At 51.1% G+C, this 49236-nt stretch carries 41 protein-coding genes; 14 read left to right on the top strand and 27 right to left on the bottom strand.

The window, feature by feature from the left end; translation table 11 throughout:
* Positions 1 to 160: 160 nt before the first annotated feature.
* From ACKWCC_RS16315 to ACKWCC_RS16340, 6 genes are all read right to left on the bottom strand, one after another.
* On the bottom strand, positions 161 to 1777 hold the full coding sequence (locus ACKWCC_RS16315) for a beta-N-acetylhexosaminidase (protein WP_413997033.1): 1617 nt from the start codon (positions 1775 to 1777) through the stop codon (positions 161 to 163).
* An 8-nt stretch (positions 1778 to 1785) separates the two neighbouring features.
* Positions 1786 to 2472, bottom strand: coding sequence for a GDSL-type esterase/lipase family protein (locus ACKWCC_RS16320; protein WP_413997034.1), 687 nt, complete (start codon positions 2470 to 2472; stop codon positions 1786 to 1788).
* Between the two features lie 101 nt (positions 2473 to 2573).
* A complete protein-coding gene (locus ACKWCC_RS16325; RefSeq protein WP_413997035.1) occupies positions 2574 to 2990 on the bottom strand; it encodes a hypothetical protein in 417 nt (138 codons plus the stop codon).
* A 186-nt stretch (positions 2991 to 3176) separates the two neighbouring features.
* A complete protein-coding gene (locus ACKWCC_RS16330) occupies positions 3177 to 3905 on the bottom strand; it encodes an MIP/aquaporin family protein (protein ID WP_413997036.1) in 729 nt (242 codons plus the stop codon).
* Positions 3906 to 3993: 88 nt separating this feature from the next.
* The gene (locus ACKWCC_RS16335; RefSeq protein ID WP_413997037.1) at positions 3994 to 4452 is read right to left on the bottom strand and encodes a DUF1569 domain-containing protein; all 459 of its coding nucleotides are present in this window, start codon (positions 4450 to 4452) and stop codon (positions 3994 to 3996) included.
* A 44-nt stretch (positions 4453 to 4496) separates the two neighbouring features.
* On the bottom strand, positions 4497 to 5387 hold the full coding sequence (locus ACKWCC_RS16340) for an SMP-30/gluconolactonase/LRE family protein (protein WP_413997038.1): 891 nt from the start codon (positions 5385 to 5387) through the stop codon (positions 4497 to 4499).
* A 307-nt stretch (positions 5388 to 5694) separates the two neighbouring features.
* Between ACKWCC_RS16340 and mazG the strand changes: the two genes are divergently transcribed.
* The 5 genes from mazG to ACKWCC_RS16365 are packed head-to-tail and all read left to right on the top strand — an operon-like array spanning position 5695 to position 10368.
* On the top strand, positions 5695 to 6477 hold the full coding sequence (gene mazG, locus ACKWCC_RS16345; RefSeq protein WP_413997039.1) for a nucleoside triphosphate pyrophosphohydrolase: 783 nt from the start codon (positions 5695 to 5697) through the stop codon (positions 6475 to 6477).
* A gap of 21 nt (positions 6478 to 6498) precedes the next feature.
* A complete protein-coding gene (locus ACKWCC_RS16350) occupies positions 6499 to 7890 on the top strand; it encodes an MATE family efflux transporter (RefSeq protein ID WP_413997040.1) in 1392 nt (463 codons plus the stop codon).
* 22 nt (positions 7891 to 7912) lie between these two features.
* Positions 7913 to 8140, top strand: a complete 228-nt coding sequence (locus ACKWCC_RS16355) for a hypothetical protein (protein WP_413997041.1) — start codon at positions 7913 to 7915, stop codon at positions 8138 to 8140.
* Between the two features lie 6 nt (positions 8141 to 8146).
* Positions 8147 to 8713: a phosphatase PAP2 family protein gene (locus ACKWCC_RS16360; protein WP_413997042.1), complete on the top strand. Its 567-nt coding sequence runs from the start codon at positions 8147 to 8149 to the stop codon at positions 8711 to 8713.
* On the top strand, positions 8710 to 10368 hold the full coding sequence (locus ACKWCC_RS16365; RefSeq protein ID WP_413997043.1) for an ArnT family glycosyltransferase: 1659 nt from the start codon (positions 8710 to 8712) through the stop codon (positions 10366 to 10368). Before ACKWCC_RS16360 ends, ACKWCC_RS16365 begins: the two co-directional genes overlap by 4 nt.
* A gap of 11 nt (positions 10369 to 10379) precedes the next feature.
* On the opposite strand, the gene ACKWCC_RS16370 is transcribed toward ACKWCC_RS16365, so the two are convergent.
* The 5 genes from ACKWCC_RS16370 to ACKWCC_RS16390 all read right to left on the bottom strand — a co-directional run bounded on the left by ACKWCC_RS16370 (position 10380) and on the right by ACKWCC_RS16390 (position 14888).
* On the bottom strand, positions 10380 to 11246 hold the full coding sequence (locus tag ACKWCC_RS16370) for a lysylphosphatidylglycerol synthase transmembrane domain-containing protein (RefSeq protein ID WP_413997044.1): 867 nt from the start codon (positions 11244 to 11246) through the stop codon (positions 10380 to 10382).
* Positions 11236 to 12189: a glycosyltransferase family 2 protein gene (locus tag ACKWCC_RS16375; RefSeq protein WP_413997045.1), complete on the bottom strand. Its 954-nt coding sequence runs from the start codon at positions 12187 to 12189 to the stop codon at positions 11236 to 11238. The genes ACKWCC_RS16370 and ACKWCC_RS16375 overlap by 11 nt, the downstream gene beginning before the upstream one ends.
* A 73-nt stretch (positions 12190 to 12262) precedes the next feature.
* Positions 12263 to 13285: a methylmalonyl Co-A mutase-associated GTPase MeaB gene (gene meaB, locus ACKWCC_RS16380; protein WP_413997046.1), complete on the bottom strand. Its 1023-nt coding sequence runs from the start codon at positions 13283 to 13285 to the stop codon at positions 12263 to 12265.
* Positions 13286 to 13303: 18 nt separating this feature from the next.
* A complete protein-coding gene (locus ACKWCC_RS16385; protein ID WP_413997047.1) occupies positions 13304 to 13876 on the bottom strand; it encodes a DUF2911 domain-containing protein in 573 nt (190 codons plus the stop codon).
* Positions 13877 to 13979: 103 nt separating this feature from the next.
* Complete coding sequence (locus ACKWCC_RS16390) at positions 13980 to 14888, bottom strand: aldose epimerase family protein (protein WP_413997048.1); 909 nt, start codon at positions 14886 to 14888, stop codon at positions 13980 to 13982.
* Positions 14889 to 15742: 854 nt separating this feature from the next.
* On the opposite strand from ACKWCC_RS16390, the gene ACKWCC_RS16395 reads away from it, so the two are divergent.
* Positions 15743 to 16039 (top strand): hypothetical protein, encoded by a 297-nt coding sequence (locus tag ACKWCC_RS16395; RefSeq protein ID WP_413997049.1) that lies wholly within the window; start codon positions 15743 to 15745, stop codon positions 16037 to 16039.
* 136 nt (positions 16040 to 16175) lie between these two features.
* Here the strand turns inward: ACKWCC_RS16395 and ACKWCC_RS16400 are convergent, their stop codons facing one another.
* From ACKWCC_RS16400 to msrA, 4 genes are all read right to left on the bottom strand, one after another.
* On the bottom strand, positions 16176 to 16982 hold the full coding sequence (locus tag ACKWCC_RS16400; protein ID WP_413997050.1) for a hypothetical protein: 807 nt from the start codon (positions 16980 to 16982) through the stop codon (positions 16176 to 16178).
* Positions 16983 to 17199: 217 nt separating this feature from the next.
* Positions 17200 to 18384: a Gfo/Idh/MocA family protein gene (locus tag ACKWCC_RS16405; RefSeq protein ID WP_413997051.1), complete on the bottom strand. Its 1185-nt coding sequence runs from the start codon at positions 18382 to 18384 to the stop codon at positions 17200 to 17202.
* A gap of 316 nt (positions 18385 to 18700) precedes the next feature.
* Positions 18701 to 20026: a 3-keto-disaccharide hydrolase gene (locus tag ACKWCC_RS16410; RefSeq protein ID WP_413997072.1), complete on the bottom strand. Its 1326-nt coding sequence runs from the start codon at positions 20024 to 20026 to the stop codon at positions 18701 to 18703.
* Between the two features lie 119 nt (positions 20027 to 20145).
* Positions 20146 to 20817 carry a peptide-methionine (S)-S-oxide reductase MsrA gene (gene msrA / locus ACKWCC_RS16415; protein ID WP_413997052.1) on the bottom strand — a complete coding sequence of 224 codons (672 nt, stop codon included), beginning with the start codon at positions 20815 to 20817 and terminating at the stop codon, positions 20146 to 20148.
* A gap of 187 nt (positions 20818 to 21004) precedes the next feature.
* Between msrA and ACKWCC_RS16420 the strand changes: the two genes are divergently transcribed.
* Entirely contained in the window at positions 21005 to 21682 is a 678-nt protein-coding gene (locus ACKWCC_RS16420; protein WP_413997053.1) for a peptidoglycan DD-metalloendopeptidase family protein, read from the top strand.
* A 184-nt stretch (positions 21683 to 21866) separates the two neighbouring features.
* A complete protein-coding gene (locus ACKWCC_RS16425; RefSeq protein WP_413997054.1) occupies positions 21867 to 22100 on the top strand; it encodes a hypothetical protein in 234 nt (77 codons plus the stop codon).
* Positions 22101 to 22603: 503 nt separating this feature from the next.
* On the opposite strand, the gene ACKWCC_RS16430 is transcribed toward ACKWCC_RS16425, so the two are convergent.
* On the bottom strand, positions 22604 to 23308 hold the full coding sequence (locus ACKWCC_RS16430; RefSeq protein ID WP_413997055.1) for an arylesterase: 705 nt from the start codon (positions 23306 to 23308) through the stop codon (positions 22604 to 22606).
* Between the two features lie 61 nt (positions 23309 to 23369).
* Between ACKWCC_RS16430 and ACKWCC_RS16435 the strand changes: the two genes are divergently transcribed.
* Both ACKWCC_RS16435 and ACKWCC_RS16440 read left to right on the top strand, forming a co-directional pair.
* Positions 23370 to 24059 carry an ABC transporter ATP-binding protein gene (locus ACKWCC_RS16435; RefSeq protein WP_413997056.1) on the top strand — a complete coding sequence of 230 codons (690 nt, stop codon included), beginning with the start codon at positions 23370 to 23372 and terminating at the stop codon, positions 24057 to 24059.
* A gap of 47 nt (positions 24060 to 24106) precedes the next feature.
* The gene (locus tag ACKWCC_RS16440) at positions 24107 to 26605 is read left to right on the top strand and encodes an ABC transporter permease (RefSeq protein ID WP_413997073.1); all 2499 of its coding nucleotides are present in this window, start codon (positions 24107 to 24109) and stop codon (positions 26603 to 26605) included.
* A gap of 1109 nt (positions 26606 to 27714) precedes the next feature.
* Here the strand turns inward: ACKWCC_RS16440 and tnpA are convergent.
* From tnpA to ACKWCC_RS16490, 10 genes are all read right to left on the bottom strand, one after another.
* On the bottom strand, positions 27715 to 28167 hold the full coding sequence (tnpA, locus tag ACKWCC_RS16445) for an IS200/IS605 family transposase (protein ID WP_413997057.1): 453 nt from the start codon (positions 28165 to 28167) through the stop codon (positions 27715 to 27717).
* 581 nt (positions 28168 to 28748) lie between these two features.
* On the bottom strand, positions 28749 to 30335 hold the full coding sequence (locus ACKWCC_RS16450) for an amidohydrolase family protein (protein ID WP_413997058.1): 1587 nt from the start codon (positions 30333 to 30335) through the stop codon (positions 28749 to 28751).
* A 325-nt stretch (positions 30336 to 30660) separates the two neighbouring features.
* The gene (locus ACKWCC_RS16455; RefSeq protein ID WP_413997059.1) at positions 30661 to 33174 is read right to left on the bottom strand and encodes a M14 family zinc carboxypeptidase; all 2514 of its coding nucleotides are present in this window, start codon (positions 33172 to 33174) and stop codon (positions 30661 to 30663) included.
* Positions 33175 to 33257: 83 nt separating this feature from the next.
* Positions 33258 to 34472, bottom strand: coding sequence for a sensor histidine kinase (locus tag ACKWCC_RS16460; RefSeq protein WP_413997060.1), 1215 nt, complete (start codon positions 34470 to 34472; stop codon positions 33258 to 33260).
* A 115-nt stretch (positions 34473 to 34587) separates the two neighbouring features.
* Complete coding sequence (locus tag ACKWCC_RS16465; RefSeq protein ID WP_413997061.1) at positions 34588 to 35982, bottom strand: Gfo/Idh/MocA family oxidoreductase; 1395 nt, start codon at positions 35980 to 35982, stop codon at positions 34588 to 34590.
* Between the two features lie 439 nt (positions 35983 to 36421).
* The gene (gene secA / locus ACKWCC_RS16470; protein ID WP_413997062.1) at positions 36422 to 39784 is read right to left on the bottom strand and encodes a preprotein translocase subunit SecA; all 3363 of its coding nucleotides are present in this window, start codon (positions 39782 to 39784) and stop codon (positions 36422 to 36424) included.
* A gap of 213 nt (positions 39785 to 39997) precedes the next feature.
* Positions 39998 to 40222, bottom strand: coding sequence for a DUF2795 domain-containing protein (locus ACKWCC_RS16475; RefSeq protein ID WP_413997063.1), 225 nt, complete (start codon positions 40220 to 40222; stop codon positions 39998 to 40000).
* Between the two features lie 132 nt (positions 40223 to 40354).
* Complete coding sequence (locus tag ACKWCC_RS16480) at positions 40355 to 40930, bottom strand: cob(I)yrinic acid a,c-diamide adenosyltransferase (protein WP_413997064.1); 576 nt, start codon at positions 40928 to 40930, stop codon at positions 40355 to 40357.
* Between the two features lie 542 nt (positions 40931 to 41472).
* The gene (locus ACKWCC_RS16485) at positions 41473 to 41619 is read right to left on the bottom strand and encodes a hypothetical protein (protein WP_413997065.1); all 147 of its coding nucleotides are present in this window, start codon (positions 41617 to 41619) and stop codon (positions 41473 to 41475) included.
* A 115-nt stretch (positions 41620 to 41734) separates the two neighbouring features.
* Positions 41735 to 42229, bottom strand: coding sequence for a hypothetical protein (locus ACKWCC_RS16490; RefSeq protein WP_413997066.1), 495 nt, complete (start codon positions 42227 to 42229; stop codon positions 41735 to 41737).
* A gap of 411 nt (positions 42230 to 42640) precedes the next feature.
* On the opposite strand from ACKWCC_RS16490, the gene ACKWCC_RS16495 reads away from it, so the two are divergent.
* Positions 42641 to 43105, top strand: coding sequence for a Fur family transcriptional regulator (locus ACKWCC_RS16495; RefSeq protein ID WP_413997067.1), 465 nt, complete (start codon positions 42641 to 42643; stop codon positions 43103 to 43105).
* A 328-nt stretch (positions 43106 to 43433) separates the two neighbouring features.
* On the opposite strand, the gene ACKWCC_RS16500 is transcribed toward ACKWCC_RS16495, so the two are convergent.
* The gene (locus ACKWCC_RS16500; RefSeq protein WP_413997068.1) at positions 43434 to 44654 is read right to left on the bottom strand and encodes a bifunctional alpha/beta hydrolase/OsmC family protein; all 1221 of its coding nucleotides are present in this window, start codon (positions 44652 to 44654) and stop codon (positions 43434 to 43436) included.
* Between the two features lie 910 nt (positions 44655 to 45564).
* Between ACKWCC_RS16500 and ACKWCC_RS16505 the strand changes: the two genes are divergently transcribed.
* From ACKWCC_RS16505 to ACKWCC_RS16515, 3 genes are all read left to right on the top strand, one after another.
* A complete protein-coding gene (locus tag ACKWCC_RS16505; RefSeq protein ID WP_413997069.1) occupies positions 45565 to 46473 on the top strand; it encodes a DUF5677 domain-containing protein in 909 nt (302 codons plus the stop codon).
* A 208-nt stretch (positions 46474 to 46681) separates the two neighbouring features.
* Positions 46682 to 47617 carry a hypothetical protein gene (locus ACKWCC_RS16510; protein WP_413997070.1) on the top strand — a complete coding sequence of 312 codons (936 nt, stop codon included), beginning with the start codon at positions 46682 to 46684 and terminating at the stop codon, positions 47615 to 47617.
* Positions 47618 to 47775: 158 nt separating this feature from the next.
* The gene (locus ACKWCC_RS16515; RefSeq protein WP_413997071.1) at positions 47776 to 48978 is read left to right on the top strand and encodes a hypothetical protein; all 1203 of its coding nucleotides are present in this window, start codon (positions 47776 to 47778) and stop codon (positions 48976 to 48978) included.
* The last annotated feature ends 258 nt before the right edge of the window (positions 48979 to 49236 follow it).

Raw genomic sequence — 49236 nt, forward strand, 5'->3', positions numbered from 1 at the left:
GGGTATGTTACCCTAAGTTACGGAAACCCGTGCACTTGTACAACGGAATTCGTCGATTGTTCAAAAATAAAATGCTGATTGTTAATATCTTACCTTCCCGTTGATAGAAAATCAGCAAGCCCTATTTATGGCGTCCTCACCGGACCCGGGCCAATGGGGTTCAATCCTTGGGCATGGCCTTTTCCTTTTCTGTGGTGTCTGGCCAGTCGATCAAGGGAGAGGGATAGTAGTTTACCCCCATCTGATCCAGATAGGGCACTTGCCCCACCAACCTTGATTTGTAATCTTCCCAGTTCCTTTGGGCCGGGGCAGACCAGCTCAGCTCGGCATATCCGATCATTCTTGGAAAGGCCAGATACTCCAGTTCTTCCATAGTGCTTATGGTCTCTGACCACAGCGGGGCCTCCACCCCTAAGATCTGGTCCATGGGAAAACCACCGATTTCCTCCGGGCTCCAAATGTAGGCGGTATCCACGGGAATAAGCCCGGCCCAGTGCAGGCCAAACTTGGAAAGACTGTCATACTTCATGTCCAGATACGCTTTTTTGGCCGGTGAAACAATGACCTGCATTCCTTTTTCCACTGCTTTTTTGGCATTTTCCTCGCTGCTCCACCACTGGGAGATGGAGGTGGAGTCCACATCGGCAACGGCCACTTCGTCCCAGCCGATCATGCGCTTGCCGTGCTTCTGCACTATTTTTTCCACCTTGTTCACAAAATGGATGTAATCGTCCTTTTCGGTGACATGGCTTTCGTCCCCGCCCATATGGAAATAGGGACCGGGGGTCATTTCCGAGATTTCCCGCACCACATCGTCCACAAAGGCATAGACGGTGTCCTTGCGGGTATCAAAAGTGCTAAAGCCCACTTCAATGCCCTCATACAGTTCCGGGGTTTTTCCATTGCCGTTCAGGAAAGGGTAGGCCACCGATGCCGCATTGGTGTGCCCCGGCATATCCACCTCCGGAATAATGGTGATGTAGCGTTCCGCAGCGTAGTGCACGAGTTCCTTGTAGTCTTCCTGGGTGTAAAAGCCGCCGGCCTCCCCGCCCACTTCGGTGCTGCCCCCGATTTCCGTGAGCAAGGGCCATGACTTGATCTCTATGCGCCACCCTTGATCGTCCGTAAGGTGCAGGTGCAGCACGTTGATCTTGTAATAGGCCAGTAGGTCCATGTATTTCTTTACGTCTTCCAGGCTAAAGAAATGTCTGGCCACATCCAGCATGGAGCCCCGGTACCCAAATTGTGGGGCGTCGTTTATTTTTCCCGTGGGCACGGGCCAAATGGGTTGTGCGGCCAGGGTATCGTTGGCGCTTGGCGGCACCAACTGCCGCAAGGTCTGTATGCCCCTGAAAGCCCCTTCGGAAGTATTGGCATTGAGGATAATGGAGTCTTGGTTAATGTACAGCTGGTAGCCCTCCGGTGCATTGTCTTCCAGGTTTTTGGCCTGGTTAATGTAGATCACCCGCTGCACCCCGTCTTCATTTGCCCCGTTCACGGCCAGGTCCAAGTTGGTTTTTTCTTTCAGGGCCCGGGCCAAGAACCGGCCCACATCCTCAAAACCGGCGGCTTCCTTGGCCGTGTATATGGCGGTAAACCTGTCCAACGCAAAAGCATTGTGCGTTGGGGTGATCTTCAGGGGTTTGGGGATCAACGCCTCTTTGGAAAGGTCTGTTCTGGGCATGTCCAAGCGGGGCTTGGTCTGGTCTTTGCACCCCATAAGGGCCAAGAGCGTTCCGGCAAGAAAGAGAAATCGGGTGAGAAGGATGTTGCGCATGATGGGTATTATTTAGCGTTTACATGTTCCTTGATGGCATCATACCAAAGGGCGTATCCCTTGGGGTTCATATGAAGGCCATCGGACACAAAAATATCTTTTTTTAACCGCCTACCGTGCAACATGGGCGTCCAAATGTCCACAAAGGTCACAAAAGGGTCCTTTTGCCCCCATCTTTTTAAGCTGCGGTTAAAGCGCTTGTATTTGCAGCGCCACTTCCAGCGGCTTATGCTGGGCTTGGCGGCAATGAGGTACACCTGTACGGTGGTTCCCGCTGCCGCTATGCGCTTTACGATGCCCCGGGTGGTGCCCAGCACCTCCCGGGGCCTTTTTTTGGCGGCGAGGTCATTGTCCCCTTCATAAATGAACACCTTTTTGGGCCGGTGCGCCAATACAAGGGGCTCCAGATAATGATCCAGGTCGGTGGCCTGTGAGCCGCCAAAACCGGTATTGATGATGTGTTTGTCCGGAAAAGCGGCCTCCAGATCGGGCCACAGCCGTATGCTGGAGCTGCCCGTGAACACATAGGTATCCCGGTCAGTTGGTTGGGCCTTGCCATATTTTTTCACCAAAAGGGCCACCTCTTGGGCAAAAGGGCGTTCTTGACCCCAAATGGGCTCAGTTCCGTAAAGGAGCAGCCACAGCCCAAGAAGGGCATAGGGTAGGGGAATGGGTCTTTTTGTGCTCATGATCATTGGCCGTGGGTAACGGGTTTATGTACGCTAATTTTTGCTTGGGTATGAAATGAAATGATTTGGACCGGACTGGGATACATTAACATCCCGGGTAACTGGCATTAAGGGTTGTTTAAATTGGTGTTTTCAGCAATTATTTCATGAAGTCTCTTTGCCTCAGATTCCCTTATCCCATCTAAGTTGAAGGTTATTTTTTTCCCGTTGGATTTGATTATGGTCAATATCTGATGGTTCAGTTCGGTTTTTTTTATTTGGATGAAGGGCAACGACTTGGCATAGAGAGAATTCATCTTAATTACAATGCCTACCTTGTTCCATTGAACATAGTTTTTGTACCAAAACATCTTACTGAAGTAGATCACTTGAAGAAAGAACCCTACGGCACTTATTCTTTTGTTCAGCTTTGGATTTTCAAATTCAAAAAGTTCAAAAGTTCCGACCAAGATCAAGATCAGGGAGAGGATGATAACTGCAATCCATGTCCAATGTCTCATATTGTCAAAGTGTACGGTCTTCATTTGCTCCCTATTGTGTTATCTTTTTTGGGGTTATGGGGATCATGCTAATGAACTATATCTCAAGGCCCTTTTCATTGGGGTGCTCCCCATACATCCGCTCCCTATGGGGACAACGTCCGTTGGCGGAGCCCGGCATCGCTATGGTTTGCCAGCGACCTGCATGCGGGGCGCTTTTTTCCGTATGGGCTATCCCGGACCAATGGCCAAAAAGGCCAAGCCCGCCAATACCCCGCCAATAACGGGGCCAACAATGGGCACCCAGGCATAGTCCCAGTTGCTCTTGCCCTTGTTTTTTATGGGCAGCAGGGCGTGCATGCACCGCGGTCCCAAATCGCGCGCGGGGTTAATGGCGTAGCCCGTGGGTCCGCCCAGGCCAAAACCAATGCCCATCACCAAGAGGGCCACCGGAAGGGCATCCAAGGCACCCAGGGATATGGTTTCCTCGCCCATGGCGCCGCCCGCAATGTAAAAAACCCCAAAAACCAGGGCAAAGGTGCCAATGATCTCCGTGATGGTGTTCCAAAACGGACTCCGTATGGCCGGGGAGGTGGAAAAAGTATGGAAGATGGCGTTGGCATCTTCGGTGGCCGCGTACTGTTTGTAATAGGTGAGCCAGACCAATAAGTTTCCCGTCATGGCCCCCAGCATTTGGGCCAGGATGTATCCGGGCACCATGGCCCAACTGAATTTGGAGGCGGTGGCCAGGCCCAAGGTCACGGCGGGGTTCAGGTGGGCGCCACTGCTTCCGGCGGCCACAAAGACCCCGATGAAAACAGCGATGCCCCAGGCCAGGGAAATGCCCACCCAGCCAGAATCGGCACCCTTGGTTCCCTTTAACAGAATGTTGGCCACAACGCCGTTACCGATCAATAATAAAAGGGCGGTGCCCAAAAACTCAAAAATATAGGGTGTCATAATCTTCCTGTTTGTTGTTTTTTAAAATCTAAATGGCGGGTCTAATGTTTCCCGCACCCCAAGGCAAAGGGCGATGCGAAAAGTCAGCTCAAACCCCAAATTGTTTTAGATGATGGTCCAGGTGCTTGCTGAACAGGGTGTTCCACTCCCCAGCGGTGAGGTGGCCAAAGGCGTGCGACTCCCTGCCGTGGAAATGATCTGCGCCCAGGACATGGGTCTTGTCCAAGAAAGACAACAGCCTTTCCTTTTCTGCTTCAAAATTGCGCTGATCCGCAATGATGAACACGGGTGCCGTGCGGCCGTTCTTTTTGTAGGGCTTTGGACCCGTTACCGCTTTTTTGGCAAAAAGTTTGATCATGAATTTTTCAAAGGCCTTTGGCCGTGGATGTTTGTCGGTATAGACCATTTCATAGGCCACGTTGCAATGGGCCAGCATTTGGGCCACGTTCATTTTACCCCATTGGGGTGCCTGTTCTGGCTTTAGTTTTAAGATGCGCTCTTTCGTTTCGGCAAGTCCGGAAGCGTCAAAGAGGTTGGGAAAAGGCATTTTGGTTTGGTTTTTATGGGTTGGCGTATCTGTTTTGGGTGGGTTCAATGGGCTCCGGCCACGGCCATTTCCAGGGTGTAAACGGAATCCATTGCCGTAATGAACAAGGTCTTTCGGTCCGGGCCGCCAAAGGTAACGTTGGCCGTCCATTTTTCCGGTACGGCAATATGGTGCAGCTTTTCTCCTTGGGGGCTAAACACGGTTACCCCATCTCCGGTGAGGTACACGTTGCCCTCGGTGTCCAGGGTCATCCCGTCTGACCCCATGTTGCAAAACAAGCTTCGGTCCGTGAGCTGCCCATCTTTTTCCACTTTAAAGACGTAGGTCTTTTTATCGCCAATGTCCGCTATGTACAGGGTTTTCCCGTCGGCCGTTCCAATGATGCCATTGGGGTTCACAAAGTCCTTGGCCACCACGATCGGTGTCTTGCCCTTGGCCGGGAGGTAATAGACCCTTCTTTCCTTGATTTCCGGGGTGCTGTGCCCCCACCATGACCTTTTGTAAAAGGGGTCGGTGAAATAAATGCCCCCTTGGCCGTTGATCCAGAGGTCATTGGGGCCGCCCAGTTTTTTGCCTTCAAATTGAGACACCAAAACGGTGACCTTTTTGTTGGCATCTATCTGCCAAAGTTCATTTTTCTCATCGGCACAGGCATAAAGGGCACCGTCCGGCCCAAAATAAAGTCCGTTGGACCGGCCGCTGGGCTGCATCCAATCGGTCACCGAATTGTCCGCAGCGTTCCATTTCACAATGCGGTCATTGGGCTGGTCGGTAAAGTAAACGTCGCCATTTTGGGCCACGGCCGGGCCTTCGGTAAATTCAAAGCCATCTGCCAAAAGGGTCAGTTCTGCGCCCTTGGCCACCAGCGCGGCCTCTTGGGCACGGGTCAAGTGGCAAGCCAGCAGCACTAGGGTTAAAAAGGGTGTCCATTTCATCGGGTCAACTTTAAGGCGTTTTTGAGCCTGTTGTGGGGCCATGCCATCGGCCCCTGAACAAGGCCGGCGCGCCCGCCTTTATCACGGGCACGGATGTGCCACGGCATTCTTTTGCTTTGTTGGGCACAAGGGGCCCATCCATCATCCCCAAAAAAAAGTTCCAGGGAATACCGCTCCATAGGGCTTGCCAGAATTGGGGGGTTCCGTTTGGGCTACCGGGGCGGCTCCTACAAATCCGTTGCCTAAAATAGTAAATTATACGGCACCACAGCGAATTGAGATTTGTACTTTTGCCAAAATTCTTTCCATGAACCCAAGAGAAGAACAATTAAGGGCCTTTGACCGTCTGCTCACCATTATGGACGAGCTGCGCGCCCAGTGCCCGTGGGACCGGAAACAGACCATGCAGAGCTTACGGCACCTTACCATTGAGGAAACCTATGAACTTGGAGACGCCATTCTGGACAATGACCTGGAAGAGGTGAAGAAGGAACTGGGCGATGTGCTGCTGCACATTGTCTTTTATGCCAAGATCGGGTCCGAGACCCAGGATTTTGACATTGCCGATGTCTGCAACGCCATTTCCGAGAAGCTCATTGACCGGCACCCCCATATCTACGGAGATGTGCAGGTGGCCAATGAGGAGGAGGTAAAGCGCAACTGGGAGAATTTAAAGCTGAAGGAAGGGAAGAAAAGCGTACTGGAGGGCGTTCCCAAGGGGCTGCCCGCCCTGGTCAAGGCCAACAGGATCCAAGACAAGGTGGCCGGTGTGGGCTTTGATTGGGAGCGGCCCGAACAGGTTTTTGCCAAGGTGCAGGAAGAACTGCGGGAGTTTTCCAATGAGGTACGATCGGGAGATCGGGAAAAGATGGAGGCCGAGTTCGGGGACGTGCTTTTTTCCATGGTGAACTACGCCCGATTCCTGGACATTGACCCGGAGAACGCCCTGGAGCGCACCAACAAAAAGTTCATGGGCCGTTTCCAGTACCTCGAGGCCAAGGCCAAGGAAATGGGGAAGGAGCTCAAGGACATGACCCTGGCCGAAATGGACGTCTTTTGGGAAGAGGCCAAGGACGCCCAAAGCGCATGATCACCATAATAGCAAAGAGAATTGTTACAGCAGTACACCAAGGAATTTAGGTACAATATAAAACTGTCGGTGCCCGTGATCACGGGGCTCTTGGGCCATACTCTGGTGCAATTGGCAGACAACATCATGGTGGGGCAGTTGGGCACGGCAGAACTGGCGGCCGTTTCCTTGGGCAACAGTTTTGTCTTTATTGCCATGTCCATTGGCATTGGGTTCTCCACCGCCATTACCCCATTGGTGGCAGAGGCCGATGGCGCAGGGGACGGCGCGGCCGGAAAGAGTGCCCTAAAGCACGGGTTGCTGCTCTGTACCCTTTTGGCCGTGGGGCTCTTTGGCATGATCCTCCTGGCAAAGCCCCTGATGTATCTTATGGAACAGCCCCAGGAAGTGGTGGAGCTGGCCTTGCCCTACCTGGACCTGGTGGCACTTTCCCTGGTTCCCTTGGTCATGTTCCAGGCCTTTAAGCAATTTTCCGAAGGGCTCTCCCAGACCAAATACCCCATGTACGCCACCATCATTGCCAATGTGGTGAACATTGGCCTGAACTACCTTCTCATTTTTGGCGCGTTCGGGTTTCCCAAATTGGGCATTGTGGGTGCGGCCATAGGGACCCTGGTGGCGCGTTTTGTCATGGTGGGCTATCTCTACTTTCTGTTGCGTCGCAAAAAGAAGACGCGCAGCTATGTCTCCACGTTCAACTTTAAGAAATTGGAGCGCAAGGTGCTGTCCAAAATTGTGAACCTGGGCTTTCCATCCGCCATGCAGATGCTTTTTGAGGTGGCCATTTTCACCGCTGCCATTTGGCTCAGCGGCGTTCTTGGAAAAAATGCCCAAGCGGCCAACCAAATTGCCCTGAACCTGAGCAGCATGACCTTCATGTTCGGGATGGGACTGGGGGTGGCCGCGATGATCCGGGTGGGCAACCAGAAAGGCCTGCGCAATTTCCAGGACCTTAGGCGCATTGCGCAGAGCATCTTTTTCCTCACCCTGTTGTTGGAAATTGTCTTTGCCGCCCTGTTCCTGGTGGGTCGGGAGTGGTTTCCCAGTTTGTATCTGGATGTGGATGATGTGGGCAACATGGCAGACAACACGGAGGTGATCCTGCTGGCCGGCCAGCTGATGCTGGTGGCGGCCTTCTTTCAGATCTCGGACGGATTGCAGGTGGTGGTGCTCGGTGCGCTCCGGGGGCTGCAGGATGTAAAGATACCCACCCTGATCACCTTTGTGGCCTATTGGCTCATTGGTTTTCCCATAAGTTATTACCTGGGCCTGCACACGCCCATGGAGAGCACCGGTATTTGGGTGGGGCTCTTGGCCGGGCTCACGGCATCGGCGATTATGTTGTATATTCGATTTAATTATCTCACCAAAAAACTGATTTACCAAAACGTGCGGGCCCGGGCAAGCACCTGATCACTAAAGATTGAGCAACACTATGGAATTACCTAAGTTTTTGTTGGGGGACAATACCGATCACCCCTCCGCCATTTTTGTGGTGCATACCGAGTATCCCCGTTTTATCATCAACCTGGAAAATGACGAGGTGGAATGGTTGGAGGAATTTGGCCGGGAGGATGAGAAAGAGCTGGAGGTGGAGACGGAGAACCTGATCCGGGCGGCCACGGAATTTTACGATCGCGAAGTGCAACGGTACGAAGCATAAGGGGCCTTGGAAGAACTGCTACATCTGGATAGGGAGCTGTTTCTTTATTTGAACGGCCTTGGGACCCCGGCCTGGGACAATCTTTGGCAGTTTGTCTCCCATAAGCTGAGTTCCGTGCCCCTCTACGTCTTTTTACTGGTGATCGCCCATTGGAAACTGGGCCTCAAGAACACCCTTTGGGCCGTGGTGGCCGTGGCGCTGCTCATTACGGTCTCGGACCAATTGAGCAATTTCTTTAAACTGGGCGTTGCGCGGCCCAGGCCCTGCCATGATGGATCCCTTATGGAGGTGATGCGCTTGGTAAAAAGCCGCTGCGGCGGTAAATACGGATACTTTTCTGCCCACGCCAGCAATTCCTTTGCCCTGGCCGTTTTCTTTGGCAGTTTGCTTAAGCCCCATTTTAAGGGGCTCTTACCGGCCTTGTTGGTGTGGGCGGCGTTTGTGGCCTACAGCCGCATCTATTTGGGCGTGCACTTTCCGTTGGACATTGTCACCGGGGCATTGGTGGGGGCCTTTTTTGGTGCCCTGTTTGCCAGGTTGTTTAATTTTGCACGTCTTAGGTTCTTGTCATGATATCCGATCGCAGGTACTGGTTTTTTATGCTGATGGCCTTCTTGGTCTATCTGGCCGGGATTACCGTGACCCTCTTTGAAAACGACTCGGCCCAGTTTGCTGTGATGGCCATGCGAATGGTACAGGAGGGCGATTTTCTAAACCTGTTCAAGGGCCCGGAGGAGTATTTGGACAAACCCCACATGCACTACTGGCTCGCCGCAATTTCCTTCAAGATCTTTGGCCTGCATGATTGGGCCTATCGCATTCCAGGCATTCTGGCCACCCTTTTTGCCGCCTACAGCTGCCATGGCCTGGGCAGCCTTTTGTACGGCAGAACAACGGGCAAGTTGGCCGCCCTGATCTTTATGACGGCACAGACCATTGTCTTGGGCGCCATTGATGTGCGCACGGACGCCGTGCTCACCGGTTTTGCCATTTTTTCCCTTTGGCAACTTACCGCCTACGTCCAGACGGGCGCCGTCAAGGCCATTGTGCTCGGCGCCCTGGGGGCCGGCCTGGCCTTTTCCACCAAGGGGCAGATTGCCCTAGTGGTCATTGGGCTGCCGCTGTTGTGCCATATGGCCTATGCCAACATGTGGAGACGTTTCCTGAGCTGGAAAGTGCTCTTGGCCCTGGCGGTGTTTTTGTTGGCCACGGCCCCCATGCTCTACGCCTATTACCACCAGTTTGATCTGCACCCGGAAAAAGTGATCCGGGGCAGGAGCGACAGGAGCGGCATCTTTTTCATTTTTTGGGAGCAGAGCTTTGAACGTCTCAGCGGGGAGGGCATGGGCACCAACAGTGGCGACTACCTGTTCTTCTTCCATACCTTTTTGTGGGTCTTTCTGCCCTGGACCCTTGTGGGCATAGCCGCCTATGCCTCCCGCGTAAAAGAATTGGTGAAGTCACGGATGGCCCGCAGGCCCAAGACCGAATTCCTAACCGTGGGCGGGATAACCCTGATCTTTTTCCTCATCAGCTTTGCGCAGTTTAAACTGCCCCACTACCTCAATATCACCATGCCCCTTTTTGCCGTGCTCACGGCCGCTTTTCTTACGGAAATGCAGGAAGGCCAACACCTTGACCGACAACGGGTGTTGCTCTGGCTGCAGGGCGCGCTGTTGGGCATTGTGGTGCTGGCCGGCGGCTTTCTTTGCTTTTATGTTTTCCAGATACAGGGCTGGGGCTTGGGCGCGTTGCTGGTTATGGGGCTTATGGGCACGGGATACCTGCTGTTAAAAAAAGAGCACCCACTGAAGAGGCTGCTGAGCATGGCCGTTTGTGCCTCGTTCCTGCTCAACCTGGTGCTCAACCTCCATTTCTACCCTAAATTGCTACAATACCAAGGGGGTAGCGAGATGGCCAAAGTGGTGCGGGACCGGGATATCCCCACCGATCGCATCTACAAGATCTCCGGCTACCATACCTGGGCCCTGGATTTTTACAACAAGATGCCGGTAAAGAGAATTGATCTCCAGACCGCCGGCCAAATGAGCGGAATTTGGCTCTATGTGAACGATGATGAACTGGCCGCCCTTGAAAAGGCCGGTTTGCAATGGGATGCCCAGCACACGGTGAACCAGTTTCGCATCACCCGGCTGCAGGCCAAGTTTCTGAACCCAGCGACCCGTAGGGACGTGGTGCGCAAGATGCACTTGGTGCAGCTGCCGTGACCTTTGTGGGGTCAGGAAGCCTCCAGATCTATTTTTTTAAAGTGATGGTACACCCCGGTAAGGGAGACCAGGGCGGTGATGAGAAAAAACCCGATGCTAATGGCAATGGAAAGGGTTTCGTCCAGTCCCAACAGGGACGCCCCATAGAAAAAGGTGAGTTCGCGGCTGCCGATGCCTCCCAGGGTAAGTGGAACCACCGAAACAATGGAAGACACCAAGAACACCAACAGATAGGCAAGCCACTGTCCCGTGATGCCCAGGGCCAGCATCAAGGCCATGACACAAAAGAGCTGGGCCAGTTGCACCGCCGCCGAATAGGCAAGGGAGGTCCAGAACACGGGCTGGGCGTAGCCAAAGAATTTTCGGTGCATGAGCCCGTAGGTGCCCACGGCCAAGGGGATGGCCGCCAAGGGTGCCCATTCCCATACCCCAAGGGCCGCGGGCCGGAGCACGCTTAAAAGGGCGCAGGCGTACAGGAAGAGCAGCAAAAGACCACTGAGCCGATCCAGCACCAAGACCCCGAACACTTTTTTAACCGGCGTACCGTAGGCCTTTTTAATGCGATAGCCCTTGTAGGCGTCGCCCCCGATGCCCCCGGGAAGGAAAAGGTTGTAGAACATGCCCTGCAGATAGAGCTTTAGGTTGTTCTTGTGGCTCATGGGTATCTGAAGCACCCGCAGGTAGCGGTGAAGCCTGAACGCGGCAATGATCTTGCTCAGAACAAAGAGCAGAAGGGCCAGGATGAGGTAGGGCGGGTCGCTTTTTTCCAAGGCCTGCCGTATCTCCGAAAGTTCAATTTTTGTGAAGACAAAGTAGATGAGCACCGCACTGAGCAGCAGTTTTAAAAAGGCGGTGGCCGTTTTGCGCTTACTGGCCACCGATGCTCACTTTTTTAATTCTGTAAGGCCGCTTTTTCTGTGATTCGTAGTAGGTGCGGATCAGCAGTTCCATCACAATGCCAATGGTAAAGAGTTGTATGCCCGCCAAAATGAACATCAGGCCAAAGATGAGCAGGGGCCTGTTGCCTATGTCCTCCCCAAAGCCCAGTTTTACAATGAGCAGGTACACATTGATCAGCACCCCCAACAGGATCAACAGGAAACCAAAGATTCCGAAAAGGTGAATGGGGCGTTGAAAATACTTTCTAATGAAGAGCAGCAACATCATATCGGCCACGACCTTGAACACCCTTTCCAAGCCATATTTGGAGACCCCGGCGTGCCGCGCGTGGTGCTTTACGGGCACTTGTTTGATCTGTGCACCCTCCAAATGGGCCAAAAGGGTAATGAAGCGGTGCATCTCGCCATAGAGGTTCAGGTCCTTGGCAATGTCCTTGGTAAACACCTTTAGGGCGCAACCGTTGTCCTTGATATCCAGTTTTGTGACCCTTCGTACCAGGAAATTGGCAATTTTGGAGGGTATTTTTTTTACCAGGGAGTCCTTTCTTTTCTGGCGTATTCCGGTAATGAGGTCAAACTCGCCGTTCACGGCATAGGACAGCATTTGGGGAATGTCACTGGGATCGTTCTGCAGATCGCCGTCCATGGTAATGATATAGTCGCCCTGGGCGTAATCAATTCCCGCGGCCAGGGCCAAGCTCTGACCGTAATTTTTTTTGAGTTCAACAAGGTGCACGCGCCCATCTTTCATCTCCCGCACCACGTTCTTGGTATTGTCCTTGGAGAAGTCGTCTATATAGATGATCTGGTAGGCATAGCCGGCCAAGCTTTCGTGGATTTTTTGGGTAAGTGGCACAACATTGTCCTCCTCGTTGTACAAGGGGACCACCACGGAGAGTAGGGCAGGGGTCAAAGGTGCCATGAACGCTGTTTTGGGTTTCGGGGCAAAGTTATGTTTTTTATCCCTAAGAAAGGGTGGTGCCCCACCACCCCTCTCATTCTTCCCGGTACCGTTGCAAAAGCGCTTCCGCAGCGGCAAAGGGCGATGTTTTTCCTTCCGTGACCTCCCTCAGATATTGGGGGAGTACGGTTTTTATGCTTTTGTGGCCATAGAAATCGGACACCAACCGGTGTTCCAGGTGCTGGTGCAGCCAGTGGGCGTTCTGTTGGCTGCGGTTGTCCGTGAAATAGCCGCTGGCCTTGCTGTCTTTCACATAGGCGAGCATCATTTCCCAAAGGGCATCCAGTCCGGTGTTCTCCAGGGCGCTGCAGCACACTACCTTGGGCACCCAGCCGTTTTCCTTGGGCGGGAAGAGGTGCAGGGCCCGGGCAAATTCCGTTTGGGCCCGGGCGGCCTCTTTTTTATTGGGGCCATCTGCCTTGTTTATGGCTATGGCATGGGCCATTTCCACAATACCGCGTTTAATGCCCTGGAGCTCATCGCCGGCTCCGGCCAATTTCAACAGTAAAAAGAAATCTACCATATCGTGTACGGCGGTTTCGCTCTGGCCCACCCCCACGGTCTCCACAATGATCACGTCGTAGCCGGCGGCCTCCAACAGGGTAATGCTCTCCCGGGTCTTGCGGGTGACCCCACCAAGGGAAGTGCCCGATGCCGAGGGCCTAATGTAGGCATTGGGATCTTGCACCAGGGCCTGCATCCTGGTCTTGTCGCCCAAAATACTGCCCTTGCTTTTGCTGCTGCTGGGGTCCACGGTTAGCACGGCCACTTTTTTGCCCCGTTGGGTGATCATCTTCCCAAACTGCTCAATAAAGGTGCTCTTGCCCACGCCGGGCACCCCGGTGATGCCAATGCGCAGGGTATCGGTTTTTTGTTGCAAGGCGTGTTCCACAAGTTTGTGGGCCACGGCCTGGTGTTCGGGGCGGGTGCTTTCCACCAAGGTAATGGCGCGGCTCAGCAGGGCCAGGTTGTTCTTTAGGATGCCGTTTTGGAGCTCCGCCAGGGAGGGAAGGGGCTTTTTGGTTCTTTGGGGCGCTTTGCTTTTCATTTGTTCCATCTGCCTTTTACGGGCCTTTCAATGCGGTTCTTCCACGTTAATGGGCACGTTCACCTTCACCAGGTCCCATTCCAGGGTGAGGTGGAACTGTCCGTTGTTTTCAAAGGCTATGGTGAACTCTTCCGTGGGCCAATCCAACCGTCTTGCGGGCACTTGAACACGGAGTACGTCATGCTTGGGATTGCGGGTGGTTTTCTTGCCCCCACTGAGGAAGGTAACGCCCCAATCCGGGATTTTTTTGTTGAAGATGACCTCCCAGTGATCTTGGTGCGGCACGGTCCAGAGCGAGTAGGTGCCCTTGGGCAGGATTTTATCAATGATGGCTATCTGCCGGTCCGTGCTAAAGGTGGTGGGCTCATTGGCCCCGGTGCGCCATACCTGGCCGTAGGGCAGCAAATCTCCAAAAATGGTCCTTCCTTTTTTGGAGGGGCTGCTGTAATGCACGGATAGCTCGGCCCCCTTAAAGGTATAGGATGTTACTTTTTCCGGACTGTTCTTTTTGGTCTGCTGTCTAAGGAGGGGAAGGGCCAAAGCGTAGAGCAGTCCCAGGACAATGGCCAATGCCAGCAGAATTTTGAGAACAACTTTCATTCAAGGACATTTTTTTATGGGCAGCCGTGGCCTTTTCCCTTGGTGTTTCAGGGCGTATGGCCCTGGGCCAACTTTACCTTCCCAGGGGTACATTGGTGGCCTTCTAAGATAAGGAATCGAACTTAAAGATGGTAATGTTGTTGTAGCTTTCCCCAGGCCTGAGCACCGGGCTGGGAAAATGGCGGTGGTTGGGGGCATCCGGATAATTTTGCGTTTCAAAGCAAATGGCCGGAAAATCGGGTGGGGTGTAAAGGACCACTGCGGGCTGGTTGGTATAGACCTTCATGGAAATGCCCGATTTTTTGGAACGTAACTCGGCCACTTTTTCGCTTCCCATGTCCTTGATGAAGACGGTGTTGAACTCTTGGCGTCCAATGGGCTTGGACAAGAGAAAGTCCAAAGGTTCCCCGCGCACGGGCAGGGTCTTTCCGGTGGGCAACAATTGCTCGTTGAGTTCCAAGAAGTGTGGGCAGTTGAGCTGCAGTTCGCAATCTTCCAGATAGGGGGCATCATCCAACTTAAAATAAGAATGGTTGGTTAGGTTCACCACGGTACTGCGATCGGTAGTGGCCTCGTGGATCACCTGTAGGGCATTTTCCACCAGCTTATAGGTCACTTGCACCTTGAGGTTGCCCGGGTAGCCCTCTTCCAGGTGGTGGCTCAGGTAGGAGAGGGTCACATAGGGGTGCTCCCCGGTGTCCACTTCCTCTATGCTCCAAAATTTTTGGTGAAATCCCTCTTTGCCCCCGTGCAGGTGCACCCCTTTTTCTTGGTAGAGCAAATATTTTTCCCGATCCAGTTCAAACCCGCCGTTGGAAATCCGTCCGGCATAGCGGCCCACGCAGGCGCCCACGCAGTTATCGTCCAGGCGGTAACGGCTGGGGTGGTTGTACCCCACCACCACATTGGTGTACTCCCCGTTGGCGCCCTTGAACAGGAGTTTCTGTATGGTGGCACCATAGTCCAGCACCACAAGGGTCATCACTTTGTTGGATAGGGTGATCTGTTTCACGTGTTCAGGACTTATCTCGGTACAAAAATATACTAAATTGTTACAACGGTATTATCAAACAGCCCTTAAAAAACGGGTTGTGGAATCAATGACCGGTTAAAGGCTGCTTCACCTGATGCACTGGGTTATAGGGTGATTCCCAGCGGGCCTCAAAACGTTGATATTGTGCCCGATGCCAAAAAAACAGAATCACCTCAGCACTCAAAGCGTTTGATGAATGCAAAATTGAAAGAAAGCAGTCAATTTTTGAGATTTTCTTAAATGTTCAAATTCCCAATAAGTAATGACCTAAAATTGCGACTTGCTTTTAGCTTACCGCGATGTGTGTTTTTTTAAACGACAGGAGCCCATTTGGTTTTTAAAATATCATCCATTACTATCATAGGCAGATCGGACAATCATTAACAAGAGACAGAACAAGAAAGAATAGGAGTAAAGTGTCAACTCAACGGTAAAAACCAAAAAGATAATGTAGCAAAATGTCTAAAAATGTAAGAAATGGACATAGCGGAAATTGATGGTGCGTTGAGCAAGTTTTTTGCCGAAACCCACCTGGTCGCAACCATAATCTTGATACGTAACATGGATTCAATTGAATAAAGTACCTTTATCATCCAGATACATTTTAAAATCATTTCCAATACTGCAACTTAAAAGTGTTCATCTCAAACCCAAAAAGAATGAAAACCTATTTCTTTATCCTTACGCTTGTTTGTATCAATTTATCTTGTGACAGGGATGCTCCGGAAGCATCTGATGAAGGGTTGGTGATTGGTGAATGGGTAGGCAGTTTAGAAATTTCGTTTTATGTTGATGGCACTCCCAAATCAAACCCTATTAGACCTTGCAAAGGATTGGAACGACTTATTTTCAGGGCAGACAACACCTTGAATTTCCAAGAATACGAGCCCTTTGGCGACAATGAGTGCCGTGTGGTGCCAGAATTTGCCAGAGAGGGCATTTGGGAAAGGCTAGGGAACGAAAAGTACAGGTTTGCCATGCTAAACGATGATGGTAGCGTGCAGCGCATCGTAGAACCGGAGGCGATCCGCTTTAGGGAGGATGGGGAAATCATGGCGGTGCAGTTCGATCCGGTCGTGGACAACGGCGTGGACTCTCCCTATTATTACGAGACCATCTTTTTCAGGTAATAGGGTGATGGATATCGATTGTCATTTAAGGAATCCCATTGGTTTTATATGAAACAGCATGCCCGTTCCAACAAATTTCCAAGCTGGAACGGGCTATTTATTGGCACTGCCAATAGGTTCAATATTTAGGTTGCTTTTATTTTCCTAGTGTTTCGTCCTCGAAGGTAAGGCTGATCACTTGATTGGTACGCCGTATTTCCACCGGAAATCCGTCCAGGTTATAGGTATAGGCGGTGGTGCAGGGATTGCAGGCCCAATAGATGTTGTACGAACGGTCTTCAATGCGGCTTTTCACCACGTTGTTCCGGTTCAGGGCTAAGGCTTCACTTAAAAAGAGGGGCAAATTTTTTTGGTAGTTTCGGCGCGTGTCATATTCCAGGTCAAAGGCCAGCTTTAGCACTCCGTCTTCATTGTACTGTTCCATTCTCCTTATGTTGCCGTCTTGCCAGGTATAGGTCTCGTGGTACTTGGCGGCAGTGGTGTCCGTTGTTTGAAAAGTGCTTTTCCGTTGCAGTTGGCCGTTGGCGTCATAGTCGTGTTGCTGCCATGATCCAAGTGTAAACCCACCCAACGGATCAGGGTGCAAATTATATATGCGCTCCACTGCTCCCGTGGCCGTGTAGGTAATGGAGTCCTTGTGGGCCAGGGATCCGGTAAAACCATTGTAATGTTGCAGCACCACGGGCTTGCCGTCCGTATAGGAGACAAGGGTTTTTGTGCCATTGGGAAATTGTTGGTCCCGTACTTCAACCAAGAGGCCATTGCCGTCATAAACGAGTTCTTCGGTCCGTTGCGCGTTGCCTTCGGCATAGGTGAGCATCACCAGTTTTGTGCCCCTGACATCCAGCACATCGTCTTCGGCACATGCCGCAACGAGCACAAAGGCCAGGGCACAGGCCAAGGGGCGGGCAAGGAATCTGCAACAGCGGGTTGTTTCTGGCATTGGCAAAAGGTTATGGCATGCTTTTTATGGTAAGATGTCTTCCGCACCAAAGGGTTGCGCCCCCCTGGCGAACTGCAGCTTAAAAAAAGGGACGGCCCTGGCGTGGTCTTGTGGTAGGTTTTTCCGCTTCTGCCGTGCTATTGGTCCGGATAGGAAAGAAGCAAGCCCGGACCTTGGCCGTAGCCTTGGTTCGCGGCCGCGATTGCCCTAGGGTACCTTATACCGCCAATTCTTGGTTCCATGACACCACCTTTTCGCCGTGCATGGCATCCAGGCCCATTTGTACGCACATGGCCGTCCGGGCGCCCGTGGTGCAATTTGAGATGGGCTCGGTGTTGTTTACAATGCTCGTTTGGAAGTCCACCAAGGCCTGTTTGCTGGGATCCATATGGGAGACATTGATGGGCATTCCCTTGCCCTGTTCCCAATTGGTGGTGGCACCGGCCACCCCATCTGCCTGGCCCATTTCCTTTTTGTAGGAACCCTCTGGGTGGAACCATGCGTTCGTAGGGCCTATGATGATGGTTCCTTTGTCCCCTATGCATTTTATTTTGTAGCCCTCCATGGCGTTGGTGGTTAGGCTGGTGAACTTTGCCCTTACTCCCTTGGGGTAACTGTAGGTAAGGTGCACGTTGTCATAGGTTTCCCTACCGTCTTTCCAATAATCCACCCCACCAAAACCAACCACTTTTTCGGGAACGGAGCCCAAGGCCCAGTTCACAAAATCGAGTTGGTGGGAGCACAGTTCGGCCACCAAGCCCCCGGAGAATTCCCGGTACATGCGCCAGTTGATGGCGCGCTCCATGGCCGGGTCCGGAACGGGCTTGCGCCAGTTGCCATTTCGGTTCCAATAACACTCAAAGGCCGTTGGCGTTCCTATTTTGCCATCGTTTATGAGTTCAATGATGTGGGCATACAGCCGGGAGCTGTGGTATTGGTGTCCCGTTTGAAAAACCTGGTTGCTGGCCTGGGTCTTTTTAACCAGGTTTTCTATGCCAAAATAGCCTTTGGCCAAGGTTTTTTCGCAATACACGTGTTTGCCGGCATCCAAGGCATCCATGGCGATTCGGGAATGGGTATTGAAAGGGGTGGCGATCAAAACGGCGTCCACGTCTTTGTTGTCCAATAGTTTGCGGTAATCCCGGTACCCTTTTGCCGTGCCGTTTACCGCTTTGAGGCCCTCTTCCAACCTAAAGGGCAAACTGTCGCAGCAGCCAACCACCTGCATGTGGTCTATTTCATTTATCAGGTAGGTCATTCCCGCCCCCCTGGCCCCGGTGCCTATGATGCCCATGTTCAGGGTTTCCAAGGGTTTTTTGGTGCTGCCCGTGGCGCTTAGGGGAAACCCGGTCAAGGCTGTTGTGGCCAGGGCACTTTTATAAACAAATGATCTTCTCTTCATAAATGTATTTTGGTTTTTTCAAAAGGGCTAAACAATCATCTTCATGTTTCTTGATCGTTGGGCACATTGGCAGTAACGCCCAGATGTTCGCGGCGCCAAACTTTGCGCTCTTCCATGGACCTTTGCCTTGAACCTCCCCTTTATGTCCTTATGGGGTCATTTCCATAATCGGGTGGCAAAAGATGGTATCATTTGCCAAAACCCTTTTTCTCAAGCACGGGCCGTCTTGGGATTGGTCGGGATGGCCCCGGTCCGGCCGTCCAACCCCGTGAAAGTGTTCTTTTTTTGAAGACCTTCCACAGCTAACGGACGGTTTTTAGTTCAGGGGTTTGATCTTAATGTTCTTGAAGGCCACGAGGTCCCCGTGGTCTTGCAACAGGATGTGCCCCCGGTCCGATTCCCCAAAGTTGGGCCAGTCCACATATTTGCTGTTGGCCACCAGCTCGCGGTATGCCGGGCTTTTGCGCTCGTATTCCAGTACTTTCATCCCGTTGAGGTAATGCTCCACCTTATTTTCCTTGGAGATGATGTGTGCCGTGTTCCATTCTCCCGGACCATTCATCGGTTTGTTGGGGTCGGCTTTGATCAGGTCGTACAGGGAGGCCACGGTACGGCTCCCCTCGTGGTTGCCCTCTTTGGCATCGGGGTGGCGGGCATCGTCCAATATTTGGTATTCCAGGCCAATGGAAGAACCTGGGCCCTTGTTCAGTTCGGGGTCCACATAATATTTAATGCCGCTATTGGCGCCTTCGGTGATCTTAAAGTCCACCATGAGCTCAAAATCCCCATATTTTTCTGTGGTGATGATGTCTCCCCCGGCTTCGGATTCCCCACCACCGGAGGCCAGTACGTAGAGCACGCCATCTTTTATTTCCCAGCCTTGCTCGGGGAAGCCGTCCAGTTTGGCACCGCGCCACCCTTGGGTGGTCTCCCCATCCCACAACATCTTCCAGCCCCTTTCCCTCTCTTGGCTGCCCAGGTCGTTTTTGGTGATGATGGGCGCCACTGGGGTGTTCCGGGAATATTTGTGCAAACTGTCTGTGATGATGCGGATGTTTTTCCATATAATGTCCGTTCCGGGCTCCTTGTCCGCCCTAATGCTGTGCACCTGCAGGGCAATGAACCCGGAGGCCGTGCGATCGTCTATGAGATGGGCCGCGGGCACATCGTTGATCCAGGTCTTTAGGGTGTCGCCAATGGCCTCTACGCGGTAGTGGTTCCAATCGTTCTGTTTAAAGGCCTGTTGTGCGGCGGGGTTGTTGTCCAAGGGATTCAACCAGCCCCTGCGGGCCTCGTCAAAAATACCGGCACTCCAGGCACGATCGGAGGGGTCTATTTCCACTTGGTAGCCGTGCACCCTGCCGTTCCTGTAGTGGGGCAGGCTATTGCTACGGATCTGGATGCCGGAGTTCATGCTGGAATCTACCTTGTATTCCAGCTCCAAAATAAAATCCCCGTACATTTTCTCCGTGGTCAAAAAGGAGTTTGGCGTGTTGGACACCGTGGTGCCCACAATGGCGTTGTCCTTTACCGTATAGATGGCCTCACCGCCCATTTGGGTCCACCCGTTCAGGGTTTCTCCGTCAAAAAGGGGCTTCCATGGTGCGGTATCCTTGGGTTCCCCTGCGCAGCCCATTAACATGACGGAGCTGCACACAATGGTAAAGGTCTTTTTCCACTTTGATATCATAATGTGTTTTTTTTGGGTTGATGTATAAAAAAACGCCTTATAAAAGGCGTTTAAATATACTGCTTTTGGGATTAATGGGTGTCTGGTTCTTTCAGGTACTCCCCGAAGTTTTCCTTGAAACGGTTCAACCTGGGCACCGAGACGTTCCTTACATAGGAGTTGTTGGGGTTCTTTCTTTCGTAATCCTGATGGTATTCCTCTGCACGGTAAAAGACATCCAACGGTCTTACCTCGGTGGTAATGGGGTCTCCCTCATAGACGTTTTGATCTTTGAGCGCTTGGATATAACCCTCAATGATCTTTTTTTCGCGCTCGTTTTCATAAAACGCCACGGAGCGGTATTGCGGCCCGCGGTCCGGCCCTTGCCGGTTCAGGGTGGTGGGGTCGTGGGAACCAAAGAAGACCTGCACCAACTGGGTAAAGGAGATCACCTTGGGATCGTAATAGACCTTGACCGCCTCCGCATGGCTGCTCTGTCCGGATGCCACGCTCTCGTAGGTGGGGTTTTTTTCGGTGCCCCCCGCATAGCCGGACACGGCTTCCTTGACCCCTTTTACGCTCTCAAAAATGGCCTCCACGCACCAGAAGCAGCCACTGGCAAAATAAGCGGTTTCGTATTGGTCCAATTGTTCTTGGGTCAGTTTTACCGCTTCGGCTTCCTCGGCAACAGTCTGTGCCGTGGCGGGTGCCTGTTGGTTGGGGCTGCCCTTGCAGGCAAGGCCCAGGAAAAGGGCCAATCCCAATCCCCATGTTTTTGAGTTATGCATCATCACAATTTTATGGTTTTGTCGCCAAGTTACAAAGTCCTTGCACCATCTAAGGTTAAAAAATGTTAAGGCAGCGGGCCTTTTTGGGCTGCATGGCCTAACCTTTGGCGGATGGGCCTCGTTTAACGTTCACGATCCAAGCAAATGATTTAATTTTGGAACCATGATGGAAGGGGCGTCTTTTTTTTCCGGTATGGGCCGTACCCCCAGGGTATTGGATGCTGGCATTCCCTTGAGCCGTTATGTGCCACTGGACCTTTCCGTGGACAACCGGGAACTGGCCGTGGTGAACATTACCGACCCCGCGGCCTGTGAAGCTTACGTTGCCCAGGTTTTACAGGAGAACAACGGCACGGTGGCCTACGGTGGCTATCTGGAACGCCGCAACCTCTACAGGGACAAGACGCAATTTGGTGATGGGGCCGGCCCCGCACGCAACATTCATTTGGGGGTCGATTTTTGGTGCACCGCCGGTACCTTGGTGCTGGCGCCCTTGGATGGAGCGGTGCACAGCTTTCAGAACAATGGGGGCAAGGGAGATTATGGACCCACGCTCATCTTGGAGCATCGGTACGCCGGTACATCCTTTTTTACACTCTACGGTCACCTGGCCACTGCTTCTTTGGAAGGACTTTTTGTGGGCAAGCCCTTTAGGGCCGGGGAGCCCTTGGGCGCCTTGGGCACCGCCAAGGAGAACGGCAACTATGCCCCCCACCTTCATTTTCAACTGATCTGGGACATGGGCGATCTACGGGGAGATTATCCCGGGGTGGCTTCCCAGGCCGATCTGCATTTCCATCGGAAAAATTGTCCCGACCCCAATTTACTGCTCAAATTGTAAGCGCGGTCTCCGTTGAAATACCTCCTTTCCCGATAAGCGGTTTTTGGCCGGGCATACGTTCATCGAACAATTTTTACAGCTTGTCCGATTCTTTGTCGTTTACCGAAAAATGGGCGTTTTTCGGCGAATGACATCCCCTTTGCACACCCCCTGTGGCGTTCTTTATATGTAATAAGCGAACGTCATGAAAACAATTACCACACTTCTTTTTATCCTCTTTATTGGGTTTGGCGCCCAAGCACAAAAGCAGATGGAAAACAAGGTTGCCACTGTTGCCATGGGCATTGTGACCCAAACGAGCCATACCGCTGCCCTAAGCAAGAAAAATGACGTGGCCCGGTTGTACCGCACCAAGAACTACCGGGTAAAAAAGGCCCTTTCCTTTACCACCAAGCGCAACAGGGCCAAATTGGCCTAATTCCATTTCCCCGTTGAAAATCAGTCGATAAATGGCTTCTTTTTAGGCCCTGCTTCAAAATAAAAACAAGCCGTAGCTGGGCTATGCCCGGTTTTTCTTTTTCCAAGGCCAGGAAAACAATTCAGTTTCTTTGGCCACTTTTCATAAAGAAGGGGTTTACTTGGGACAACCTGCCCAAATAGGCGAGAGCACACTTGGGGATTGCTTGTGGACTACGCCCGTATGGTGTTTTTGTGGTGGGCGATGAAATCAAAATAAACAGGGTAGAGCGGTTCTCCCTGCGGGACTACCCAGCGTCCTTTCCTTTTTTTTTTTCAAAGACGATAAATAAAATACAGGGGAATGAGGGTGAGGGGGCCGTAGGTCTCCATCGCAACGCTGTACACCACCACACCCACTAGAAAACCAATGATGAGGGCGTGCCACATGGCATCCCTTTTTTTGTTTTTGTCTTTTGGCAGATGTTCCACAGGGCTTTATGGATTTTTAACGTGTGCCATGGCTTAGCCTTGTTTTTCCTGCAGCAAAAGGGGGCTCAGCACCTCCCAAACATTCTCTGCCACAATTTTTTGGCCCGCTGCGTTGGGGTGGATGCCGTCTTCCAGGTTCAGTTCCGGATTTCCGGCCACGCCCTCCAATAAAAAGGGGATAAGTGCGGTTTCTTTCTCGTTGGCAATTTCGGGGAACATGCCCCTGAACTCCGTGGTGTATTCCGGACCCATGTTGGGGGGGATCTGCATGCCGGCCAATACCACCTTTACCCGGGGATACTTTTTCCGTACCAGATCGATCATGGCCCGCAGATTGGCCCTGGTCTCGGAAAGCGGAATGCCCCTAAGGCCGTCATTGGCACCCAGTTCCAGGACAAATATGGCCACCTCTTGGTTAAGCACCCATTCCAAACGGTTGCGGCCCCCCGAGGTGGTTTCCCCGCTGAGGCCGGAATTGATGGCATTGTAGGGCAGCCCCAGGGAATCCAATTTTTGCTGGATCAGGTTGGGGAAGCCTTCCGCCGTGTCCAGACCGTAGGCCGCCGTGAGGCTGTTGCCAAAGAACAGGATGTTCTGTTTGTCCTGGGAAGCCACCGGTTCTTCCACGACGGCGCCGTTTTCCGGATGCTTCCCGGCCTCCTTGGACTTTGGGCTTTCCCCACAGCCGCAGAGAAGGGCAAACATCAAAAAATAACGAAACTTTAATAGTTTAGGCATGGGGTACTTTTCTTTTAGTGAAAATCATTTGTTTATTTTGTGGGTTTGGTAAAAACCAGCTATGACAAAGATATTAAACGTAAGCAAGCTCACGAAGCGGTACAGCAGCGGCACCAAGGAACTTACCGTATTGGACACCATCTCTTTTTCCATTGATGCCGGGGACACCTTTGCCATTGTGGGCCCATCGGGCAGCGGCAAGACCACCCTTTTGGGCCTCTGCGCCGGGCTGGACCGGGTCAGTGAAGGCGAGATCACCCTTTGTGGCAAGCCCTTGAGCACCCTGGACGAAGATGGCCGTGCCCAGCTCAGGAACGATAAGGTGGGCTTTATTTTCCAGGATTTTCAGCTGCTTCCCACGCTTACGGCGCTGGAAAATGTGAGCGTGCCCCTGGAGCTGCGCGGTGATGCCAATGCCAACCAGGTGGCCCGGGAACTTTTGGAGAAGGTGGGCCTGGCCAAGAGGCACGATCATTACCCCACCCAACTATCCGGGGGGGAACAGCAGCGGGTGGCACTGGCAAGGGCCTTTTCCAATGCCCCCGAGATCCTCTTTGCCGATGAGCCCACCGGCAACCTGGACGAGGAAACGGGGGAGAAGGTCATTAAGCTGCTCTTTGACCTGAACAAGGAAATGGGCACCACCCTGGTCATTGTTACCCATGACCTGGACCTGGCCGCCATGAACCATAAAGTGCTGCGCCTAAAGGGCGGTAAGATCGTGGCCAACGAAACAAGCGTGGCCTCGTGAGCACTCCCACCCCAACCAAAGGGGCCACCACGGCGTGGCTGTTCAAGATGGCCTGGCGCGATGGGCGTGCCAGTGGCAAGCGCTTGCTGCTGTTCATGGCCTCCATTATCCTGGGCATTGCGGCCGTGGTGTCCATACAGTCTTTCAGCGACAATCTGGAGCGCAACATTGCCCTGCAGAGCAAGGCCCTTATGGGTGCGGACTACCGTATAGACGGCAACCAAGCCGCCAATGAACGGGTGCGGCAGGTGATGGACTCCCTGGGCGGGCCGGATGCCACGGAGGTGCAGTTTGCCTCCATGGCCGCCTTCCCATCAAAGGGTGCCACCAAATTGGTGCAGGTGCGCGGGGTGGAAGGCGGGTTTCCGTTCTACGGGGAGCTCGAGACCCAGCCCCTGGATGCGGCAGACCACTATTTGGCCCGTAACGGCGCCCTGGTGGATGCCACGGTCATGGTACAGTTTGATCTTGCGGTGGGAGATAGCGTAAAGCTGGGCACCACCAGCTTTCCCATTGTGGGGTCCCTGATTTCTGCCCCCGGCAGCACCGGGATAGGCACTTCCGTGGCACCGCCCATATTTGTCCCCTTTTCGGCCATGGAGGCCAGTGGCCTGTTGCAAAGGGGCAGCCGGTTGCGCTATAACTATTATTTCAAGGACCCGGAGGCCGATCTGGAGGCCTTGGACACCGAGCTGGATCCCATCCTGGATGCGGAAAATGCCGATATGGACACCCATACGGCCACCAGTGAGCGCTTGGGGCGACGGTACCAAAACGTGGGCCGATTTCTAAATTTGGTGGCCTTCATAGCCCTTTTGTTGGGGTGCGTGGGCATTGCCAGTTCCGTGCACATCTACATCAAGGAAAAGTTCAGGTCCGTGGCCATTCTAAAATGTTTGGGCGCCAGCAGAAAGCAGTCCTTTTTCATCTATCTCATCCAGATTGCCGGCATGGGCCTCATTGGCGGTCTGGTGGGCACCGGCTTGGGGCTGTTGTTGCAACTGTCCTTTCCCTTGCTGCTACAGGGGTTTTTGCCCTTTGAGGTGGTCATTTCCACCTCCTACCAGGCCATTTCCGTGGGCTTGTTGTTGGGGGTCTTCATGTCGGTTTTGTTTGCCCTTTCGCCCTTGGTGAACACTTGGTTCGTGAGCCCCTTGCAAGTGCTGCGGGCACAGGAAGATGTGGGGGCGGCCTCGCGTCCCGTGAAAGGGGCCATTTTAACCGCCGTGGTGCTGTTTGTGTTCTTCTTTGCCCAGTGGTTGTTGGGCAATGTGCGCTATGCCCTTGGCTTTGTGGCCGGCATCCTTGTTACCTTTGCCGTTCTCAGTGGGACCGCCGCCTTTTTTATGAAGGGCATTAAACGCTATTTTCCGGAAACTTGGAACTTCACGGCCCGGCAGAGCCTGCGCAATCTCTTTAGGCCCAACAACCAGACCGCGGTGTTGATCTTGGCCATAGGCATTGGCAGTTTCCTGATCAGTACGCTTTACTTTACCAAGGACTTTCTCCTGGCCAAGGCCAATGTGGAGACCGGGGCCAACAGCCCCAACATTATTTTGTTCGATGTGCAGACGGCACAGAAAGAGGCCGTGGCCAACACCATTGCGCCCAAGGGCCACCCCATACTGGCCAACATTCCCATTGTGACCATGCGGATGGAGCGCATCAAGGATCGCAGCGTAAACGACCTTAGGCAAGACACCACCGTACAGATCAACAGGTGGGTGCTAAACCACGAGTTCAGGGTTACCTACCGGGACAGCCTCTTGCCCGGTGAAACGGTGTTGGAAGGGGAGTGGACGGGCAGCGCCACGATGGATGCCGCCATTCCCATATCCATCTCCGAAAATGTGGCCAGGGACGCCCAGGTCACGGTGGGAGACACCCTGCTCTTTAACGTACAGGGCACGCAGATGGAAACCGTGGTGGGCAGCATCCGGCAGGTGGACTGGGGGCAGATGCAGCTCAATTTCAATCTGCTCTTTCCCAAGGGCATCCTGGAAAAGGCGCCACAGTTTCACGTGCTCACCACCAACGTGCCCAGTAAAGAGGCCTCCGCCAGCCTGCAACAGGAACTGGTGCGCAAATTTCCCAACCTCTCCATCCTGGACCTCCGGCAAGTGATCACTTTGGTGGAGGGCATTTTGGACAAAATTTCCTGGGTGATCAGCTTTATGGCCTTTTTTAGCATCCTTACCGGCATCATCGTGCTCATTGGCTCGGTGCGTAACAGCAAGTACCAGCGCATTCGCGAAAGTGTATTGCTGCGCACCTTGGGCGCACAGAGCGCACAGATCGTTCGCATCACGGCCCTGGAATATCTGTACTTGGGACTTTTGGGCAGTGGCGTTGGCATACTGCTTTCCCTTTTTGGCAGCCAGCTCTTGGCCTATTTTGTCTTTGACACCCCTTTTGTGCCCTCTTGGGTGCCCTTTGTCATTGTACTGCCCGGCATTACCCTTTTGGTGCTGCTCATTGGCGTGTTCAACAGCCGCAGCGTGTTGCGCAGTCCGCCCCTGCAGGTACTCCGAAAAGAAGGAAGTTAGAGGGAGTACGGTGTACTGAGTATTAAGTACTGAGTATTGAGTACAAAGTATTAAGTACAAAGTATAAAGTATCAAGTACAGTATCTTGATTCTTGATTCTTGCCCCTTGTCTCTTTTTTCCCGGCCTAGGTGCTGGTCTTGGGTTGAAGTACCATTTTTTTCGTTCAGTTGTATCCGTGCGCCCACACCTTCATCGATGTTTGCAGACGGGTTGTCCAAGGGCTTTTCAGAGACCGAAAAAAAGACCGTTTTGGCCGACCTTCCTGTTGGTTCACAAAGGCCGAAGCTATCTTTAGGATAAGGTAATACCATTTCCCAATTGAAAATAAGCCGATAAATGGTTTCCTGTTACGCCCTTCTTCAAAATAAAAATAAGCCGTTGCCGGGCCATACCTGATTTTTCTTTTTCACAGGCCAAAAAAAATAATTTAATTTCTATGGCCGCATTATAAACAAGAACTGGTATAAGTCCTCCATTACCAGATTGTACAGGCCATCTTTAAGCTCCTGCCAAGCGGTATTGGTTGCCAGGTCCATAGCGGTGCCCCAAGCCGGCGCGCGTGTCACGCGTATGCGCTTCCAGGCTCCTCTTGCGCCTTTTAGTGTCCTCTGCTTGCGCTGTGGTCCCTGCCTTTTTTTAAGAAACGCCTTTAGAGGGACATTGTTGCGCATTGTTTTGGGTTGCCTACCACAACGCCCCGTTTTCCCAGCTTCTTCTTGCTCCGATACCTGCTCACTGGATAAGGCACCATTGTGCGCCGTGCGATATGGGCTACCCCAACAGTGCCGGCGCCATCAGCGTCTTGAAATACTGATCAATGGAAAACGCTTTAAACATTATGTTTCGCAAACTGCTTACAAGATGTGGTACGGGCCTGACGCTGGGACCAGCGGGGGCATAATCAAGCACCTAATTTTGCAAATAAAGCCGAATGGAAAATCTGATAGGATTTTGGTGAGTAGGCTCGCACCAATCAATTAATTTTATGCATTATTGGTAAATGGCTTTGTTTTCAAGACCACTCCCGAAGGGATGTTGTTCGTTAAGGTGGGACGAATTCCTGACAAAATAGCGAATAGCTGCGTAAGGCCCTGAAAGGCCGATATGATCAATCCCAAACATAGTCCTCATTATAATCAACAATATACTTGGTCAAAAAAGCGCGGTACTCTTCTTTAAAATCTTTCTTGCGGTGGTGTTCATGCTGGTTTTTAATGTAGCTTATCACAACATTGACCTCTCTTGGGTTTACCGAAAAGGCACCATATCCATCTTGCCAAAAGAAATTGGCCAAACTTTTATCTTTCGTTTTTATCCATTTGCTGGAATGGGCTTTTATTTTTTGCACTAAAGTCATCAGGGCTACTTTTTTACTGAGCATACATAAAATGTGAATATGGTTAGTATAGCCGCCAACGATTAAAACAGGGCACTCTAACTCCTTACATACGCCACCGATGTAAGCGTGCAGTTCTTGTTCATAGGGAGGGAATATAAGGTCTTCTCTATACTTTGTGCTGAAAACGATATGTATGTAGTTCTGTACTAGTGACTGTCCCATGCTTTAATATCGCCCTTTCAGGGCTTTTTTTGGTGTTTACGGAAAAAGTACTTCGGGCTTTCCTTTCGTATGGCGTCCCTTCGGGACTTTTTTCCTTTCTTCTACTTCTGTCGGAAGCACTTCGTGCTTTCCTGTTGTATGGCGTCCCTTCGGGACTTTTATCCTTTCTTCTACTTCTGTCGGAGGCACTTCGTGCTTTCCTTACGTATGGTGTCCCTTCGGGACTTTTTTTGGTGTTTACGGAAGAAGTACTTCGTACTTCCTTGTTGTATGGGGTCCCTGCGGGACTTTTTTTGGTGTTTTGCCCAATCCCGAAGGGATGACATAATAACGCATAGGATAAAATCCTATGAAAAAATGCTAAATCCAATAATTTAACCCTGAAAGGGTGCTGTAATCTTTCCGTAGCAGTCTGTGCTGCGGTTGCACCAATTGCATGCGCCCGGGCCCGCGTTAGGGATAGGAGCGGAAAGCCCACAGCGAGGCACGAGCGCGGACTTGCAGCGCATAGCCCGGCCCGCAGGGAACGCCCAAAGTCCCCAGGGGCACCTGCCCTGTGCGTTGCTCCTTGCCGGGCCGCCCTACTCTTGGATGCCGGGTTGGCGCAGGGTATAGTTGGCCTGGGCCTTGGCTTGGTCCACCTGGCGCTTTACATCGGCCAGCAGAGCCTTGGCATCATAGACGATGCCGTCCTTGATGGTGTACTTTACCCCGCCGTGGCGCACCACTTGGTTGTTCTCCGTGAGCTTGATGGCACCGGTGCCGTAGAGCACTTTCAGGTTTTTTAGGGGGTTGGCGTCCACCACCACAAAATCTGCCAATTTGCCCACGGCCACCGTGCCTATTTCTTGGTCCATGCCCAGGGCCTCTGCCCCGTTCAGGGTGGCGGCGCGGATCACCTCCAGCGGGTGGAAACCGGCCTCGCGCAGGAGTTCCAGCTCACGGACGTAGGCAAAACCGTAGAGCTGGAAGATGAAGCCGCTGTCCGATCCCGCCGTAACGCGGCCGCCGCGGTTCTTGTACTCGTTCACAAAGGTCATCCACAGCCGGTAGTTCTCTTTCCAGGCCACTTCCTGCTCGGTGCCCCAGTCATGCCAGTAGGAGCCGTGCGATATCTTGCTGGGCTGGTAAAATTCCCACAGGGAGGGCAGGGTGTAGTCTTCATGCCATTCTGCCCTTCTGGCGCGGTGCAGGTCGCGGCTGGCCTCATAGATGTTAAAGGTGGGGTCCAGGGTAAAGTTGAGCTCCAGGAGCTCGTCCATGACCTTGTTCCAGTGGTCCGAGAAGGGTGGTGCGGCCTGCTGCCAAAGGTTCCCGGCATTCTCAAAACGGTGCTGTTCGTTCTGGTAGTTGTAGTCCAACGGATAGTCCTGTACGGTCCGATCATCAAAAAGGGCCTCGGGAAGGCCGTACCAGTGCTCCATGGAGGTTAGGCCGGCCCGGGCGGAGTGCAGCACGTTCCAACGGGCCACGCTGAGCTGGGCGTGGTGGCAGGCAGAGCCCAGCCCCAGTTTTTTGTTCTCGTCCAGGGCGGCGGCCATGATCTCGGGTTCGGCCCCGAAGAATTTAATGCCGTCCGCGCCCTTTTTGGCATTGGCGCGCACCCATTCCCGCGCTTGTTCCGGGGTGGCAATGGGCTGTCCGTTCAGGGGATCGAAGGTTTCGCTGGTCTGCCCAAAGCCGGTATAGGCAAGGATGCGGGGCGCCACGATCTCATTCTTGGCGCTCTTTCGTTTCAGGTCCATGGCAAAATCCACGCCGCGGCCACTGGGCTCGCGCACGGTGGTGATGCCGTGGGCCATCCAGAGTTTAAAGACATAATCCGGTTCTGCCCCCTGGGAGGTGCCGCCTATGTGGCCGTGCATGTCCACAAAGCCGGGCATGAGGTACATGCCGCTGCAGTCCAGCTCCTTTCCGCCCGGCCTCAGTTTGGGCCGCCGGCTTTCTTTTATGGGCACCCCTGGATAGCCCACCACGGCCACGTCCGTTATGCGGTTCTTTTCCACCACAATGTCCACCGGGCCCAGTGGGGGCGCCCCGTTGCCGTTAATGAGCATGACGCCGCGGATGATGAGTTGGTCATGGGGGCCGTCTCCCTGGGCAGATTGGGCAAAGAGCATTGGGGCCGTAAACAGGAGCAATAGGGCAAGCAATTGGTTGGTTTTCATGTTGATGTATGTTGTTGGTTATGTATTTATGGATCGGTGGATAAACACGTATTCATGGATCAAGTTCACTATCTGATGATCATTTAAACAAAAATTTTACTGTTGTCAGTTCGGGCGCCCGCCTGCCGGAGGGTGATCTAGCCGAGAACTTTTCGCCAGGCAAAGGAGGCTTCGACTACCTGCCCGTACCGAAGGGCACATTCGGGCGGGCCTGCCTCGACTCCAATTCAGGCGGGCGCTAAGCCCAACATGCTGGCTATAACTCAATTTATGATGGGTTACCTTGTACTGATTTCTATTTTTTCTTTTTTTGTTGCTTTCCTCTTTATTCGGGCACCCCGATCTTATCGCCAAAGAACAGGGCGTTAAGGAAAAGTTTGTTGGTGCCGTACCAGGAGCCCCTGAAATTGGGATTGTCCGCAAAGAGCACCACGCGGCCCTTGCCCACCTTGTCCACCACCAGGGAGGCCGAGGGTTTTAGAAAGGTCTCCATGTTCTTTTGGCTGATAAAGCCATCTATGTGCGGTTCTGCGGTGTATTTGCCCACCGTGGCGTAGGGATTGGTGCTCGGGGCCAGCCAAACGGTGTTGTTCTTGTACACTGGGATCTCATTGTCCACATAGCCATAGCCCAGGGGATGGGTGCGGTCCAGGGCCACCTTCACGATGATGCCGCCCACGCGCTCCCTGCCCAGGTGTTCCGGTGCCTCCACGTAGGGCAGGCGTTTGGCCCGTTCGGTACTGTCCTTGGGGCTTTCGGTGAGCTTGGTTTGCACCACTTTTTTCTGCACGGCCCATTCGCTGGCGGTGCCAATGGTGATGAGGGTATTGCCCTTGGCCACCCAATCCTTTATTCTCTGCACTTGCTGTCCGTTGAGGTCATAGTTGCCGCTCACCATGACCAAGGTGTTGTAGCGGTCCAGACTGGCGCGGCCCAGATTGCGCATTGGAATTTTGGTAATGGGCATGTGCACGCGGGTGTCCAGCAAGTGCCAGACCTCTCCCGCCTCGTAAGAGCGAACGCCGTGGCCAATGAGCATGGCGGCCCTGGGCCGTTTTACGGCGGCCAGATGCCTGCTGCCCAGATCCACCCCTTCCAGGTTCAGTCCGGTGTCCACGGCGGTGATGGGCACCTTAAATTGTTCCTGGGCCTCGCGCACCAGGCGGTGAACGGCTTGGGCATCCCTTTTTTGGAGGGACACGGCAATGAGGATGGCCCCGTAGTTGAACTGCTTTTTGCCACCTTGGTAGGGCACCGCAAAGGGCTTTTGGGCCACGGAGGCCACCAGGCCGTTCCGTTGCAGAAAATGCAGTGCGGCCGGGGCGTTGTAGTCGTTCCAGTCCATGAGATAGGCATATTCCGATCGGGACACGGGGGCCACTGGCACCAAGTTCTCCGTACCGGTTACCCGTTCGCCAAGGTCCAGGGTGGTCACGGGGCGGTACTTCATGTTGTAAAAATTGGCCACGGACCAGGCGGAGGCATCGTAGTACACGCTGTCCCGGTACTTGTCATAGGTCTCGAACATGGTCTGCACCATACGGTATTGGGGCTGTTTGGTGGGCACCACGTAGGTATCGCCGTTTTTGTGCACCTTTATGCGGTGCAGCAGCAGCTTGTCCACAAAGGCCTTGGTACGGTTGGGGTCCTGGGGGTCGCCAAAGGCATAGCCCTTGATCTTTTCCTTGGAGGCCCTGGCAATGGCACTTTTGAAGAAGTCTTGTTGGTACTTGCGCAAGTATCCTTTGTTGGCCACGGCGGTGGCCACGGTGGTGATGCTGCTCACATATTGGTTCCGGATGGTAAAGGCAAAGGTGATCTCCCCAAAAGGTGTGGTCTGGCGGTGGCCCCGGGAGCTGGCCTGTTCAAACAAAAGTCCCAGGCCGCCCTGCAGGTCGGGGTAGGAGGAGCCGTAGCCGGGGTAGGTGCCATCAAACACTTCCTTGGTAAAGTAGAGGGAGCCAATACTGTCCAGGGACTTGGCAAAGGCCGCCCCAAAAAGGGTGTTTAGGTCTTCGTAGTTTTCCTTGGGCATGATCGGGTCCCAGGAGCCGTTGGGCTTCATGGGCTCAAAAAAATAGGTGCTCTGCGTGCCCATCTCGTGGAAGTCGGTCACCACATTGGGATACCAGTTGTGGTACCATTGCAATTTGCCGCGGCTCTCCGGGTTAATGCCCAGGAGCCAGTCCCGGTTTAGATCGAACCAGTAGTGGTTGGTGCGCCCTCCCGGCCAGTACTCATTGTGTTCCGCATCCTGTGGGTCTGCCACCTCGGGGTCTCCCTGGTACATGTTGGCCCATTGGGTATGGCGGTCCCTGCCGTCCGGGTTTATGGTGGGGTCCACGAAGAGCACGGAATGCTCCAAGTGCCCCAAGACCTCCGGGTGCTGGCTGGCCACATAGGTATAGGCGGTGAGCAGTGCCGCCTCCGAACTGCTGGGCTCATTGCCGTGCACACTGTAGGCCAGGTTAATGAACAGGGGCACTTCTTCGTAATTGGTGGGCGATCGGTCGGGGTCTGTAAAGGCCAAGTGCTGTTCCCTAAGGCCGTCCAAATTGGCCAGGTGTTCCGGGGTGCCCACGGTGAGCATCAACAACCTGCGGCCCTCGTGGGTTTTTCCGTAGTCGTGCAGCATGGCCCGGTCAGAAACTTCGGCCAATTTTTCAAAGTAGGCCACAATGCGATCGTGGCGGGTGTGGTGGTCCCCTATGGCGTAGCCCAAAAAGGCTTCCGGTGTGGGCACATTTGGATCAAAGGGGCGGTACTTTTCGTAATAGTAGTCCTGGGCCTGGGCCGTGGTGCCCACAAAACAGAGGGCAAGGAGCATTTTTTTTAGCATGAAGGCTGTTGTTGGTTTCTGCCTAAATATAAGAATTCCTGGATAAAACAAGGACAGGAAACCGCTCGCCAAAAGGGCTTGCCCTAGGCCACAGGGGAAAGTTGCTGCGTTATTTCCTGAAACCGGATAATGTAGTGGGTGCCTTTTTTGGTGGGGTCTTTTTTTATGGTGCCCCGGAGCTGGCGGGTTAGGTTGTTTATGAGCTTTAGCCCCAGGGACTTGGTGTTTTTATGGGTGATGCTGTCGGGAAAGCCCATACCGTTGTCCCCAATCGTAAGGAGGTACCCATTGCCCATTTCTTTTTTTAGTGCAATGCGTATTTCCCCTTCTTCCATGTCCTTTAGGCCGTATTTTAGGGAATTGGTCAGGGCCTCGTTGATCAATAGACCCAAGGGGATGGCGGTATCAATGCCCAGCTTCACGTCTTGGATGTCCAAGATCAGCCGCACCTTGTTCTCCAGGCCCTTGATGGACCGTATCAGGTAATTCCCCAATTCCTGCACGTAGGTCTTGTAGGCTATGTGGGCGGTATCTTGGCGCATGTACAGCATTTCATGCACCATGGCCATGGAGATGACCCTGTTCTGGGTGTTCTTGATGATGGATTTCATTTTCTCGTCCTCCATGTTCCTGGATTGCAGGCTGAGCAAGCTGCTCACCGTCTGCAGGTTGTTCTTTACCCTGTGGTGCACCTCCATGAGATGGGTCTCTTTGTCCTGCAACTGTTGCTCCAGCTCCATTTTGGATTTGTACAGTTTGTGGTGGGTGTTCAACAGGTTTTTGCCAAAGACGTTGCCCAACAGGTAAAAGGAAAAGAGCACGGAACACAGGTTAAAGATGTTTCGGGAGCCCTCCGGGACCACATTTTCCACAAAGCTGAAATCTGGGATGCTCTGTGAAAAGATGAAGATCACCAGCAAAAAGATAAAGTTGAGATAAATCTGGCCAAACCTTCTGGTGGTCATGTATGCGGCAAAGACAATGAGAGCCAAGGTAAAGATAAAGGCACTGTTTATGCCGCCGGTGTAAAGCGTGATGATAAAGGAGGTGATCAGGGCCATCGTGGATGCCGTGAGGTAGAGCACTCCGTAGGAACGGTGCTTCTGGTAGGCCAGGGTATTGATAAGGTTCAAGACCCCAAAAATAACGAAGGCATGAGGCACAATATGGGTAATGCCGAGGGCAAAATAGCACAAGAGGCCAAAGATGATGGAGAGGGCCCCAGAAACATAATTTAAATTTTGAACGAGCCTTACCTTGTTCTTTAGACGTTCTGTATCATCTTTTATCTGGTACATGACCTATGGGTTGGAACCTGTAGAATGGTTGTGTTAGTGGCGTAAAACTACTTACATTTATGCAATTACGCCAGTTTCTTTTGCAAATGTGGCCGCTTTGTGCCGCACTTGCCTTCTAACTGCGCTTTCGCTTGGGTTCCAGTTCGGTAAGGTCTGCAATGTTTATGGGCACTCCGCGCTCTATGCTCCTGCGTGCGGCGATGCCTATGAGTATGGACATGGCGCCATCCCGCAGGCCGGCGGTTCGGTCATAGGGGTCTGGCGCATTGGGATTTGCAAAAATTTTGTCGTGCAGGCGCTTGTCCCCACCACCATGGCCACTTTTTTCCATGGGCACTTCCACCGTCTGGTGCGGCTGCCATAGCTTGTGCACAATAAGGGGCTCCACATAGGTTTCTTCCGCACCGCTCTGTTCCATCTCCTTGGCGTGCTTTTCCGCTTCGGCAACCGTGCTGTTCTTTAGGTAGGGGATGTCTTGCCAGGCTTCCATGCGGCCTTTGGTGCCATTGAAGGCCACGCGCCAGCCCTCGTAGGGAGAATAGGTGGTAAGGGAGTAATTGAGGATGGTGTTGTCCCTGTATCTCACCTGGGCGCTCATTTTATCGTAAATGTCCACATTTTCCCGAAAGAGGCAATTGTCCCTGATATACCCGTCTTCGTGCTCATGGTCCACGTACAGTTTTTTTAAAAAGGGCTCTTTGTTGATGTCCCAATAAAAATCGCAACTGTTCTGGTACTGGCAACTCCGGCAATTTTTGCCGCGTTGCGGCCCGTTCTTTCCGTAAAATTCCAAATCTCCGTAGGCAAACACCTGCTCTGGCTCCGAATTTATCCACCAATTGAGGAGGTCAAAATGATGGGTGGCCTTGTGCACCCAGAGCGATCCGCCGCTTTCCATTTCCCCGTGCCACCTTCTAAAATAGGAGGCGCCATGGTAGGTGTTCAGGTACCAGTTGAAGTCTATGGAGACCAAGTCGCCTATGCTGCCGTTCTGGAGCAGTTCCTTGATCTTGGTGGCGTAGGGGCTCCACCGATAGTTGAAGCCCACGATGAGCTTTTTGTCCGACCGTTTTTCTGCGTCAATGATTTCCTGGCACTTGAACTCGTCCGTGGTCATGGGCTTTTCCGTGAGCACGTCGCAACCCATGTCCAGGCCCTTGACAATGAACTCGTGGTGGTTGGAGTCTTTGGTGGTCACAATGACGAGGTCCGGCCTGGTGGTCTTCACCATCTCATCAAAATCGGTGAAGAGGGGGCAATCGGTGCCAATATATTTTTGTCCATAGGCCAATCTGCTGGCGTTGTGGTCGCTGAGCCCCACAAACTCCAAGATATCGGAATATTGGTCCACCAGGCGCTTGCCCCAGAAGGTAATGCCCCGGATCCCGGTGCCCACCAAGGCCACCTTCAATTTTTTGGAAGGTGCAAAGGCAAAACTGCTTAGGGGCATGGCCGTACTGGCGGCCAACATGCTAATGGAAGAGAGGAAGGTACGGCGGGAAGTAGTCATCTTTTTTGATTTTAAACAAGAAAGTTAGCCAAAATTATGGACCAACCCTATTTAAGATGTTAAATTGATTGGGGTTTTGATGCTTAGGATGAACGGGGCAGCGTTTTATTCAGAATTTGGGGAGGTGCCCCCTGAAGCTTTGTTTTGGAGTCGGTCATACTGGTTCCCTTTTTTTCTTGGGAAATCATCCCATTGAAAATAAGCAGATGCAGGGTTTCTTTTTACGACCTACTTCAAAATAAAAATACGCCGTAGCTGGGCCATGCCCGATCTTTCTTTTCCGCAGGCCAAAAAAACAACTCAATTTCTTTGGTTGACTTTCAAAAGGGAACTGGAGTCATTTTTCTGGCACATTTCCAAAGAGCGTTGGTGGCAGTGGGAGCGGGGACAAAAAAAGGCATCCACCTGGGATGCCTTGAAATGCTTTGGGCAGGGCCCACTAATCTTCCGTGAGCACCCAATCTCCCTTCTGGATCAAGGGCTCCGCTTGTTTGTATTTCACGGTCTTGCTCTCACCGCTCATGACATTTTTTATGGTAACGCGTTCGTTCCTTCCAATTTTGGGCCGTTCCCGTACAATGGTTTCGGTCACGGCGGGCCTTTGGCGTTGGGTTTGGCCAGCGGCCCTGTGCTTGGCGGCAAGCTCATCGCTGTTGGGGATCTCTTCCTTGGAGGTCTTGAGCTTTTCCTTGGGCCTTCTTACGTTTCTTGCCTCCTGGATCTCATTGGGATTGCCCGTGGGCAGTTCTCCCTTGAACAAGAAGGAGACCACTTCCTTGTTCACCTTTTCGATCATGGCCTTGAAGAGCTCAAAGGCTTCGAACTTATAGATCAAAAGGGGATCTTTTTGCTCGTGCACGGCCAATTGAACGGATTGTTTCAGCTCGTCCATTTTTCTCAGGTGCGTTTTCCAGGAGTCGTCTATGATGGCCAGGGAGATGTTCTTCTCAAAATCGGTCACCAGCTGCTTGCCCTCACTTTCGTAGGCCTCTTGCAGGTTGGTGACCACGTTCAGGGTCTTTACGCCGTCGGTGAAGGGCACCACAATCCGCTCAAAATTGTTGCTGTTGTCCTCGTACACTTGTTTAATGACGGGGAGGGCCGTGGCCGCGTTGCGTTCCATTTTTTCCTTGTAGTGGTCATAGGCCGCCTTGTACACCTTGTGGGTAATGTCCTGTGGGGTCATTTTGGCAAACTCCTCCTCGTTTACCGGCGAGGTCATGGAGAAGTACTTGATGAGTTCAAACTCAAAATTCTTGTAATCGTTGGCGGCCTTGTTGGTGTCCGCGATCAGTTCACAGGTGTCATAGATCATGTTGGCAATGTCCACCTGTAGCCTTTCGCCCTGCAGGGCGTGGCGTCTTCTTTTGTACACCACCTCGCGTTGGGCGTTCATGACATCGTCATATTCCAAGAGCCTTTTGCGTACCCCAAAGTTGTTCTCCTCCACTTTTTTCTGTGCCCGTTCTATGGACTTGGTCATCATGCTGTGCTGTATGACCTCGCCCTCTTCCAAGCCCATTTTGTCCATCATCTTGGCCACTCGGTCCGATCCAAAAAGGCGCATAAGGTTGTCTTCCAGGGACACGTAGAACTGGGAGCTTCCGGGATCTCCCTGCCTTCCCGATCTACCGCGCAGCTGCCTGTCCACCCTTCTGGAGTCGTGCCTTTCCGTACCCACAATGGCGAGTCCGCCGGCCTTTTTCACGGCGTCGGTGAGTTTAATGTCCGTTCCCCTTCCCGCCATGTTGGTGGCAATGGTGACCACACCAGGCTTGCCCGCTTCGGCCACCACATCTGCCTCTTTTTTGTGTAGCTTGGCGTTGAGCACGTTGTGCTCCACCTTTCTTATGGTGAGCATGCGGGAGAGCAGTTCTGAAATCTCCACTGAGGTGGTGCCGATCAGTACCGGCCTTCCTTCCCGGCTCAGTTTGGTGACCTCTTCTATGATGGCATTGTACTTTTCCCTTTTTGTCTTGTAGATGAGGTCGTTGCGATCGTCCCGGGCAATGGGCCTGTTGGTGGGTATCTCCACCACGTCCAATTTGTAGATTTCCCAGAATTCCCCGGCCTCCGTGACCGCGGTGCCCGTCATACCCGCCAGTTTGCTGTACATTCTAAAGTAGTTCTGCAGGGTCACCGTGGCAAAGGTCTGGGTCAGCGCCTCGATCTTTACGTTCTCTTTGGCCTCTATGGCCTGGTGCAGCCCGTCTGAGTACCGCCGGCCGTCCATGATGCGCCCGGTCTGCTCATCCACGATCATGACCTTGTTGTCCATGACCACATATTCCACGTCCTTTTCAAAAAGGGTGTAGGCCTTTAGGAGTTGGCTCATGGTATGGATGCGCTCGCTCTTTACCGTGAAGTCCTTGAAGAGTTCTTCCTTTAGTTCTGCCTCTTTTTCTATCTCCAGCCCCTGCTGTTCTATCTTCGCAATTTCTGCCCCTATGTCCGGCATGACAAAGAAGTCCCTGTTCTTTTCTCCGGAGAGATAGTCCACCCCTTTGTCCGTGAGTTCTATTTGGTTGTTCTTTTCATCGATGACAAACAAGAGGTCCTCATCTACCTTGGGCATTTCCCTATTGTTGTCCTGCATGTAAAAGTTCTCTGTCTTTTGCAGCAATTGTTTGATGCCCTCTTCGCTGAGGTATTTAATGAGGGCCTTGTTCTTGGGCAGTCCGCGGTAAACCCTCAGGAGCAAAAACCCGCCCTCTTTGGTGTCTCCCTCGGCAATGAGCTTTTTGGCCTCGGCCAGCACCCCGGTAAGGTGCTGGCGCTGTTTTTGCACAATTTCGTGCACCTGGGGTTTTAGTTCGTTGAATTCATGGCGATCGCCCTCGGGCACGGGCCCGGAGATGATCAATGGGGTACGGGCATCGTCCACCAAAACGGAATCCACCTCATCCACTATGGCGTAGTTGTGCGGGCGCTGCACCAGGTCCTTTGGGGTATGGGCCATGTTGTCCCTGAGGTAATCAAAGCCAAATTCGTTGTTGGTGCCGTAGGTAATGTCTGCGTGGTAGGCCTGTCTGCGCCCCTCGGAATTGGGGGTGTGGTGGTCTATGCAGTCCACGGAGAGGCCGTGGAACTCAAAAATGGGCGCCATCCAGGCGCTGTCCCTTTTGGCCAGGTAGTCGTTCACCGTGACCAGGTGGGCTCCCTTTCCGCCCAGGGCGTTCAGGTAAAGGGGCAGGGTGGCCACCAAGGTCTTTCCCTCTCCCGTTTGCATTTCGGCAATTTTTCCCTGGTGCAGGGCAATGCCCCCAATGAGCTGCACGTCATAGTGCACCATGTCCCAGGTAACCTCCTTGCCGGCGGCGTCCCAGCTGTTGCGCCATACGGCCCGGTCTCCATCCAGGGTCACATAGTCTTTGGTGCCGCTTAGCTTACGGTCAAATTCAGTGGCCGTGACGGTAAGGGTCTCATTGTCCTTAAAGCGTTTGGCGGTTTCCTTTACCACCGCAAAGGCCTGGGGGAGGAGTTCGTTGAGGGTCTTTTCCGAAACTTTGTAAGATTCCTCCTTGAGCTTGTCTATCTCGGCATAGAGGTCTTCGTTCCTGTCTATGTCCGTGGAAGCCTGCACTTCCTCTTCCAGGGTCTTGATCTTGTCCGTGAACTCCTTCCTGGCCGTTTCTATGGCGTCCTTGAACTCCTGTGTCTTTTGGCGGAGGGCATCATGGCCAAGCTGTTCAAATTCGCTCTCGTGCGATTTTATTTTCTGCACCAGCGGTTGCAGTTCCTTGACGTCTTTTTTGGATTTATCGCCTACAAAGGCCTTTAAGAGTGAATTGATGAAATTCATGGGTATGTCTAGATTTTAATGTTGGCCGGAAAAAATCCATCTTTTGCGGCCGGCGGTCCTTGCGCCTTTCCTGTTTTGGCGCCATGGTTGGGGAAGGGGCAAAAAGCGTTCCATCTTCCGCTGTGGGTACCGCATTGTCCTTATCCCTGTCAAAATTACATAAAAAAAAAGCCTCCTAGGAGACTTTTGGGCAGTAAATGCATTAGGGTGCGATCAGTATTCGTCCTCGTTCCAAAGGTAGTCCTCTTCGGTGGGATAATCTGGCCAGATCTCTTCGATGGACTCGTATATTTCGCCGCCCTCCTCTTCCATGGCCTGCAGGTTTTCCACTACCTCCAACGGGGCACCTGTCCTGATGGAATAGTCAATAAGCTCGTCCTTGCTGGCCGGCCAGGGCGCATCGCTCAAGTAAGATGCCAGTTCTAATGTCCAATACATGGTGGTAACGTGTTTTTAAATTTTTGCAAAAATAATTTTTAAATGGTAACGGCCAAGATAATTTGCATTTATTTGGCCATCTTCCCAGAACATACAAATAGATATGCACATAACGAAGAAAAACTGAAAATATTAGACCCCCTTTTCGGGAATCCATTTTACCTCCTCGCCACCCAGGTCCAGGGAAAGCTTGCGCGAGAGCACAAAAAGATAGTCAGACAATCGGTTCAGGTAGCGCAGCACCTCCGGGTCAAAAGGCTCGTTCTCGTGCAACAGGGTGGCCATGCGCTCTGCGCGGCGGCAAACCGTTCTGGCCAGGTGACAATATGACACGGTGGTGTGGCCCCCCGGCAAGATAAAGTGGGTCATGGGGGGCAATTGGGCATCCATACGGTCAATGGCCCCTTCCAGAAAGGCAATGTCCGCATCCTTGATCCGCGGAATGTTTAGGCGTTCCCTTCCATTTTTCAAGGTGGCCTTTTGGGGGTCCGTGGCCAAAATGGCGCCCACGGTAAAGAGCTTTTCCTGTATATGCATCAGGGTTTCCTTTCCCTCTTGGTGCATGGGCTGGTCCCTTAGCAGTCCCAGCCAGGCATTGAGCTCGTCCACGGTGCCGTAACTGTCTATGCGAATATGGTGCTTGGGCACACGGGTGCCTCCAAAAAGGGCCGTTGTGCCCTGGTCTCCGGTCTTGGTGTATATCTTCATTCGTTGTCTTAGTATTGAGTGTATGGTATAAAGTACTGAGTATTTAGTATTAAGTATTGAGTACTGAGTAAAAGGGGTTCAATTTTCCCATTTCAACCTTCCCATTTCCCCTTTCGTATTTCCGTACTTTCAGCAGATGGCCGCGTCGCTGGGAGACTGCTTGCCAAACTTCAACATTTAGATGGCTCCTCGCCATGACGTTTTTAAATTTTCAACCCCAAACTTCGAACATCCAATTTCGTGATTCAGTACTGAGTTTTGAGTACTGAGTATTAAGTAATGAGTATTTAGTATTAAGTATTGAGTAAAGGGGGTTTAATTTTCCCATTTCAACCTTCCCATTTCCCCTTTCGTATTTCCGTACTTTCAACAGATGGCCGCGTCGCTGGGAGACTGCTTGCCAAACTTCAACATTTAGAGGGCTCCTCGCGATGACGTTTTTAAATTTTCAACCCTACACTTCGAACTTCCAATTTTGTGATTCAGTGCTGAGTACTGAGTACTGAGTACCGAGTATTAAGTATTAAGCATCCGATCCCTGCTCACTCTTTTTGCTCCCGCTCTTTACGTTTGTATTTCTCCATGAATTTTCTCGATTTCCGTTCCTTGGCCTGTCTCCTGTTCATGATGGTCACGGCCAGGTAGATCACGATGAGGACACCTAGAATGATGTAGATGGTATTGTCCATGGGATTTGTGTTTGTTCCACCTCAAAAATAAGGAAAAGAAGATGTACCTGCACATCTTTTTCCGCCCAGGGCGCCATTGGCCGCGGTGGCATCCCGCCGTACCCGTTCCCAGGATTTAGGTACGCAGGGTAAAGTGTTCCTTGGCCTGCTCCCGCCCAAAAAAAACAACACCACAATGGAACAGGTCCAGGGTAACCCTGCCGCGCGGCTCTTGAAGCAGTTGCTTCCAGGCCCTAAACCGTTCACGGCTTTTGTGTATGTCCGGCACCACCAGCATGCCCCCGGCCGCCATTGCCGGTGCCGCCCCAAAAAAGGCATTGGGAAGGCCTTTGTTCAGATAGGCCACTTGGGGCGCTTTGGGCTGCCAACGGATGGGGCCGCACTGTTGTTCCAGCTTGCTTTTCAGCTGGGGCCGCTCATGGAACAACCATACCCCATCAAAACTAAAGTACCTTATGCTCTGGGCCAGTACGGCCTCTGTGGCCGTTAGTCCGCCCGGCTTTTTTTGGTGCAGGCAGCGGGTGAGGTAACCGTACACAAAGGGCGAGTGCACCCCGTGCGCATTGGTGCTGGCCAGAAGGAATTTTAGATAGCTTATTAAAGGATACACGAGCTTTCTTTGAGCCGCGAAATTAGGAAAATACTCCAGATGCAGCAGCCAAACGGTTGGCGAAGCGTTTTGCAAAAGCGGGGTGCTGCCCTTCCTGCCCACAAAGGGAATGCTCCCCGAAAGGGCTCCGGTTGCCGAAAACCAGCTGCAGGGCCCCACGGAAGGCCAAGGGCACATCAACCTAAAAAAAAAGGCACGGCCCGCACCGGCATCATCAGGGAGAAAGGCCCTTTCTTGGGCGGCAGCTGTCCAAGTCACGGAAAACGGCCCCTCCCCGAACACTGTTCTTATTAAGAATGAGTTTGAATTAGCGTTAAAAATGACATAACTCATATAATAATGTGGAACTTATGCTTTATTTTATGGTTTGAACGAGAATTTGAACGTACCACGGTATAAATTGCAACAATTATGGCATGTGAGAGTAGTTTTAAGATCATTAAAGGCGTGTTGACCCGTTTTTTGGAGGAAAATGGACACCGAAAGACGCCAGAACGCTATGCCATCCTGGAGGAGATCTACAATATTGACGAGCACATGGATGTGGATACCCTCTATGTGCACATGAAGAACGAGGGCTTTCGGGTGAGCCGGGCCACCATTTACAACACCATTGAGCTGCTGCTGGATGCCGGCCTGGTGCGCAAGCACCAGTTTGGCGACAAACAGGCCCACTACGAGAAATCTTTCTTTGATGGTGGGCACGATCACATTATCCTTACCGATACCGGTGAGGTGGTGGAGTTTACCGATCCCCGGGTAGAGGCCATTAAAAAGACCATTGAGGAGGTGTTTGACATTAAGATAGAAAAGCACTCCCTTTATTTCTACGGGAAGCGCAACTCCGAAAAAGTGACGGAAGAGGTAGTGGGCTAGCCAAGGCCTCCCTTTTGTCCGGGTCCGCGTTGTTGGCCCCATGCACCAGACCACGCCACAGCGCGCCAGGCCCCGCGCCAGGGCGCAAAAATTACTTGCTTCCATCATGGCCCGTGCTGCCGCACGCTTTGGCACTGCACCTAAATTTTACGGCTTACTGGCTTGGAGCACCAGTTTTCCCAGAAAGGGATGGTTGGCGCAGAGGCGCGGAGGGGACCGTTTACGCGACTTGCCGGGCCATACCGCCGGGCCAATGGCTGTATCTTTACGTATCCAGAGCCCGGCCAAGATGGCCGGGCACCGCAATTCAATGGCCTGTACCCCGCAACTATTCCAGTAATTCGGTGGCTATGATCACCTCGCTTTGCAAGGTCTTGTGCACCGGGCATTTAGACGCAATTTCGGCAAGGCGCTGCCGCTGGGCCGTATCCAGGTTGCCCACAAACCGCAATTTTTTCTGCAAGTGGTCCAAGCGTTTGGGCTCATCCAGATCCAGCTTTAGGTCGTCACTGTGCTTTTTGGAATAGGTGATGTACACAAACACCTCCCGTAGGTCCCACTTCTTGCGCTCGGCATACAACTTTAGGGTCATGGCGGTACAGGCGGCCAATCCCGCATTGAGGAACTCATAGGGCGAGGGGCCAAAATCGTCCCCACCAACACTGCCGGGCTCATCGGCAATGAAGGCGTGCCGTTTGGTCTGTATGGAGGTGGTAAAGTGGTCTTCCACCAGGTTCAGATGGCCCACCAGCTGTTCGCCCTCGGGGTCCGGCATGGCATGCTCCACCGGTTCAAAATAGCGCTGTACCCAACTGCCGATCATGTTGCCGGCATAGGCGCTGTCCCTGGATTCGGTCAGGAGGTGGTCTGCCTGGTCCAAGCTAATGAAGCTCTTTGGGTGGTGGGCATTGTGGTAGAGCTGGTGGGCGTTCTCCACGCCAACAATTTGATCAAAAGGGGCGTGCATGATCAAGAGGGGCTTGCGCAGCTCTTTGGTAATCTTGGGCAGATCGGTCTTCCCAAAGTCGGCCACAAATTCTTGGTCGATCTTAAACGGCCTGCCGCCAATGTTCACCTCCACCTCGCCCTTTTCCTTCACCTCTTCCAGGCCGTGTGAGAACAGATGGGTCACGTGCTGCACCGTAGCCGGGGCGCCAATGGTGGCCACTGCCTTAATGTTCTCCAACTTGGACGCCGCCACGATCGCCGCCGCCCCGCCCAGGGAGTGGCCCACCAGGAGGGAGGGCGCTTGGTAGTGCTTTGCCAGGTGGTCACTGACGGACAGCAGATCTTCTATGTTTCCGGAGAAGTGGCTCTCGGCAAAGGCACCCTCACTGCGCCCAAGGCCCGTAAAATCGAACCGTACCACCCCAAAGCCGTGCTGGGTCAGGGCCCTGCTGATGTTCTTTACCGCGCCCAAGGTGCTGTTACAGGTAAAGCAATGGGCAAAAATGGCGTAGTGGTTGGGCTTTTGGTTGGCCGGCAGCTCCAGGTACGCCTGTAATTTATGGCCTTTTTTATTGGGTATCTCCAGTTTTGTGCTCTTCATTTCGTTGTGCTTTGTGTTATGGTATTGGTGCTGTGCGCACCTTCATTTTCTTTAGAAAGGTGGCAAAAACAGCTGCCCGAAAAATAGGCCTTCCAGTGGTGGCCCAAGGTGTGCCCGTTTTGCGTATTCATATTATCTATTTGGGTGTGACCCAAGGGTTTCGTTGGCCCTGTTGCCCGGAGGGCAAGCACCCCCCAGGTTTGGACGCCAATTTATGGAATTCCTTACGCCCCGTGCCCATTTTTCTTTATCGGCCCCGCGGCCGGCCTTTTTTGGTTCGCGGTCCAATGGGAAACCAAGCACCATGCCCACCGGGGCGCTTCACGGCGGGTAACCCATGAACCCGTGGAGGTCAGGGCATCCAAACTAAGCTAGGGGGGGCACTGCCCCAAAAGTGGCCTCATAAAAGTACGCCAAATCCCTGGATCGGGCCCGTCCGCGCTCCCTTTGGGACCATATGAAAAAGCAATTGCAAAGTCGGCCCCGGCACCTTGGTCTCACAGTGCCGGGGGCCGGGGCCATTTGGGCGCTTACCCAACCACGGTGGCAGTTATCAGGGCAATGTGTCGGATACCGACCCAAATGGACAAGGGGGGAAGGCGTGGGCGTTCCCTGCGGGCCGGGCTATGCGCTGCAAGTCCGCGCTCGTGCCTCGCTGTGGGCTTTCCGCTCCTATCCCTAACGCGGGCCCCGGGGCTTGCCAGGTGCCTGGGGCCCTAGGGACCCCTTTCGGTGTTGCAGTGGTGGCCCTCATGCTTGGTTGGGCCAAGATGCCACCGGGACCATTGATAGGGATGCCAAAATGGCCCACAGCGGCAGCACGAACACCAAAAGTTTTGTTATCTTGTGCGTATAATGGGTATATGATCAATGATCATATTCCTACGTTAGCAACAAGCTCAAAAAACCGATGACCAAAGATATTCTTTACAATAATCCACTAGCATTTTACGAAGTTCTACTACTCGGGCCATTGACGGAAATCTATACTGCTCGAAAAGAAACAGAGTTAAGCGAATGGATGGAATATTCAACCTTACTCATTGATAAATTTGCGATTCATTCATCTTCATTTTTTCATTTATCTAACGGAATAATTGAGCATAAAAAATCTGGAGAAATTAAGAAAATGAACGGTTATGACCTGTTTACGGTAAATACAACAATTAGGGTCTTAATTGAAACTTACGTTGCATTTAATCACATTTTCGTAGAACCAAAAACTAATTCCGAAAAACACTTTCGTTTTCTACTCTGGAAACTGGATGGACTTTATCAAGAAAAAAAATACGAAATTGAATTAACCGATTACAAAGAAATAGAAGAAGTTCTAAAGGAAAGAGATAATCAGATTTCAAAAACTATTTCAGAAATTGAAAAATCCGAGTTTATAAATAGTATCCCAAAAAACTATTTAATTAAGATTTTTGACCCAAGCAAAAAAAAATCAAAATGGAGATTTTTAATTAAAAACAACAGATTGAGAGTCTTACAGATAATTGATTTAATAAAACATTGCTGTAAGACAAGAGCATTTATAAATACCTATAAACACTCTTCAATACATACTCATTCGAATTATCCAGCGATTGAAGAATTCAGGAAAGTAAAAGGAAAAGTTATTTCATCCGAATATACTGACCCATTTACACGCCTAGCAATTTATCTAACTTGTTTATTTATAAATGACATTTGTGAAATTGACAATAATTCAAATCAAAAGTTGAACGAAATGGAACTTGGCTTTAAGAACTTTATAGTTGGAATAAGCAAGAACATAAAAGAAACTGAGGAAAAGCCAGTTGCTAACAATGTATAAAAAAAATAGGGCGGTAAGTGCTGAATTTAAAGGCTTGGGCGTATTTGTGAAGTCGCCAAATCTTTTGATTTGGTTTTTAGAAAAATAAGGTAAAAACAAAATGCAAAAGATTTGGCTTGTGACTAAACGTATAGAACATCGCTTACGATCTGCCCTACTTTTCTTATACTCACCGTTGTGTGCAATGTGACCAATCAATACGAAAATTATGAGTGAACAAAAAATAGAACATCTTCAGTTACATTATTATTTATCGAATAATGAACATTCGATGGACGCAAAAATTTTTAATACAGTAGAAGCTGAATTATTAAAAATCGTTGATGAAGTAACAAAAATTCTTGATTTAGAAGTATCTATTGAAGTTCAAGCTCTTGAAGAAGGTGGTTTAAAAGCCATTTACAAATTTTGGAATAAAAAGAAAAATAGGAGAAAAGTTGTAATAGTTGGAACTTTCTTTGCTGGAATAGTTGCTACAATAATGTCTGACGTAATTTCTCAAAAAATAAATTCAGACCCAGAAATGGAACGATTGAAAAAAGAGAAATTAGAGCTGGAAATTAAAAAATTAAAAAAAGAACTGAACGAAGACAAAAATGAGGAAAATGAAGAACAGGAAGAATTTATAGTTGACCAAGAATTTATAAACGAGCTTTCTATTTATATTTCGGAACTTAATAAAGTTAAAATATCGAAATCAAAATTTTATGAAAATCTGCTAAATGTTGGAAAAGTTGACCAAGTTTCAACACAAGAATTAGATGAAAATCTGGAACCGAAATCTCAAGAAAAGATAGTCCCAAGAAAAGATTTTAACTTATTCATTGTAAAAGATAAGGACATTGACCCTGAATATCTGAACGACATAGAATTAGAAATTGTTTCGCCCGTTTTGAAAAGAAGCAGAATGAGCTGGAAAGCAGTTCATCAAGGAGAACAAATAACTTTTACTCTTAAAGATGAGAATTTCAAAAATTTAATAATAAATAAGAATTTGCAATTTTCAAATGGAACTAAAATTATTTGTGATTTAGAGATAAAGCAAAAAATTACTGATGACGGAGAAATTATTAGAGCTGGAAAAACTGTTTATAATGTTACGCAAATAGTTTATACAGATGGAGATATAATTGATATAATATAAAAACACTGCACACAACACCGTGTATAATTAATGGCTAGTTATAGCCTACTTACGAAAATCCTCGCGGATTTTCTATTCGGTATTTATTTGCTAAATTACGTGCTAAACCACGCCACTAATCATACACAAACACGTTGTGCGTCATTTAAAAAAATACAATGAATATTGAAACTCTCCCTCTAACATCTAACGAATTAGAAATAATTCAAAAGAAATATGAAAAACGATATTCAAAATTCAAAAGCACTTCACTTATTGCTATAATACTCGGGATTGCAGCATTATTTACTCCACCCGAAGTTTGGAACTTTCTAAAAGTCTTTGATAAAAAACAAGGTATTAGGAACTTAGAAGATGTAAATGAATATATGTTTCAAAACCCCACCATGATAGTTATTGTAATATTAGCAGTTACTTCGATAATTTTTCTTAGCAAGTATATTTTCATCAACCCGCTTAAAAAAGATTTAAAAGAAAAAGAAAAAATAAGAGGACAATTTCAGATAACTAGGATAGAAAATATTGGAAAAAGAGTTTCAGAAAAATTGGGAGGTTTGGATACAATTTTACATTTTGAAAAAAACACCACAAAAATCAAAAAACATCTTTTTAACAAGACAGATAAACCTGAATTACTGAATGCGAAAGGAATTATAATTGAACAATCTAAGCATACGGGCATTATATTTTTAGAAAAAATTATTCAAAATTCAATTAATGAAAAAATAGGAAGTGAGTTACAAGAACAATTCAATCAGACTAAAAAACAGTTTTTAAATAAACGAGAACTACATCCTTTATTTGAACAATTCAAAAATTATATTTCGAAAATAAATATTGAAGAATTAATTTCAGATTTTGAAAAAGAAATTGACTTGAATATTGATGCATGGTGGACAAATTCAGAAAAAAAAGTAGATTTAAATTCCAAAATATTGGCGATTCTTTTCACACATCGCGATTTAGCAGACAAGAACCCTGAAGCAAATGTATATGGTGTTAATGAGGTAAATAATCCTCTACAAATTGTAACTGAATCATACGATTTAGGCTCGCATGACTACGCTGATGGATATTATGCTCTTCCTGGAATTACATTAACTTTCTGCAAAGAGCTGCATAAACTCGATTACACTAGTTTGAAAAACACAGAATATGAAGGGCTGGATTGGTATGATTTTGATGGACGAATTGAGCTTTTCGATTCGTATAGATTTGCATTAAAGTATGCATTGCACAAAAGTCTCTCAAACCTCGAAAAAAGAAATAGATTTAATAAAATAAACTCAACTAAACCACTTCATTTTTTAGTACAAGAATATCACGATGGAAAGGTTACTCCTGTACTAATCGTGGAATAAAACGAACGCACAACAAAACCTATAAACAATACGGGCTTCGGGCTTATTAGCAAGGGTTTGTGTATTTTTATGAAGTCCGCAAAATCTTTTGGATTTTGATCTGGACAGGAAAAAATAAATCAAAACAAAAAGATTTTGAAAGCTACCCCAAAATCCGGAGTGCTCTAAAATGGGAAAATGAGTAACTTTAAATTTTGGGACAATGAAAAAAAGCAAGTTTACAGAGAGCCAGATCATCGGGATGATCCGGCAGTACGA

The sequence above is a fragment of the Maribacter aquimarinus genome (genome assembly GCF_047345505.1).
Lineage (GTDB): Bacteria > Bacteroidota > Bacteroidia > Flavobacteriales > Flavobacteriaceae > Maribacter.

Excerpts from the sequence above, each read along its gene's own strand:
- ACKWCC_RS16315 (WP_413997033.1), bottom strand. The coding sequence starts at position 1,777 with ATGCGCAACATCCTTCTCACCCGATTTCTCTTTCTTGCCGGAACGCTC.
- ACKWCC_RS16320 (WP_413997034.1), bottom strand. The coding sequence starts at position 2,472 with ATGATCATGAGCACAAAAAGACCCATTCCCCTACCCTATGCCCTTCTT.
- ACKWCC_RS16325 (WP_413997035.1), bottom strand. The coding sequence starts at position 2,990 with ATGAAGACCGTACACTTTGACAATATGAGACATTGGACATGGATTGCA.
- ACKWCC_RS16330 (WP_413997036.1), bottom strand. The coding sequence starts at position 3,905 with ATGACACCCTATATTTTTGAGTTTTTGGGCACCGCCCTTTTATTATTG.
- ACKWCC_RS16335 (WP_413997037.1), bottom strand. The coding sequence starts at position 4,452 with ATGCCTTTTCCCAACCTCTTTGACGCTTCCGGACTTGCCGAAACGAAA.
- ACKWCC_RS16340 (WP_413997038.1), bottom strand. The coding sequence starts at position 5,387 with ATGAAATGGACACCCTTTTTAACCCTAGTGCTGCTGGCTTGCCACTTG.
- mazG (WP_413997039.1), top strand. The coding sequence starts at position 5,695 with ATGAACCCAAGAGAAGAACAATTAAGGGCCTTTGACCGTCTGCTCACC.
- ACKWCC_RS16355 (WP_413997041.1), top strand. The coding sequence starts at position 7,913 with ATGGAATTACCTAAGTTTTTGTTGGGGGACAATACCGATCACCCCTCC.
- ACKWCC_RS16365 (WP_413997043.1), top strand. The coding sequence starts at position 8,710 with ATGATATCCGATCGCAGGTACTGGTTTTTTATGCTGATGGCCTTCTTG.
- ACKWCC_RS16375 (WP_413997045.1), bottom strand. The coding sequence starts at position 12,189 with ATGGCACCTTTGACCCCTGCCCTACTCTCCGTGGTGGTCCCCTTGTAC.
- meaB (WP_413997046.1), bottom strand. The coding sequence starts at position 13,285 with ATGGAACAAATGAAAAGCAAAGCGCCCCAAAGAACCAAAAAGCCCCTT.
- ACKWCC_RS16385 (WP_413997047.1), bottom strand. The coding sequence starts at position 13,876 with ATGAAAGTTGTTCTCAAAATTCTGCTGGCATTGGCCATTGTCCTGGGA.
- ACKWCC_RS16400 (WP_413997050.1), bottom strand. The coding sequence starts at position 16,982 with ATGCCAGAAACAACCCGCTGTTGCAGATTCCTTGCCCGCCCCTTGGCC.
- ACKWCC_RS16405 (WP_413997051.1), bottom strand. The coding sequence starts at position 18,384 with ATGAAGAGAAGATCATTTGTTTATAAAAGTGCCCTGGCCACAACAGCC.
- ACKWCC_RS16410 (WP_413997072.1), bottom strand. The coding sequence starts at position 20,026 with ATGTTAATGGGCTGCGCAGGGGAACCCAAGGATACCGCACCATGGAAG.
- ACKWCC_RS16420 (WP_413997053.1), top strand. The coding sequence starts at position 21,005 with ATGATGGAAGGGGCGTCTTTTTTTTCCGGTATGGGCCGTACCCCCAGG.
- ACKWCC_RS16425 (WP_413997054.1), top strand. The coding sequence starts at position 21,867 with ATGAAAACAATTACCACACTTCTTTTTATCCTCTTTATTGGGTTTGGC.
- ACKWCC_RS16430 (WP_413997055.1), bottom strand. The coding sequence starts at position 23,308 with ATGCCTAAACTATTAAAGTTTCGTTATTTTTTGATGTTTGCCCTTCTC.
- ACKWCC_RS16435 (WP_413997056.1), top strand. The coding sequence starts at position 23,370 with ATGACAAAGATATTAAACGTAAGCAAGCTCACGAAGCGGTACAGCAGC.
- ACKWCC_RS16440 (WP_413997073.1), top strand. The coding sequence starts at position 24,107 with ATGGCCTGGCGCGATGGGCGTGCCAGTGGCAAGCGCTTGCTGCTGTTC.
- tnpA (WP_413997057.1), bottom strand. The coding sequence starts at position 28,167 with ATGGGACAGTCACTAGTACAGAACTACATACATATCGTTTTCAGCACA.
- ACKWCC_RS16450 (WP_413997058.1), bottom strand. The coding sequence starts at position 30,335 with ATGAAAACCAACCAATTGCTTGCCCTATTGCTCCTGTTTACGGCCCCA.
- ACKWCC_RS16455 (WP_413997059.1), bottom strand. The coding sequence starts at position 33,174 with ATGCTAAAAAAAATGCTCCTTGCCCTCTGTTTTGTGGGCACCACGGCC.
- ACKWCC_RS16460 (WP_413997060.1), bottom strand. The coding sequence starts at position 34,472 with ATGTACCAGATAAAAGATGATACAGAACGTCTAAAGAACAAGGTAAGG.
- ACKWCC_RS16465 (WP_413997061.1), bottom strand. The coding sequence starts at position 35,982 with ATGACTACTTCCCGCCGTACCTTCCTCTCTTCCATTAGCATGTTGGCC.
- secA (WP_413997062.1), bottom strand. The coding sequence starts at position 39,784 with ATGAATTTCATCAATTCACTCTTAAAGGCCTTTGTAGGCGATAAATCC.
- ACKWCC_RS16475 (WP_413997063.1), bottom strand. The coding sequence starts at position 40,222 with ATGTATTGGACATTAGAACTGGCATCTTACTTGAGCGATGCGCCCTGG.
- ACKWCC_RS16480 (WP_413997064.1), bottom strand. The coding sequence starts at position 40,930 with ATGAAGATATACACCAAGACCGGAGACCAGGGCACAACGGCCCTTTTT.
- ACKWCC_RS16485 (WP_413997065.1), bottom strand. The coding sequence starts at position 41,619 with ATGGACAATACCATCTACATCATTCTAGGTGTCCTCATCGTGATCTAC.
- ACKWCC_RS16495 (WP_413997067.1), top strand. The coding sequence starts at position 42,641 with ATGGCATGTGAGAGTAGTTTTAAGATCATTAAAGGCGTGTTGACCCGT.
- ACKWCC_RS16500 (WP_413997068.1), bottom strand. The coding sequence starts at position 44,654 with ATGAAGAGCACAAAACTGGAGATACCCAATAAAAAAGGCCATAAATTA.
- ACKWCC_RS16505 (WP_413997069.1), top strand. The coding sequence starts at position 45,565 with ATGACCAAAGATATTCTTTACAATAATCCACTAGCATTTTACGAAGTT.
- ACKWCC_RS16510 (WP_413997070.1), top strand. The coding sequence starts at position 46,682 with ATGAGTGAACAAAAAATAGAACATCTTCAGTTACATTATTATTTATCG.
- ACKWCC_RS16515 (WP_413997071.1), top strand. The coding sequence starts at position 47,776 with ATGAATATTGAAACTCTCCCTCTAACATCTAACGAATTAGAAATAATT.